The sequence below is a fragment of the Brooklawnia propionicigenes genome (genome assembly GCF_030297015.1).
Taxonomy (GTDB): Bacteria; Actinomycetota; Actinomycetes; order Propionibacteriales; family Propionibacteriaceae; genus Brooklawnia; species Brooklawnia propionicigenes.
In genome coordinates this window covers 1,899,245-1,956,915 of the sequence record NZ_AP028056.1, presented here as the reverse complement: position 1 = coordinate 1,956,915, position 57,671 = coordinate 1,899,245, and the positions used below count along the sequence as shown (strand labels likewise).

Here is a 57,671-nt window from a genome sequence, read left to right as displayed (position 1 = left end):
CGCAGGCTCCGACCTCTCGCGCGGATCGCTGGTGCTCCGCCGCGTTCCCGCAGACGATATGTACGTCGTCCAGACCGTGGAAACCGGCAAAGACATCCGTCTTCCAGCCGAAGTTCCGCGCGAGTACGCCGCGCTTCGTTCGGGCGACGCCCAGCATGCAGCTCAGTGGATCAGAGTGGTCTCTAACGACGCCCATCTTCACCATCTCTTCTTGTCCAGACGCCCCGATATCTCTATCGGGTTCAAGGACTTTCGGAAGTTGGTGCCAGGCGTCTCCGACCCCGGCAACAACCTTGGCGTGGTTGTCACTCACGACCCCGACCTTCCACCAGAGCTGGTGGAGGCCGGGGCTCCGGAGTTTGCGGGATGGGCTGTCCGACGCGACGGTGTGGAACCGCTCCCTATCGAGATCGAGCCACACGTTGTTGGCCTGGCGCAGTTGACCGGCAAGTGGCCGATCGAGCAGCTCGCCGCCAATAGCGTCATGGTTGTGGGCTGCGGCAGCATCGGGAGCGCAGCAGCAGAGGCGCTCGCAGGATACGGAGTCGGACGTGTGGAGCTTGTCGACCCGGACCGATTCCTCTGGCACAACATGCTCCGCCACGCTCTCGGACCCGAAAGCGTCGGGCGATTCAAGGTAGCGGCTATGAAGGACCACCTCGCCCAGCACTGGCCGCAGCAGACAGTGGTGGCTCACAGGCGTGACGTGGTTACCGAGGCGCATTACATCCGGCCCATCGTCGACCGCGTCGATCTGGTGCTCTGTGCCGCAGACGGTATTGCTCCCAGACGCGTCGTCAGCCACCTCTCCAGGCGCGCGCGAAAGGCGGCGATCTTGGCGTGTGTGCTCGACAATGGCTCGATTGGAGAGGTCATCCGGCTGCGTCCCACTCCCCGGTTCGGATGTCTCCTCTGTCTACGGCAGCAGCTTGCAGACCAGGGTGCGATGGACGCCGAGGCGGATCAGGAGTTGGATTACGGCACCGGGCGCGTCCATCAGCCAATGACAGCTGTGCCGCCTGATCTCCGATACGTCGGCACGTTCGCTGCGAAAGTAGCCATCGCGACGTTGCTGGAATCGCTTCACGGTGACCACACCCAGCAGGTTCCCGGCGAACACGCCATCATCGGTCTCCGACCAGCAGGTGACCTCGCAGCCCCGTTCGACCTCAGCCAAGCCGGCGACGTTCGGTGGTCGTCCATCCCCAGACCCCGCACGTCGTGCCCGACCTGCTCGCCAGGATGACCGGTCGAAGAGATGTACCTCCGGTGACGATCACTGACGTCGCGCTCAGCTCAATCGCGCGCGAAGCTTCGCGATCCATCGATGGGTTCGAGACTGGCGGCATCCTGCTCGGATACGACGCGACTGATGGGATCGGCATCCGACACGCCGGCGGACCCGGACCCAACGCCACCCGCGGCGAACGCACCTTTATGCGAGACCTCGACCACGCCCGGCATCTCGCGGACTCAGCCTGGTTGGAGGACCGTAGCCAGTGGATAGGCGAATGGCATACCCACCCGACCGGAACACTCTCCCCGAGCGAGGTCGATCTCCAGTCCTACATGCGCCATCTGCGCGACCCCGACCTGGGGTTTGATCGGTTCGTCGCCATCATCGCTGGGTTCGATTCATCGGCACGAGTGCTCGCTGCAACCTGGCTCATCCAACGGGACCGAATCTGGGCGGTGGTACCCGAGAGGCTGCCTCCTGCGCCTGCTAGAGACAGCCCCTATGCCAGTGACGCGGCGAAGCGCGCCGCCTCCATACCCGACGAACACAAGGAGACGCCATGACATCCGATTCCGCCACTCCTGATCCCGCAGACCCTATCTTCATCTCCTACCGCCAGAACGATGGCACGGATGTTGCTGCGGAACTCGCCTGGCTCTTCCGCGCCGCCGGCATCCCTGTCTGGCGGGACCGAGACGATCTGCCACCAGGCGATACCGAGGCGCGACTCAAGCAAGCGATAGCGGCCGGCATCTCCGGCGGCGTTCTCGTGACAACACCAGACGTGGTGAACAGCAGAGTTGTGAAGACGCTGGAAGCCCCCCAACTCCTCGACCTACACGCCGACCACGAAGTGTTCGCACTCGGCATCACCAACTCGGTGAAGACGGCAGGCGGCGGAACAGACTACAACGCTCCCGACCGTCTTCTAGAGCTTCGTCCCGGCACCTTGAGCGGCGTCGATCAGCAACCCGCTGAACGCAACGGTCTGCTTGCATTGCTCCGTGGCTTCGTCTGGCACCGAATCGCGTCTCTTCGCGAGCGAATCGAAGTAACTGACAAGACGTTCCACCTGAGCCTCCAGACTCGAAACACGCCTCAGGTGTATGACCGGACCGGCGACGAACTGGATATCCGGCTCAGACCCTCCGATCATGAGCGGCTTCCGAGCGTCGGCGGGCTCCAAGACCTCAAGGACACCATCGGTCTCCTCCCCGATGCCGTGACTCGTTCCGGGGCACATCGCCTACGCGTCGCTGGAGGGGCTCATCTCTCCGTGGCGTTCACAATCGGGGCAGCCTTGCCGTCGTCTCGTATCGGATACATGGACGTGATTGACCAACAGGGTGCCACCTGGGCGAGCGATGGTGAAGCGCGGTTCATCGCCCAACCACAAGTACAGATCGCAGCAGAGGGACGAAGTCGTTCTGCGATCACAACCGGCCGGCCCTCCGTAGCCGTATATGTCGATCTCCTGCCGCAACGCAGCGACACCGCCTTCGTTCGGTACATCGAGGCCCACGAACCGTTCCTCGCGGGTTGGCTTCATCTCACAAGCGCGAGCGGCACGCTACTCGACCCCACTTATGCAGGCCTGATCGCCGCCGACGTTGCCGCGCACATTCGTGCCCTGTCGAACGGCAACTCCAACGCCGAGGTGCACCTCCTGTTGCGGTGCCCGTTCCCACTTGCGCTGCTCATCGGGAGGCTTACTAACACCCTGCGCGTGGTCGTCCACGAGTGGGATGACTCCGATCCCGTCACCGGTGAAGATCACCGCGCACGATACGTGCCTACCCTTCGTGTACGTGCGTCCGCAAGCGCAGGCGTGATCGAAGAAGTACTTCTCCCGGATGCATGTTGACTACGGCAGCTGGAGCAAGGCGCTTCACAGTGAGCGCTCGACGCCATAGTGTCCTTGTGAATGCTGCGGTGCTTCGCTCATCTCGGCGATGAAGCCACGAACTCGATCGAGAGCAGTTCGTGCTCGTGCCGCGTCGATCTTCTGGGCGGCCGACTCGGGTGGGGCTCCGAGGGGCGTGTCGTCGGTGATGCGGTAGCGGTCGCGGTAGGCGGCGACCACGCGGGCGGCCTTGCGCCAGGTCGCGGCTCGTCGTCGGTCGGCGGGCGGCGTTCCGATTGCCTTCGTCCACGGCGCGCTCTCGGTCAGCGCGCCGTCGAGTACGGCGTCGGCGCGTGCCGCGATGAGCTCCTCTCGCTCGTCGAGAGCCGCTCGCATCTCAACATCGATGACGCCGTGCGCCTGTGGGATGAGGCCGGCGATAAGTCGCGTTGGCTTGCGGGTCCGGCCCGAGCCTGCGGGGCGGCCGGTGGCCCGCTCGACCCGGTAGTGCAGGACGGCGGCGATGTCGTCGGCGTCATCGAATCCGCGCGCTGCGACGAGGCGCGGCAGGAGGGCATCGACGTTGTGATGGTTGGCTTCAGCACGGCGGAGTTCAGCCGTGAGCGGGCCGAACGCATCAGAGTCAATGGCGCTCTCGGCCTGTTCGTCGGTGAGCCCAGATTCGCGGATGAGGGTGGACCAGCGGTCGTGTTGGGCTGCGGCGGCGATGGTCTCGTACTCGGCGGCGAGCTGGGCGATCGAGCCCCACTGTTCCTGTTCGGCGACGATGGTCTCGTGCGCCGAGAGTTCGGCCCCGCTGTGCTGAAGAACGCCGTAGAGCACGCTTCGCGCGGTGGCATGCGGGTCGTCGCCGGGGTGCGGCTGCGCATGGTCGTCGGCGCGGTCGAGAGTCACGTAGGCGTGGTTCGAGTACCGGCCTCGGGTCATCGCGACATAGAAGGTCTCCCGCGTCGATGTCGGTTCGACCAGTACGTGCGCAGTGTCGGTCGTGATGCCCTGGGCGCGGTAGGCGGTGACCGCGTAGCCGAGATCGACCTGCTCGGCCACGTACGCCGCTGGGAGGAGGATGCTGCCGCCGAACCTGCGTCCACGCCTCCGAGCTCTGATGGTTCCGTCGTCGCGGACGGTGGTGCCGGTCCCGTAGTCGCGTGCGATGGTGATGGTCCCGTCGTCGCCGACGGCGGTGACGGTCCAGATGTCGCCGTTGCGCACCCAGTCCCGCCCGGCCAGGGTGCGGAGGTCGCGGTTGTTGAGTCGCGTGATGATGGTGTCGCCGACGCCTGCGGCGGTGCCGTCGCGCAGTTCGACTTCACGGTCGGGGTTCAGCGTCTCGTTGAGGATCAGATCGGCGCGGGCGCGACCGTTCAGCGCGGTCACATCTTCATGGGTCTCGGCAATCAGCACAGACACGAGTCCCACGTCGCGGTCAGCGCGCCATGCGTTGTAGGCCGCATCGGTCATGGCCTCGGCGTCACCGTCGGTGATGCGCTGGTGAGCAAGGTAGGTGTCGATGGCTTGGGTGCGTCCGTGACGCAGTTCGAGTGAGGCAGTCTTCTCCCAGGTATGGGTGAAGCGGTGAACGTCGACCAGTTCAGGCGCGTCGGCTCTGTCTCCGGCGATCATTGCGAACGCACCCCCGGCGTCCACGGATTGCAGTTGGGCGTAGTCGCCGACCAGCAGCACCTTCGCACCCGCGACTTGGGCGAGGTGGGTGAGGCGGTCCAGCGACAGGGCGCCGGCCAGGGAGGCTTCGTCGATGATGACGAGCTGTCCCGCCTCGAACGTAGTGCCGTGGATCAGGTGGTTCTGCCACCACTTCGCTGTGTTCTCCGTCGTGATCCCGAGGTCGTCGGCGAGGATCTGGGCGGCGACCGCTGATGGTGCGAGGCCGACGACGGAACCAGGTCCGTGTTCGGCTTCCCATGCGCGGCGGAGTGCGTTCATGGCGGTGGTCTTGCCCGCCCCGGCGGGGCCGACGAGAACATCGAGGAGGCGTCCTGACACCGCGATGCGGGTCAGGGCGTCGGCTTGGTCGTCGCCGAGCATCCGGCCATCCGCGTCGGGGTTGCGCGTGATCTTCTCGACCGTCGTGAGCGGCACAGTCGGCGCGCTGAGGTTGGCGGCGCGTTCGAGGAGTCTGTCCTCGGCCGCGAGCTGCGACTCGGAGGTGAACACGGTCGAGCTCTTCGGCCGGAACACTGAGGTGCCATCGGGCCGACGGAACACGACCGGCGAGGTGGCGAGCTCAGGTGGCGTCAGACGGAGCGAGACGAGCTCGGCGGCGTCGGCGACCATCGCGACGATGGCTTCCCGGTCCTGCATTGTGGCGAACCGCCAGCCCATCGTCTGCCGGGATGCCTCGGCCATGAGATTCCATCGTCGCCAGGTCGAGCGCTTCTCACCGACCACCTCGACGACCGAGCGTCCCAACTCACCGATCACGTCGAGCGGTACGTCGTCGGCCCGCAGGAGCAGCGGCTTGTTGTTGTCGGTGACTTCGCGTGCCCACGCCGTCGCGTCCCGTCCCAAGGTCTTCGTCGCGCGGGTCCGCCACTCCGAGGTGAGATCAGCAAGGGATCGGACCTGCTTCTCGGGGCGGGTCGCGAGTGTGGCTTGGGCTCGCAGTTTGAGGATCGTCGTGTTCGATGGCTGGCGTCCGTGCTGGGCAACGTACTCGGCGATGAGCCGGTTCTTCTCGGCGTCGATGTGGCGGGCGCGGGTAGAGAACTCCGAGACCAGCTCTTCCGGAACTCCCGTGATCGCCCATGCTGGGTTCCGGTCCCGACCCATCTCGCGCGCCTCCCAGGAGACCCCGAAGGTGCGCGTCATGTGGTCGGCGAACACGGCTTCGTGAAGTTCCGAGAGCGCCACTACGGCAGCGTGCATCGGTCTGCCGTCGAGCGAGCGCCACTTCCTATCGAGGACGGTCTTGGCCTTGTTGCTGATGACGACGTGCGTGTGGAGGTGGGGGTCGCCGGCGCGGGAGTCGAAGTGATCGAACGCGGTCGCGATCAGCCCGGTGACATCGACCTGTGCAACCGCGCCGTCCCCGGCGGTTGCGCCCGTGCGGGTGGCTGCAACCTCGCGCTCCATGAACGCAACCACCTCCGCAACCGCTCGATGATGCGCCTCGGCAATCAGCGATTGGACCCCGGCATCGGCGACCGCCCACAGCACCGACGCGGGCTTCGGGATCGAGAAGGTGAAGTCGAAGCCGGCCACCGCACGGCGTGTGCTCCGGACCGTCTCCTCGGCAACGATCTGCGCGACGGCCTCGCCCTTGGCGCCAGGCGTCATCGTCGGCTCGAGGTCTGCGATCCGCGCTTCGATCCGCGCTTCCTGGCTCTTGTAGGTCGGGAAGGCACGACCGAGTGGTTGGTCGGTGATCGGATCATGGCCAGTCCCCATCAGTAGCTGGAGCTGGTGTGCCGATACTCGGTCACCCACCTGAATCTCGCCCTTGCCGAGGGCCGCTACGCCTGCGCCGAGCCAGCGACCGGGCGGGGTTCCTTCCTCCATGTAGTAGCGAGTGAGCGGCGTCGAGAGCGGCCTGTCGCCGTCGGCTGCCGCAACCGTCTTGAGCAGGTACTTGTAGCCATCACCCGCCGACATCACACGCATCGAAACCGTCATGCTCACCTCCGCTCCTGCCGGGCAGGTGAGCACCCGCACCCGGTGACTTCTGCCGCGGCAACGCCCGCACAACCTCGATCTGCAAGACGCGTGTGGCCTCAGGAAGAGGTCGGAGCAAACGCCTGAGGACGAGGCGTCGGTGACGGTGCCAGCGGGTTCTGGGCGGGGTGGCTCCGGTCGGCGTGGACGGTCATCGGATGCGTGTCGGAGTCGTGCACCTGACAGGTGACCAGCTCGGCATCGGTTCACGACGAGGCACCGGATGTCGGGGACGACTGTCAGCCGGAGCGCTCTTCATGCACGAACTCAACGCAAACAGCGATCTCAACTCAGGATCGGGTCGCTGTTCAGCGGCTACGGCGGCCTCGACCTCGCCGTCGAGCACGTCTTCAACGCCAGAACGGTGTGGTTCTCTGAACTCAACGAGCCCGTCGCCCGCGTCTTCGCCAGGCACTGGCCCGACGCCCCGAACCTGGGCGACATCACGACCATCGACTGGAGCCTGGTCGAGCCCGTGGACATTCTCATCGGTGGGTTTCCATGCCAGGACGTGTCCACGGTCGGCAAGCGCGCCGGCCTCGCGCCAGGGACGCGCTCGGGACTGTGGGCACACATGGCCGAAGCGATCGACGCGCTTCAACCTGAATGGGTCGTCATCGAGAACGTCCGCGGGCTGCTGTCCTCACCCGCCACGCGGCACGCCACAAAAGGAGACGACCATGAACAACGCAACCCCGGCGATGCAACCCCAGACGACGCAACCCTTCACGGCGTGGAATCCGACCCGTGGCATCTGGGAGACAACGCAGCTCGACCTTCTACGGGCTCTCGGCGCCGTTCTCGGCGATCTGGCCGACCTGCGGCTGGATGCACGGTGGATCGGCCTACCGGCTTCCCTTGTCGGCGCTCCTCACCAACGCTTCCGCATCTTCGCCGTCGCCCGGCGCACTGTTCCGCACCCCACTGGCGACCGACTCCTCACGCGGCGGGGAAACCCTCGACCAGGTTCGAGCCCGGCGAGGGACGATCGCACTGTCCCACCAGTGTCGACGACGCTTGAAAATGAGGCCATAGTGACGGTCGAAAACGAGGCCACCCAGACAGATTGGATGGGTGATCTCTATGGAGGATTGGGCTTTGATCCGGCGGCTGGTCGCGGACGGTGTTCCGCAGCGGCAGGTGGCGCGGGACCTGGGCATTGGGCGGTCGACGGTGGCGCGGGCGGTGGCCTCGGACGGTCCGCCGAAGTACGAGCGGCCGGCGGTGTCGACATCGTTCACGCCGTTCGAGCCGGCGGTGCGGCAGTTGCTGGTCACGACGCCGGACATGCCGGCGACGGTGATCGCCGAGCGGGTCGGCTGGACCGGATCGATCAGCTGGTTCCGCGACAACGTCCGACGGCTGCGGCCTGATCACCGGCCGGTCGACCCATCGGACCGGTTGATCTGGCTGCCTGGTGATGCGGCGCAGTGCGACCTGTGGTTCCCGCCGAAGAAGATCCCGCTCGAGGACGGCACCAGGACGCTGCTGCCGGTTCTGGTGATCACCGCTGCGCACTCCAGGTTCATGGTTGGGCGGATGATCCCGACCCGGACCACGGCCGATCTGCTGCTGGGGATGTGGATGCTGCTGCAGCTGCTCGGACGGGTTCCACGGCGGCTGATCTGGGACAACGAGTCAGGCATCGGCCGCGGGAAGTGGCATGCCGAAGGCGTGGGTGCGTTCACCGGGACGCTGGCCACGACGTTGCAGCGACTCAAGCCGAACGACCCTGAATCGAAGGGTGTGGTGGAACGCAGGAACGGCTACTTCGAGACGTCCTTCATGCCGGGCCGCGAGTTCGAGTCCCCGGCTGACTTCGACGCCCAGTTCGGCGAGTGGCTCACCATCGCTAACGCCCGGATCGTGCGCACGATCAAGGCACGGCCGATCGAGCTGCTCGACGCCGATCGGGCGGCGATGCTGCCGATGCCGCCGGTGCCACCGGCGGTGGGCTGGGTCAACCGGGTCCGGCTCGGACGCGACTACTACGTCCGCATCGACAGCAACGACTACTCCGTCGACCCCGGCGTGATCGGCCGGTTCGTCGATGTCACCGCCGACCTGACCCGCGTCGAGGTCCGCCACGAGGGACGCCTGGTCGCTGCCCATGACCGGGTCTGGGCCCGCGGCATGACGATCACCGACCCCGCCCACGTTGCGGCCGCGAAGGTCCTGCGCGAGCAGTTCCAGCGACCCCGGCCGGCACCAGATCCGCACACGGAGCTGGTGCGGGACCTGGCCGACTACGACCGCGCCTTCGGCCTCGTCGACGGCACTGTCGACGGCGAGGAAGTGGCCTGATGGCGGGCAAGACGAAGACCGATGCGACCGAGGCGCTCAAGCAGGTCACCTACCTGGCATCAGCGTTGAAGGCCCCCCGGATCACCGAAGCCGCCGCGAGATTGGCCGACCACGCCAGGGATGCCGGCTGGACACACGAGGAGTACCTCGCCGCGATCCTCGACCGCGAGGTCGCCGCCCGCAACGCATCCGGCGCCCAACTGCGGATCCGCGCCGCCGGGTTCGCCGCACGCAAGACAATCGAGGAGTTCGACTGGGACGCCCAGCCTGCCGTCCGCCAGCAGGTCGCCGCGCTGGCATCCGGCGGGTTCCTCACCGAAGCCCGCAACGTCGTGTTGCTCGGCCCGCCGGGCACCGGGAAGACCCACCTGGCCACCGGCCTTGGCATCGCGGCCGCGAATCACGGCCACCGGGTGCTGTTCGCGACCGTGACCGAGTGGGTCACCCGACTCACCGACGCCCACCGCGCCGGACGACTACCCCAGGAACTCACCCGGCTGCGGCGCTGCGGGCTGATCATCGTCGACGAGGTCGGCTACCTGCCCTTCGAGCAAGACGCCGCGAACCTGTTCTTCCAGCTCGTGCCCAGCCGCTACGAACACGCCTCACTCATCCTCACGTCCAACTTGCCCTTCAGCGGCTGGGGCGGCGTATTCGGCGACCAGGCCGTCGCCGCCGCGATGATCGACAGGGTCGTCCACCACGCCGACGTCCTCACCCTGAAGGGCGCCAGCTACCGGCTACGCAACCGCGGGATCGACACCCTGCCCAGCATCAGAACCCAAGACGCGGCAGACTAGGACTCGACAAACCGGTGGCCTCGTTTTCGAGCGTCGGATCGGCCTCATATTCGAGCGTTGTCGACACACCAGATCATCGACTTCGCACTTCACGGACCGGCTGGCTCGCCGAGCAGGCGAGCCGAATCGGAGACGCTGTGGTCGCTGATCGACGGACTGTTCGACGCTGGGGACGCTACGCTGACGCCATCGCCCGTTGGGAACACATCACCGGACGACCCGCGCCAGCACCAACCCTCCTGAACGATGCCAACGGCCCACGTCCAGCACCCGCATTCGTGGAGTGGCTGATGGGCTTACCGGCGGGCTGGGCCACTGGCACCGACGACCTCACCCCGAACCAGCAGATCACCGCGCTTGGGAACGGAGTCCTGCCACTACAGGCTGCGCAGGCACTCGATCTTCTGGGCGCCCGCTCAGGTTCCGTCCGAAGCCTTCATGGTCGGTGAGCGGCCAAGTAGCGCTTGGTACTTCTCGGCAGTATCGACCGCTCCGACTATCCGGTCGACGAGTTTCGGCCGGTATACGAACTGCTTGAACGCGGGTGAGTAGACGCAGTAGCCGTCTGACTTCGGCAACTGTTCCTTGTCACCGCTCTTGGCCGGGCCGATCTGCCATGCCTTCCGGATGGCGGTGAAGTCGTTGACCCCGAACTTGAACGGAATGCGCTTCTCCACCGCAGCCGCAGCCGCCTTGGGCAGCATCTCATCGCCGTGCACTGCTTCGCGGTACTTCTCGGCAACGATCACACTGCCTTCTTGTCCGAGGAGCGCCTGAAGTTCCTCCTCGCTGAGGTCTTCTTGTCGCACGAAGTTGAGCGCGAGGTCCGCCTCCGTCTTCGGTCCCTTCATCGGAAGCAGCAGGAGGCGGTAGGCGAATCGCTCGTCACTGCGCACCTCGTCAGGTAGGCCGACTTGGAACTCAGTGATGAAGCTTGAGACGGCCGCCGGCAGTCCGCGCCGGAGATTGCGTTGCTCCTCGTACCTCGAAGGGCTGAGCGACTGCACGAAGACTGGGAACTTCAGCTCTGAACCCAGCGTCTCGCGGGAGCCGAACCGGCGCACAAGTTCTGCCTCGAAGTTGATGATGCAAGCGTGCGCTTCGGCTGCGGTCGCCACCAGTACAGAATCCTGGAAGCGGTGTTCGACGTGGTTTCGCAGTCCGACAAAGAACTCGACGTTTGCTCTGATCGGGTCGTTGTCCTTGAACTCGTGCTTCAGGCACTGGCTCAGGTCCCAGGTCTTCTTGGAGCCATCCGGGTTTCGCTTGAAGATGCGTCGACCGCCCGATTCGCGGTAGAAAATCTCGGCCTTGCGGCGCATGCGGTCAGCGTGAAGTAGGTTCTGCCACGCGAGGTGGATGTGGACGATGAAGTCACTGAAGCTGCGTCGATCACCGGGACGGTTGTAGAAGTCGATCGCGACAAGCGCCTGTCGCCGGGCCTCGTCAAGCGTGTGCCTCCATGCAGGTGGGCGTGCCATCTCGATCAGACCTCCTCGGCTGTGGGCGAGGCCGGCGTAAGGAAGTCGCGAAGCAGTCTCAGTCGCTCAAGAATCTCGTCGTAGGTCACGATCGTCACGCTGCGGGAGTTCGCGCGATACAACTCGAACGACTTCTGTCTTGCAGGATCGCTGGCCGATGGTGTCCGTCCGGCAACCACGAAGCAGGAGACCGCGTAGGACTCCAAGTCCCATTGACGCGAGCTTTCCTTCAGGCCGGTGAGGTTCTTCGTCAGGTTGTACGCCTGATCGAGTACCTGGGAGACTGCGCCGTTGAGCTCCTTCGATGGACCGAATACACCCTGCCGGTACTCACGCGCTTCCAGCAGCTGCGTGGCCGGCTTCTTGATCTCCACCAGAGCAACGTTGTTCGTGAGCGAGTTCTTGAACAGGTAGTCAGCGATCTTGTCGCCGCTTCCAGAGAGTCCCCGACCGCCTACGTTCGCTCCAGAACGCACACTTACCATTGGGGCCCCGAAGACCTGTTGCAGCGCAAAGGCGTTGTCATCGAAGAAGGCTTGCCAGTACGGTTCGGCCTTGCCCTGTTCCAAGGCCTCTGCGTACGCCTCGATGAGGCGGTCAAGGCTGACGAGCTCGATGTCTCGCTTGAGCTGCTGAAACTTCTGGGGTGATCCAGCTGCTATCGCTGCCGACTCGGACGCAACCGCTTCGACCAAAGCATCACGTTCAACGCTACTGAGTTCTTCGATCCCGTCGGCGGCCTTCGCGATCACGCGCGAGTCCGGGTGTCGCCCAAGCGAGAAGTCCGCGCTGGCGAGACCAAGCGTCGCGGCGAGGTTGTTGTGTACGAATACGTCCTTCACTCGACCCGCCGCACGATTTCCCCGGTCATTGATCCGACCGATCTCGGCCCAGATCGCAGCGAACCGCGATAGGCCGAGGTGGAACCCTGTCCCGTTGATTGCGGCGCTGTTGCCGTCAGTGAAGATGATCTCTGTGCAGGGAGTGTTGGTCTCGATCAACCGAATCAGCCGGTTGCAGTCCTTGAGCAGCCCGAGGCCGTAGGCGAAGTCCTTGACGAATCCGGGCGGTAGCGTCTCAAAGATTGACTCCAAGTCGGAGCCCTCGAAATACTCATCCAGCAACGACGTTTCCAGGGAAAGCGTCTGCACCTGCTCGTACTTCGGGCCAAGGTACTCGCTGTGGTTTGAGAGTGTGTTGATGGGGTGAATCTTCAGGATGCCCGTTGCAGCGTCGAGCTCCACGAGCTTCACACCTTCAGCCAAGCGCCGGTGTGCCGACGACTCTTCATGTGGTAGCTCGGTCGGAACGAAGAAGGCCTCAACTCGACCACCTTCGTCCACCGTGCGGACATCGAGGCGACCGATGTTCGTCTGATCGTTTCCGAATCGAGCCACCGCTACCCTCAGCTCTTCTCGAAGCCGGAGCTGGGGTCGAACTTGAGGACGCGGGCGTTCTCGCCGATCGTGCGGACCTCGGACTCATCGAAGCCCCCGGGCTTGGTTGCCTGAATGTCGATGGTGATGTCGAGTCGCGCGCCTGCACCGGCGAGTCGGTCGATCACCTCGCGGGTCACGTTGCCGATGTCGCGGGCGTAACGGTCGGAGTCGATCTTCACCGATCCGAAGAACCGGGCAAGGACTGCCTCCAGTGCAGACTCGGCCTCGGACGGCTCATCGCCCTCGGCAGACGAACTACCCGTCCACACGAAGTCAACCGGCCCGACGGGAGCGGAGTCGCCGTCGGTTGTGGAGGCGTTCATCGCAGCCTCACGTATAGCTGCGATCCGGTCGGCATCGGCCTGCTTCTGGGCGCGCTCGGTCTCGATGAGCAGTGTGCTGTCGGTGACCTGAATCCTGGTGTTGGGGTTCGGCGCCACGAGCAGGCTACGGTAGCGGCCAGCATCTTTCCCCGAAGCGATGGCAAAGCGCTCGTTGTCGACGAGCACTGCCGAGAGCGACTGTTCGATGGCACTGTCGAGCACCTCGCGTCGGACGAGACGGGGCAGATACGTGTAGCGGGTGAAGTAACCCCACAACTCACCGACGGTGATCTCACCGGAGTCGCGCCACAGAGCACCGAGCTCGTTGTGCAGCGTTGAGCCGAGAATCGGCGCACCGAAGTCGGTGACGAGCTGATCCTCCCGACCAAGCTTGGCGCTGACACGCTCAGCCAGCGAGCGCCCGCCGGAGTCGGGCACTCTGTCGGCGACGAGCTCGAACGGCTTGGTCGGGTCGAACTGCTCAGGGTAGACCGCCCACACGAAAGTGTCGCGGATGCGGTCGGAGACGGTCTGATCGAGCCGAGAGACCCAGTCGTCAGTCTGCTTGCGCTGCTGTGCCGACAGGTTGAGGCTGTCGCTGGTGGCCTGAACGCGCTTCCAGCCGAGGTAGCTGCGGGTCGCGGCTTCGAGGCTCTCCAGCTCGCTCTTGTCGGCCATCAGGAAGATCAGCGTGTTGCGGTGGATGCGCTGGCTCGCGCCCTTGCTCTCGATAGCGTCACGGACCCAGGCGTGCGCAGCCGAGTCGGCTCCGTCCTGCTTGCGTCGGGCGTGACGCGGGTGTCCGATGACCAGGCGCGTGTTTTCAAGGTCCGGGATGTCGGCCGAGGACGACGGCGCGATGTGCACCCGATCGAATACGCCGCGGACCCGTTCTTCTCCTTGAAGGCGGCGGGTGATCTCGTTCCACACCGTCTCGACATCCTCGCGGAGACGTTCGGCGTAGTCGTTCGCGGTCTTGGTGACCGAGGGTTGGGTGTCGAACCAGTAGTGGCCCTGCTCCTCGTAGAAGTAGGTCGAGCGCTGCGCGAGAAGCTCGACGGAGCTGCCGAAGTTCCCGAGCGTGTCACCAGGGACTGCAGTGCCGAGCCAGAGGTACTGCTTGTCGAGTCCCTTCCGGCTGCTCTTGATCCTGGGGGCCGCGCCCATGAAGATCGTGCGTGCGATGCGCTGGGTGACGAACCGCTGGCCGAGGTTCGGTCGGTCGAGGTCGATCTGCTGCGCGGTCGATCCGGGGCCGTCGATGTCAGAGTCGATGATCGGCTTCCACTGGTCTTCGAGGTACTGCGTCAGGTCCGTGTTCACCGTCGTCGCATCCAGCGGCACATTGCCGGGCAGGATCAATGGCGACGTGTCGTTGGATGCCCACAGCTCGTGCACGATCGACGAGACGAGCTTCAGCACGCCGCGGGTGCGCTGGAACCGCTCCAGCGTCGACCAGTCCTCATACAGGCGATCGAGCAACTCGGGGTGCAGCGGGTAGGAGGCGCGGATGCGCTTCTCGTACTCGTCGTTCGGCGACGCTGCATCGCGAGGGAACAGCGCGGTGTTGTTCCGGTAGAGATTCGTGAAGCTGCGCGCCACTGCCGAGATGGTCGTGAGTCCTTCGGCGTTCGGCGCCTGGAACAGCCGGCGGCGCACGATCTCGAACGACTCGTCCTTGCTGGATGGCCGCCACTGGTCCGCGACGCGGCGGATCACGTTCTGGAGGCGTTCGAGCGCGAGCTGGCCGTTCGCGCCACCGATCTCGATGTCGCTGCCACGTCCTTCGGTGCCCGTGTCGGATGCCGGGATCGACACGACGAGCATCACGCCCGGAACGGAACGCACGATCTCTGTCAGGGACTGGGCGAAGGTGAACTGCGTCTCGAACGAACCGGACGGGAGTTCCTTGTCCGTGACGAGCTGGCGCGCGTAGGCGACCCATTCGTCGATCAGGATCAGCGAGGGCGAGTAGCGCACGATCAGGGTGCGCAGTGCCTCACCGGGGTTGGTGCCGGCACGGTCGTCCTCGGCGATCAGGTCGTAGGCTTCACGCCCGCCGAGCTGCCAGGCCAGTTCACCCCAAAGCGTGCGAACCTCGGTGCCGTCATCCTTGATGATCGGCGAGCCGGCCTTCAGGTAGGTGCCGACGAGGGCGACCCGTCGGACATCGAGCGCGCCGAGGTCGGGGTTGCCGTTCGCGGCGATGAGTTCCTGGAGTTCCTGAGGGAAGTCCTTGACCGGAGTGCCGCTGAACAGGTGGTACAGCGCCAGCATCGAGTGGGTCTTGCCGCCGCCGAAGTTGGTCTGAAGGTTCACCACTGGGCTGGCGCCTGCCTCGCCGTTCAGGCGGCGAAGTGCGCGCGACAGCAGGTCACGCAAGCCCTCGGTGAGATAGGTGCGAGTGAAGAACTCGACCGGATCCCCGTACTCGGGGCTCGTCGCCTGCCCGGTGTGCACCAGGTGCAGGTCGGCCGCGAACTCCGACGCGGTGAACGCACCGCGCGCCACGTCATCGTGCGGCCGGATCACCTCGCGCCACGGACGCAGCCCGGAGCCAGGTTCGAGCGACACCTTCGTGCGCTTGACCTGCTTCCGGGTCTGGTCTTCAAACACTGTGCGCTGCAGATCGACGCGCAGTTTCCGCACGTCCTCGGCGGAATCGACCGCGCCGACCGCGTGCAGCAGACGCTCAATCGTGTCCAGCGCCCGCGACGCATCGTCAGAGCTGAAGGGCTCGTTGTGTGCCCAGAGGTTCCGGGTCTCTCGAAGCTCGGACGCGAAGCCCTGCTGCGCACGGGAGAGCACGTCCTTGAAGTGATAGCCCTGCTCGGTGATGGCGCGAAGCTGTACCTGCACGTCATGCTTCGTATATGTGCGCGGAGGACCGCCCTGACGCTGGGCGTCGTCCTTCGCCCACGCGGCCGGCCAGTCCGGAGTCTTATAGGCCCGCGTCATCACCTCATCGACCTCATCCAGGAGCCCCTCGGAGAGCAGGTCGAACGCCTTGCCCACTCGATCTCGGTTGTTCATCGCCATCGTTGTCTCCTAGAACCCACTACTTGCTGCCGACGAGGCCCTGTTCAGAGCCTGCCAATCCCTACTCATCAATGTCTTCTTCCGCCGCTGCGGTCAGCTGCCTGCGGGCGATCCGCTCCTGCGCCTCCCGGTAGACCGCTTGGATACGGGCCTGGAGCTCCGCCTTCGGAGGCAGGGTCGTCCAGTATTCGGCGACCACGATCCCGTCCTTGTGCAGTTCGAGCAGCTCGATCTGGTCGCGGCTCGCCTCGGTACACAGGATGAGGCCGATGGGCGGATTCTCGTCTGCCTGGCGTTCGTGCCGATCCAGCCACTTCAGGTAGAAATTCATCTGCCCCTGGTAGCTCGGCTTGAACTTGCCGACCTTCAACTCCACCGCGATCAGCCGACGCAGTGGACGGGAGTAGAACAGCAAGTCGAGGTAGTAGTCGTCTCCATCGAAGGTCATGCGCTTCTGGCGTTCGACGAACGCCCACCCGCGACCGACCTCCAACAGGAACGACTCCATGTCGTGGCGCAGAGCCGCTTCGAGGTCGCGCTCCAAGAAGGTGTCGGCCAGCCCGAGCATGTCCAGCAGCATCGGGTCGCGGAAGGCATCCAACGGGACTGCCGAGCCCTCGGGAATCTGCGAGTCCGCGATCTCACGGCGCTCGAACGCCTTGCGGGAGATGGCGTGGCGCAGGTCACGGACGCTGAGGTGGCGGTCGATGATCTCCTTCACGTAGAAGGCTCGTGCGTCGTCGGTTGCGAGCGGAAGCAGCTCGCGGAAGTGGGTCCAACTGACTTGTTGCGCCAGTGACGCAACAAGTTCGGGCTCGGTGAACTGCTGGGAGAATCGCACCATCCGATACAGGTTCGTTCGGTCGTAGCCTCGCCCGTACCGTGAGGTCAGTTGTTGCGCCAGCGACGCAACAAGTTCCTGGTCGTGCCCGGCGCGTCCTTCGCGCAGCACGGCCACATCGATCAAGCGACCGATGTACCAGTTCCGCAGCGTCAAGGTCGCGTTCACCTGCGCGGCCGCGAACGCCTGCGCCTGGTCGATCAGAGCCGACACCTGCTCTACGAGTTCGCCGCCCTCGGCGCTGACCGACTCCGCGATGGCCCGGAACGGAGTCAGGTCCGCGCCAGAGCGACGCGCCGCTGCGCCACCGCTCCGGGCTTGATCTCGACTGCCAGGCACGACCTAATCCTCGTCCTCGTCGAAGTCGAACGCCTGCTGTGACGAGCGTGGCGTCGAGGCGTACTTGCGCGCCTGCTCGTTCACGTCACCCCAGGCGCTCACCAAGCCGTTGAAGAGGATGGCGTCCTTCGTGTCCTTCTTCTTCTCGGCCTCGTGGAACAGCAGGAAGCCCAGTTCCTTCACTGCGTCAAGGTTCACGCGTGTGTGCACCGACGGCAACAACTCAGCCACCTTGTCGGCCCCGTCCTTGGCCATCACGGCGGCCAAGCGGACGGTCGCCTCCCAGACGCTGACTCGTTCATCGACTGTTGCATCCCACTGACCCGCCAACTGAGACGGCGAGAGGAGGTGAGCCTTGCCCCCCTTGGCTTCGAAGATGCCACCGCGCTCCAAGGCGCCCACTGAAGTATCCGATGAGCGTGCCAACTGATCAGCGATGCCCGAGTTCTCCTGGCCCCACCCGTACTGCCGATACCACTTCACGGCGAAGCGAGTGTCTGGATCGAAGTCTGACTCCTGCTCGCCCAACACCTCGTCCAGAGTTGCGTTGATTAGGAGGAGTGCGTCTCGCACGCTCATGTCGGAGCCGTCAGCTTCGCGCACGCGCGAATACCGAGAGAAGACCCCGATGCCTGGTCCGATGGCCGCCTGAGCTAGGTCGACCGGAGCGACCGCACCCTGCATGAGCCGCCGAAGTGCCTCCGGCAGCTCTGCCTTCAAAGCAGCAACCAATGCGCGACGTGTCGTTGCAGGGGCGTCTTCAGGGCGCGGTCGGCAGGCCAAGACAATCGATGAGGCGAGGGCGTTCTTTTCCTGAGACAGCGGACGGTTGGACATCTCACTGCGCATTGGCCATGTTGCGGTGACTTCCCAACCCGTACTGATCAGTCCGCTGAGCAAGGTGTACCAGCCCGTTGAAACCTGCCCGTCGATCCCCGCATCTTGCTGCTTGTACGCGTAGTACACAGTCAGTGGGATGTCCGAGGCGGCTGTATGCCGCATCTTCCGGAAGACATCGTTGAATCCGTCGATGAAGAACTGCTCTGCGCCATCCTTGCCATTGTGGCGATGAGGATTCGCGACCAGCTCGTCAGCCTTCGGCGTCAGCAACGTCCTGACGGCTTCCGGTCGCACATCTCGGAGGGATCGCCGAAGCCAGACGTAGAAGAAGTCTGATAGGTCAGAGTATCCGATGTAGTCGTAGTACGGCGGATCAGTTGAAACTGCGACTCCCCGGTAGTCCACCGAACCTGCGTCCCGTTGCTCAGCAACCCCGGGACCGGAGCCGGTGGGCAGGCTTTCGAGTACCTTCGCGACCCACTCGACCTGACCCAGGAAGTTGCCTGTCGAGTCAGAGAAGGGGTTGACCTCGGCGAAGTCCCAGATCATCGGGATGGCCTGACGTGCGAAGACGTTACGTGCGCTGTCCCGACTGGAGTCCCAACTGCAAAGATTCGAGTATCTATCCGTCATGCGGCTGAGCGAGAGCGCCAGATAGGTGGCTATTGCATCAGCATAGGCTTCTGCTCCGGAGCCACCGTCGTCGAGCGATCTCCCACTGTCCATTCCTGCACTGACTGCATCTGACAGCACCCGTTGGCGGACTTCAGAAATGAGATCACTGAACGTGGTGAGGGTCAGGAGTTGTCGGTTGGTGAAGAGGTCTGCCCACCGAGTCATTCCGTACGTCTGAGTCTTGATGTCACGTGGGTAGTGGCCGATCTCACCCTCCGGGACATCATCGGGACGTTCCACTGTGGCGGCGGCGATGTGCGCCGTTGAGGGCGAAAGGTACAACCGCCCACGAGGTCCCTCTGCGACAATCGCGATCATGTGCTGCCCGATGCGCCCGGAGCGTCCCTCTTCACGAACGTAGTTCAGGCTGAAAGGCGTGTCGTCGCCGACAACGGCACCACCTTTCCGGCCGACGGTGCCATCAGACGGTGGCCCGCTTGGATCGTGGACGACCGTGTACGTAATCGAACCGTTTTCGATGGATGGTGAAACAAAGGCTTCACGCCCTTTTCGCTTACTCAACCACCAGGAGTTCACGAGCGGAGTCTCAATCGGGTTCGCAGGGTTAGGGCTCCTGACTGTGCGAGCCCACTTCCACGCGATCACGGTATGTTCGGTGCCGCCAGGAGCTACAGCCCGAGGGAAATGGTGGCCGATACGACGAAACGCCTCGTCACTGACCCACTTCCCGTAGTCTCGAACATCAGCAGCAAGACCGTCGGTGCCCGACCAAGGTGTTGTCTGACCTTCAACAGTCGGCGACACTGGGGGTGTTGCGGCAAAGCGCGACGGGACATCGATCATCGCGTTGCAGAGGAGCACTGCGACAGGGTTCAGATCACTCGCGTAGGCCTCAAGCCCCAACCGGTGCGCTTCCAAAGGGATGGATCCACCCCCCGCGAAAGGGTCAGCAAGTCGCGGCATCTGACCACCGTTGCTCTTCTTGATCTCGGCTCGTGCACGAGCCAATAGGTCAGGGTCGTTCGAGTTCTCCCAGACGATGAGCTCCGCGATCAACTCGTGTAGCCGACGTCGTTCAGCGTCCTGCAGCTCAACCGTCGGGAACTCGTGAGCGCGCGATGAGGGGTCGTCCACCAACTGAGCCAGGAGGACGGCTCGCGCCGTTGCCAAGGGCTTCCTCGACCACCAAAGGTGCAGTGTTGACGGGTGGCCGTGGCGGATCGACTTCTCCCGAGAAGACTCGCGATTGATCGCTTCGAGCGGCAGCCCTACTTCGATGAGCTTCTTCTTGGGCGCGTTGGTCACTGTGCTTCTCTCGCTGGCGTCGGGCTGGTTGCTGTCAGTGGTGTGGGTCATCGCGGTGGTCCTCCGCGTTCCCAGTAGTCGCGCCAGACCTCGTTGTAGGAGCGGGTGGTCGCGGATGGCTCAAGGTGGGTGAAGGCGTCGCTCACGTAGCGCAACTGGTCGTTGGCGGCACCACTGGTCGAGACCTCGACCAGGGCGAGCCGGTGACGGTCGCATTGGGTCTGGGCGAAGGTAATCTCGTTCGTGGTTATGGTGAACGTGTCGGAGCCTTCGATGCGGCCCTTGACCTCGATGTAGTGGACGAGGCCGCTCTGGTCGGTGGACTGGATGTCGTAGCCGGGGTTGTTGCGCGGCATCTCGACCGGTTCCCGTCCGAGTGCTCGCTCGGCAGCAAGCACAGCTTCGACGGCTCGACGCTCGACTTCCTCGGTCTGACGTGCGAAGGTCTGCGCTTCAGGCTCGGCACCGGTCGCGAGGAGTGCACTGGGGACGACGAGTGCGGCGCCGCGGATGACGGCGGGCACGGCGACAAGGTTGGTGGCCTCGTCGAGTTGTTCGAGCCGGTGGCTCAGGCGTTCATCGAGCTGTCGGGCACGTATGAGTGCGGTCTCGGCGCGGAGCCTGCCGACGGTGCCTCCGCGTTCGAGTGCTTCGAGGCGGTTGTGTTCTCGATCCCAGTGGTTGATCTCGGCGAGCAGGCGATCCTTCACCTGCGCCCGGGTGCGCGCGGTCTCGATGCCGAGTCGGGTCTTGATCTCGTCCATGCGCGGCTGGAGACCCTCGCGGTACGCCCAGGCGCGTACGAGCTTCTCGTGGTTCTGCCGCGCCCAGTCGCTGCCCGCGATCTCAGCCACGGCTTCGGCCTCGGTCGAGTCGGGTCGGTCGAATTCGAGGTACGGCGGTGCGGCGGAGACGGTGACGGTGCCGTCTTGTTCGAGGAGCGGGTAGTCGAAGTGATGAGAGACCGTGTCGGCATCGGCAACCGTATTCTCGATGCGCTGCTCAACGCTGAACATCAGCATCGGCGCATCGGTCTGCTTGGAGCGTCGATCAACCAGCACCGTGCCCTGCTTGAGGGTGGGGCCGAGGTCATCAATGGTTGCCTCGATGACGGCATGCAGCAACGGGTGGCCAGGTGCAATCAGGGAGGCATCGGCGAGACCGTCGGGGTGCATCCGTGAGAGTTCGAAGGTGACGCGCTCGTACTGCTCAGCGACGGGCGCCCACCGGTTGAGGCGACGCGCCGCGTCGATCACGCGGGCCGGGACGCGGGTGATCTCGTAGCGGCCCTTCTCGCGCTTGCGGATGCGCCCGCCGAGCCGTGTGAGCGCGGGGAGGAAGAAGGCGGCGATGTAACCAGGCTGGAGTCGGCGCTCGCGGGCCTTCTCCATCCGTGCCCGCACCTCGTCGAGGTTGAGCGCAGAGAACATCTCGGGGTGGAGCGCGCGCTCGGCGAGCATCTCGTCGAGGCCGTGGGAGACACCGGCGTCGATGATGCGGTCGAGCTTGGCCTTGATCTGGGGCTGGTCGCCGTAGCGGATCGCCTCGATCAGCAGGTCACGCAGCGACCGCTCTTGGAAGGCGTCGGCGTCGCCGAGCACGTTGAACAGGTTGCCGTTGTAGGCGATTGACATCTGGTCGATCTTCGCCAGCAGCCGTGTGAACACGTCGCCTTCGCGGGTGTCTTTGGCGACCATGTTCCACAGGTGGCAGACCTCGCGCTGGCCGATGCGGTGGATGCGGCCGAAGCGCTGCTCGATGCGGTTCGGGTTCCACGGCAGGTCGTAGTTCACCATCAGGTGCGCACGTTGAAGGTTCAGACCTTCCCCGGCGGCGTCCGTGGCCAGCAGGACCACGGTGTCGGGGTTGTGGGTGAAGCGTTCGCGGGCGAGCTTGCGGTCTTCGCGTCGGGTGCCACCGTGGATGGTGATGACCGAATCGGCGCGCCCAAACTGGGCGGTGATCTTGGCTTGCAGGTAGTCAAGGGTGTCGCGGTGCTCGGTGAAGATGATGATCTTGCGCGCATCCCCGGAGCCGTCGTGGGTCAGGAGCTGCTCGTCGAGGATGGTGCGCAGCTGCACCCACTTCTTGTCATCGTCTTGCAGCCGGACGCGCCGGGCTACTTTGATGAGGTCTTCGAGGATCGCGATCTCTGCCCGCAGCTCGGGGATTGTCTGCGCGGCCGTGGCGAGATCGACAACCTGGTCTGCCTGTTCCTCGAACTGGGCGCGTTCCTCGTCGGTCGTTTCCTCGTCGAAGTCGTCGAAGTCGTCGACCGAAAACGCAGGTAGTGCGTCGCTTCCGAAATCGAGCGTGGTCTTGCCCGTGGTCCATTCGTCGATGTGTGAGGCGATAGAGGTGCTGAAGCGTGCGTCGTCGGTGATGCGCTGCATTTCGCGCAGTTTCGTGTCGAGGCGCTGCTGGCGTCGTTCCAGGGATCGCAGGATCGCTTCGGGGCTGGAGGCGAGTCGGCGTTGCAGCACGGTGAGCGCGAACCCGACGTTGTTGCCGCGCTTCTTGTCCCCGGCCTGGGCGATCCGCTCAGCACGCCCCATCTCGGTGCGGACGTAGTCGGTGACTTGCTCATAGAGGTCTCGCTCGGCCGGGCTCAGCTCGTACTCAACGGTGTAGGCCTTGCGTTCGGGGAACAGCGGCTTGCCTTCGAAGGTGAGCAGGTCTTCCTTCACCATGCGGCGCATCAGGCCGTCGGTGTCGGTGCGGTGTACGCCTTGCCGGTACTGGCCCTCGAAGCGGTCGCGATCCAGCAGCGACATGAACAGCTGGAAGTCTTCTTCCTTGCCCGCGTGCGGGGTCGCGGTCATCAGCAGGAAGTTGTGCGCGGTCTCCGACAGCAGCCGTCCGAGTTTGAAGCGCCTGGTCTCGTCGACTTCGCCCGCCCATGAGGAGTAGTGGGCCGACATGCGGTGGGCCTCGTCAACGACGGCGACATCCCAGGTGACCTCGCCGAGTTGCTCGGTCAGGTCTTCGCTGCGGGAGAGCTGGTCCATGCGGGCGATAAGGAACGGGTGCTCAGCGAAGACGTTGCGGCCCTGGGCGTCATCGACCATCTGGCGGCTGAAGATTTCGAAGCGCAGGTCGAACTTCTGACTGAGTTCCTCGCGCCACTGCTCCACGAGCCCGCCGGGAGCGACGATGATCGCTCGTTCGCAGTCCGAGCGCAGGATCAGTTCCTTCAGATACAGGCCGGCCATGATCGTCTTGCCAGCGCCGGGGTCGTCGGCGAGCAGGAACCGTAGCGGGATGCGTGGCAGGAGTTCCTCGTAGACCGCGCGAATCTGGTGCGGCAGCGGGTCCACGTCCGAACTGTTGACCGCAACCATCGGGTCGTACAGCGCCGCGTACTTGATCCGCAGCGCCTCGGCTGCGAGTCGAAACTCATCCGGGTCCGCGTCGTACGCGGGGGCGGAGTCGAAGTCGCCCGCGATCTCGAAGCGCGCCGCGTCAGCATCAGTGATCGCGCGGGCACCGCTGCGACCGGAGTCGTCGCGGTAGAAGACCTCGAACAGCTCAGCGTCGATGGGATCGATGGCGATCAGCGTGACCGTCTGCCCCGGCACCAGGCCACGGAGGCGCTGACCCGCACGCAGCGTCGCGAGCGTCAACGTCGCGTCGGTCGTCGCTTCCGTCACGAGGTGCCTCCTTCCGGTTTTGGGCAGTGGATCAGGATATGGGGTGCCACCGACAAAGTGTCAGCGACGGCTCGGGCGAGCGAAGTGCTCACCCTGGTGGGAGGGGTTCGGAGTCGGCGGCAGCGCCACCTCGTCGCACCCAGTCGTCGATCTCGCTGGCCTGGAACTTCCAGAGGCGTCCGACCTTGTGGGCGGGCATGGCCTTCTCGGCGATCCAGGTGTAGACGGTGTCTTTGGTGACCCCGAGGTGGGCGGCGATGTCGTCTGCGGACAGCCACGGCTCAGCCACGTTGGTCCTCCCTCGCTCAATGGCCCAGGCAGGCCAACACTCACGATGATACCGGCGGACGTACGGCTTGAGTTGGGTTTCTCCGGGCGTGGCCGAACGAGGTGGGTGTCGTGAGTCGAAGCGATCAGGGCGAGAGGTGCGCGCTGAGCCAGGCCGTCACCACAGAGCGCCACCGGCCAGGGCCGGTGTTCCAGGCGAGCGTGTGGTCGGCGTCGAAGGTGTCCAGCTCGACGAGCTCGGGGCGTGCGTCTGGGAGTGCTTGTGAGAGCTGGATCGGCGCGGAGTCGTCCTGCGTGCCGTGGAGGATCAGTGTTGGCGTGGTGAGGTCTGCGGCTCTGGCGGTCCAGTCGAAGGCTCGGAGTGGGATGCGCCCCGGTAGGCCGGCGAGGCGAGCGAGCGGCTCGATGGTGAGCCACGGGACAGCGAGATATCCGGCTGCTGCGGGGAGCCCACTGCGGGTGCAGTTCGTCTTGATGACTTCGGTCCAGTCGAGGACTGGCGAGTCGAGTACGAGCGCAGCGATCAAGCCCTCGTGTCGGGGCCGGTCGGCGAGCTGCAGGGCGATCGCGGCTCCCATTGACCAGCCGAACAGCACGATCTGTTGGGCTCCTCGTCGGACTGCGTATCCGATAGCTTCGTCAACGTCTGCGGTCTCGGTGTGGCCGAGGGTGGATCGGCCGGTGCCGATGCGGGGGCCTACTTCGGTGTTGCGGTAGGTGACGACGAGGGAGGTGTAGCCGGCTTCGGTGGCGGCGAGGACGCCGCGGAGGGTGCCGGCGCGGGTGCTTCCGAGTCCGTGGACGTGGATGGCCCAGGTCGAGGGGTCGCCGTCGATGCGCCAGGCCGGGCATTGTCCTGCGGGGGTCGTGATGGCGATGCTGCGGGCGTCGAGTCCGGCCTCGTGCGGGGTCGCGTAGTAGATGCCGCTCCACGAGGCACGATCACCAGCCTTCGGTGCGAGGCCGGGCGCTACGTCCGTGATCTTTCGCGCGATGCGGGTGGGCCCGCGATCGTGGACTTCTGCGGAGAGCTGTGCCCAGCCGCCGTGCTCGAACCAGAGGTTGTAGATGCCGTCTGCTGTGGTCTGGTCGGTACGGTCGAAGACGATCAGGTCGCTGTCGTCGTCGTGCTCGACATCGTGGACGGTGAGGTCGAACCTTCGTGGGCCGACGGGTGCAGTGAGTCGTCGCGCGATGGTCCAGCCGACACCTGCGGCGGTTGCAGCGACGACGCCGACCCCAAGGGTGAGTCGGCGGATCACAGCGCACCGCCATCGTCGTTCTTGGCGCGCGACGCAACCACGGTTTGGTCGCGTCCGAGGAGGTGGCTTTCGGCGAGTTCCAGCAGAGCGCGCTCGGTGCGGTTGGTGTCGAAGGTGATGCGGGGGTCGATCATGGCGTCGCGGATTTCGACGATCTCTCGGTGCAGGCGTCCTTCTGCATCGTCGGCGCTGGTGGCGAGGGGGTCTGCTTGGCTGAGGCCGGGTCGCAGGCTCGTTGCCCGGGTCCAGAGTGGCTCCAGGTCGGCGGCGAGGGCGGCGGTGCGCTTGTCGCGCAGGTGGTGCCGGGCGCGGCGGACGGCGGGCTCGGCGGCGAAGCCGGCGCAGAGGAACAGGAACGTCAGCAGCGAGAGCGGCCCGTAGGTGGGCTGTACGGCGTGCATGAGGTCGAGTTGGCCGGTGACGTGGGCGATGTCCATGACGATCACCGCAACGCATAGGGCAACGCCGAACGCTGATCCCAGTGTCAGGAGGGCCGCCGGGAGGCGTTGGATGCCGGTGCTGTTGCGGTATTGCCGGGCGGCGAGGGTCAGCATGGTGGCGATGACAATGCCACCGTAGACGAAGTTGATGATCGAGTAGGCCGCAGCGGCGGGTTCGTCTCCGAGGTTGCTCATGAACTGGGTGGTGGTCGTGCCACGGTCGATGAACAGGAACGTGACGGTGATCGCGAGCAACGAGACCGCGAGCATGGGGATGCTGACGACGGCGCGGACGAGGCGGGGCCGGTATTCACCGGTCCTCATGACGCCGCGACCGAGGAAGAACAGCCCGGTCATGAGCAGCGCGTCCGCGATGAGGGTCGCGAGGTTGGTGCCGCCGAGCAGCGGGTCGACGGCGGTGTAGATGGCGTCCACGTTCAGGGTCATCGCGATGGCGATGGCGATCGCTGCGTAGGTGACGCTGCGGTCGGCCCGTTTGCGGCGGAAGATGAGCAGGCTCGCCACGAGCGCCCACATGAGCGTCGCGACGAGCGTCTGGATCATCCGAAGACCTCCGAGTAGCGGGTCTCGGCGAACACCGATCCTCGGATGCCTGCGGCGAGGCGGTCGGCGAGGGACTCGGCGGCGATCTCGGTCTCGCAGTCGATGTCTTGCCGTTTGAGGAGGCGTCCGCGGGTGTAGGGCGGGATGTTTGGCAGGAGCACGTCTTCTGCGGCGCAGTCTTGCCCTTCGCAGTGGCCGAGGATCATGTGGGCGAACTCGTGCAGGACGAACTGCTGGCGGTGCAGCGCGGAGTCGCTACGGGCGTGGAGCACGATATCGGCGGTGTCGGTGACGAGCCAGACCGCGCAGATGCCGTCGCTGGTGTCGAGGCCAGCGAGCTCGACGACGCGGAGCCGGCGGTGCCGCCGTTCCTGAACTGCGGTCAGGAGGGTGTCGAGGGTGAAGGTGTTCCCGAGCTGTAGGCCCGCGACGGCCGCCGATACTGTCTGTTCGATATTCACGGTTCGCCCCTCTCTGTGGGGAGCAGGGACCGGTATCGGCACCGTGTCGCGCGACACCTGTCAGTGCTCGGGCATGTGGCTCATTTCCTCGTCCAGGAACTTGGTGATGGCGTGGAGTGCTTTCGGCGAGATGTCGCCGAGGGTGCGGGCGGCGTAGGACTTCACCTTCGCTGCCCGCATGGACCGAACGAGGTCGAGCTGCGCGGCGACCTTCTCGGGGGTGGCGGCACCGTCCTGACCCATCAGGAAGGCGGCATCGACATCGAAGAACGCTGCAAGTCCCTCGAAAACGGCGGGGTCTTGGACATAGCGGTGACCGTTGACCATGTACGTCCAGCGCGACCGGGACAGGTTGGTGCCTCGTTCTTTGAGGTAATCCGCGATCTGCGAGTAGGTCGGTTCGGAGCCGGACTCGGCGACGGCGACATCCATCAGGAGCCGCAGACGCTTGGCGAGGTCTTCAGCCGCAGCCTGGCTCCCGTCTTCGGTCATGATGGCTGACCCCCTTCCCTTCGCGACGGGCAAGGCATCGATGTAGTCCACCCTCACGGGTGGTTGTGCATGCTCAACGCTACTCGTTGAGCATGCACAAATCAAGGCTTCGACGAGACTCACACATAGTCCCCGCGAACGTAGGGGCCGTGCCTCACACACTTTCCCCCGCGTACGTGATGCCGGCGAGGATGGGGTGTGGAGGTTGAGGAGAAGCTGTCGATGGCAGCCCGGTTCGAGATCACAAAGAAGTACGCCCTGGCTTATGCCGCGGCGCCGAGGAAGGGCAAGAGCGTGATCCTGGATCACGTGGTCGAGGTCACCGGCTGGAACCGTGACCACGCCCGCCAGCAGCTGGTCGCCCGAGCGAAGCAAGCACCCGGTCGGGCGGTGGCCACGGTCGCGGTGATCGACCGGCGCAAGACCAAACCGCGGAAGTACTCCTACGACGCGGTCAAAGTCCTCCAACAGGTGTGGGCCACTTCCGGGGGCAGCTGCGGCAAGTATCTGGCCGCCGGTATGGGGGACTGGCTCGACGCGATGGAAGCCGAAGGTGTCCTGATCCGGGGCGAGGAACGCTACAGCCTGGAGGTCCGCGGCGAGCTGGAGTCGATGTCGGCGGCCACGATCGACCGCTACCTGACCCCTGCCCGGGCCACTGACCCTCTCCGAGGGAAGACGGCAACCAAACCGGGCACCATGCTGCGCAACTCGATCCAGATCCGTAAAGCCGGCGACGAAGTCGAAGCCGAACCCGGGTTCTTCGAGGTCGACACGGTGGCCCACTGCGGCCCGACGCTACGGGGCGAGTTCGTTCGCAGTGTCAACTTCACCGACATGCACACCGGCTGGGTCTTCACCCACGCGATCCGCAACAACGCCCACGTCCATATCCGAGCCGCGTTCGACCTGTTCGTCGCCACCGTGCCGTTCGCGGTGACAGGGATCGACTGCGACAACGGATCGGAATTCATCAACCACGACCTGGTCGCCTGGGCCGGGCAACGCGAAGTGTTCTTCACCCGCGCCAGGCCCTACAAGAAGAACGACCAAGCCACCATCGAATCGAAGAACAACCACCTCGTGCGCCGCTACGGCTTCTACCACCGCTACGACACCGCCACCGAACTGGCCCTACTCAACGAACTATGGTCGCTGGTCAACGACCGGCTCAACTTTCTCACCCCGACCAAGAAACCCGTCGGCTGGACCACCGACACCGTCGGCCGCCGCAAACGGGTCTACGACACACCCCGCTCCCCCTACCAGCGGCTGCTGACCGCCCAGGTGCTCAGCCCCGCACAGCAAACCGAACTCGCCGCACGGAAAGCAGCGCTCAAACCCGTCGCGCTACAACGCCGGATCACCGTGTCCCGCGTCAAGTAGTTGGCAGGACTTCTTCTTGTTCAAAGGTGGGGACGGTCGTGCTGGCTCGCCCGAGGTGGACCTCGAGGGGCCGGTTCCAGGCGATCGCCTCGTGAGGGCGCTGGGTGTTGTACTCGATGCGGTAGTCTTCGGCTCGTTCGACCAAGGTCAACGCGTCGGGGATCTCGTCGAGGAACAAGCGTTCGTACTTCAACGTGCCGAACCCGCGTTCGCGTGAGCCGTTCTGCCCTGGGCTCTTGACCCTGGTCCGGACGTGTTGGAGTTCGGGGTGCGAGGTGATGAACAACTCGAAGTCGATCGAGCGGAACGGGCCACCGTTGTCGGTCACGATCGTGACCACGGGCAGCACCTCACCAGTGATCTCATTGATCGGGCAGGCATCGGCCAACGGGTGACCGAACAGGGCCTCGTAGTCAGCCAAGGCGAGCTCGACCGCGGCGATCGCGTCGTGCTTGTTCCCGGTGGGTGAGACATGCCAGGGATGCTCATACTTGTCAGTACCAGTCCCGGCATCCTGCGATCCGCCACGTGCCGCCCGTGGTGGTCTCGAACTCGGAGAAGTCCAGTTGCCACACCTGGTTCGGGCCATCAGGCATCTTCGCGAACGCGGCTCTACGGTCGGCGGCGAGTTCACGGCGCTGCTTCTGGACTGCGACGCCAGCAGCAGGCCCTCGTCACGCAGTAGCCGCAGCACGGTCGCCTGGGACACCTTGTGCCCGTCATGGCGGGTCAGTGCCCAGATCTTGCGATGCCCCCACACCGGCTTGGCCAGCGCATGACCGACCACCAGGTCCCGCGCAGCGCTACGGGCAGGCTGGGGCCACGGCCCCTTCGGGCCCTGACCCTGACGGGCCTTGGCCTGCCACCGACGCCACGTGCGCTCGGGCATGTCGATCAGCTTCACGAACCTCGAAGTCGACATGCCCGCCTCCAAACGGATCACCTCGAGGTCCTCGAAGGGCCCAACCTGCCCTCCGCCGACTTCTTCCACACCCGAATCTCAACCGCGGCCTCACCCAACGCCTGAGTCAACTCCGTGACCTCAGCCTCCAACTGCTGCTCACGAGTTGAGGGCCCGGACTTGCCTGCCGCGAGCCCAGCCTTGCCTGCTTCGAGGAAGTCTGCTTTCCACCGACCGATCGACTGCTCGCTGACCTTCTCCCGCCGAGCAGCCTCAGCGATCGTCATCTCTCCAGCCAGGATGCTCAACACAATCCTGGTCTTCTTCTCCACCGGGATCACTGGTGGTCTTCCCATGTCGGACTCTCCTTCAGGACCTACATAACGGCCCTGCCACTAAGCCCGGATCCACCGTTGATCTTGGCGTTGGGGTGGGGCGTTGGTGGTCGGTAGGTGCTCTGCTGCCGAGGTGGGTTACGGGCAGGTCTGAGTCGCCGGTCTGCCGGCTTCTCCGAGGTCCTGGTCGTCGGGGCGGTGGGTGGTGATCAGCAGCGCATCGGGATTGCGGCGATGCGGGTCAGGGCTTGTTGGACGGGGTCGGCCCAGGGCCAGGAGGCGGGTAGTCGCAGGTGTCGTCTTCGGCCGCTGTGGACGAGTCGGCCCGGCATGGTGAAGATCTTGCGGCGCAGGCTTGCTGCCGTTGCCGTGTCCAGTTCGGGTCCGGCGAGGTGCCCGACGGCTCGGCCGAGGTTGTGGGCCATGACTGCCAGGGCCAGCCAGGCGGCGTTGGCGGTGAACTTGCCCGAGGGCAGGTGCGCCAGGCCGGCGCTCTTGAGCTCGGCGATGGTCTGCTCGACGACGGCGTGGCGGCGGTGGTCGGCCTCGACCTGGTCCAGGGGCAGGTCCCGGTCGGTGATGAAGGCGTGGTAGTCCCAGGTGGTGAACAGCGCGAGCTGGGATCCCGGGGTGGGGGCGACTCGGCGCACGACCAGGCGGACCTGGCGGGCGTGTCGCTTGTCGCCGGCGAAGACGGTGAAGGTGGTCTCGGCGATGTCGGCGCCGGAGACCTCAGGGGTGCTCAGCCAGTACGGGATCGGCGCCCAGGCGGCCTCGTCGATCGCGGCGATCGCGGCGCGGACACGCTTGTCCTGGCGGGCGGTGATCGAGAAGCGGACGTCGAGCTTGGCGGCGGTGGCGATGACGGTCCTGGAGTAGAAGGCGCTGTCGGCTCGCACGGTGAGCTGACCGGTCCCGCCCGCGCCGCGGACCCGGCTGATTGTCTCGGTCAGGAAGGACGCCGCCCCGCGGGCCGCGGCGGCGCTGCCGCCGCGCAGCCGGCTCATCAGCACCTGTCCGGTCTGGGCGCAGGTGGCCAGCTGGGGGTGGTAGCCGCGGACCTTGGTGTAGCCGAACGCGGCGCCCTGCTTCTTGGGGCCGTGGACCTGCACGATGGTGGAGTCGATGTCGATCGTCAGCGGCCCGCTCAAGTCCTGCGGCCCGGCGCCAACCGTCCACAGTCGAGCCAGCAGCTCGCGGCTGATCGCGTCGAGCTGGCGGACGTTGGACCACTTGTGCGCCCGCAGCCACGACCCGACCGTCGACGGTGCCCTGGTCGCGTCGAACAGCGACGCCGCTGCCCCGGTGCGCAGGACCGCGACGTCGTCGATGCTGTCCCCGCCAGCCAGCATCGACCCGATCACCGACAGCGCCTTGGCCCCGCCGTTCGCGCCGTGCTTGGCCAGATGCAGCCGCCGGTCGATCAGCCCGGCCAGGTCGATCCGCTGGGCGAGTACCGCCGCGGGAAGCAGCCCGGCGTTCGGCACGATGTTGTGCTCATCGAAGCTCGTGGAGACCCGGCTGAGGTCGTGAGATGCTCGCACCCGTCAGATGCCCTCTCGGTCTGGTCGATCGTGTCCGTCGCAAGACACATCCTCCCAGGTCAGCAACGCGGCGCCGTCTTCGAGGCGCACCGTGGTGCGCGAAGATTCGGTGCCGTTCGAGCGTTGCGGTGCCGGTGTGGTTGGGTTCAGACTTGCTGTGTTCGTCGTGGTCGACCCCGATGTCCCCTGTGGTGCTCGTGAGCCTGTAGGTCAGCATGGTGGTGGAGGGCTCCACGGGAACCGTGGATTGGTGCCTTGAGCCCGAGCGTCAGACTTTCGATCTTCCTGCCCTCCCCGCGACGGACGGCTGGTTCGAGGGATGGGAGGTTGACGATGGAAGTCGTTCACGCCCGCTGTGCCGGGCTGGATGTGTCGAAGAAGGACGCCAAGGTGTGCGTCCGGGTCGCGGGGGCAGGGCGACGCAAGACGGTAGAGACCGTCACGACCTGGTCCTCGATGACCAGTGGGGTACTCGCGTTGCGGGACCACCTTGCCGCCGAGCGGGTGACGTGTGTGGTGATGGAAGCGACCGGGGACTACTGGAAGCCGTTCTACTACCTGCTAGAGGACCTGCCCGGGGTCGAGGTCATGCTCGTCAACGCCCGGCACGTGAAGAACCTGCCCGGCCGCAAGACCGACGTGAATGACGCGACCTGGTTGGCCCAACTCGGTGCTCATGGTCTGGTGCGGGGGTCTTTCGTGCCACCCGAGCCGATCCGACAGTTGCGGGACCTGACCCGGGCGCGGACCGCGATCACCCGGGAGCGGGGCCGGGAGGTCCAACGGTTGGAGAAACTGCTGGAGGACGCCGGGATCAAGCTGTCCGCGGTCGCCAGCGACATCGTCGGTGTCTCGGGACGCGCGATGCTCGAAGCGTTGATCGCGGGGGACCGTGACCCGGCCGCGTTGGCGGACTTGGCCAAGCGGCGGATGCGGGTCAAGATCCCCGAGCTTACCGAGGCCCTGCAGGGTCGTTTCGGTGCGCATCACGCGTTCCTCGCCCGGGTCCACTTGGATCTGATCGACCAGCACACGCAGGCGATCGATCAACTCACCGCCCGGATCGAGGAAGCCATCGAACCCTTTCGTGCCTTCCGGGAACTGATCTCCACGATCCCCGGCATCAGCACCCTGACCGCGGACGTGATCGTCGCCGAGACCGGCGCGGACATGAGCCGATTCCCCACCGCCAAGCACCTCGCCTCCTGGGCCGGGACCACCCCGGGAAACAACGAGTCCGCCGGCAAGGTGAAGTCGAGCACCACCCGCCCGGGCAATCCTTACCTGCAAGGCGCGCTCGGGGCGGCGGCGATGTCCTGCGCCCAGAACCCCCACACCTACCTGGGCGCGAGATACCGGCGGATCGCTGCCCGCCGCGGACCCATGAAGGCCAACGTCGCGATCCAGCACTCCATGCTCATCGCGATCTGGCACATGGGCACCACTGGCGCGCTCTACGACGACCCCGGCGCTGACTACTTCAACCAGCTCCACCCCGACCGAACCAAGCAACGCGCCATCGCCCAACTCCAAGCCCTCGGCTACACCGTCACCCTCGACCGCGCCTCCTGACAAGAGGTGAATCTTCGCGTCAGAGGGCATCTGATCTTCCACACGCGCCGCCAGACCACCTATCGCAGCGGTGGATCCGGGCCGATAGACTCGTGGCATGGAGTTCCCGGCCCTGCTCCTCGCCCTCTGCGTCATCGCCGTCGCCGGGGGCGCCGCCGCGCTCCTCACCGCCCACCAGGCCCGGCACCGGCTCGGAGGCCTCACGGTCATGGCTGCCGGACCTGTGGTCGGGCTCGTCGCCCTCGGGCCCCACCGGACGGGGGCCGTCGTCGCCGCGGCGCTCAGCGCCCTGACGATCGCCGGCCTCCTGCTGGTCGCCCGGTACCTGGAGGGCGCCGGTCGGCGCCCCGAGCTCGGGCACGCCGACCTCCCGCTGGACGAGGACCCCTCGCGGTGGCCCTGATCCTCGCGCTGGTCGCCGTGCCCGCCCTCGGCGCCGGCGCCTGCGCCCTCCTCCCTGCCCGCCACCGGCCGGTCGCCGCCGTCGGCACCGCGGCGACGACCCTGGTGCTCGCCGTCCTGCTCGCCCGGTCGGTCCTGCTCACGGGTGTCCTGACCGTCCCGCTCGGTCCCCCGCAGGCCACCGTCGTGCTGGTGGCGGACGGACTGGCCGCGGGTCTCGTCCTCGTGTCGGCCACCGTGGCCCTCCTGACGACGCTGTTCGCGGTCACCCAGGGGCCGGGGACCGGGGCGGTCGGCCCCGCCTACTGGCCGCTCGGCCTGGCCCTGCTCACCGGCCTGCACGGCGTGATGCTCGCGGGCGACCTGATCACGGCGTACCTGATGCTGGAGCTGGTCGCGGTGACCGGTGCCGCCCTGGTGGTCCTCGGCGGCGGCCGCCGGCGCCTGGCCGCCGGCGCGCGCTACTTCTACGCCGAGATGGCCGCCGCCCTCGCCTTCCTCTCCGGCGCGGCCCTCGTGTGGCTCGCCACCGGGACCGTGGTGCTCCACGAGATCCCCGGCACCCTCACGGACACGGCCGAGGGCCGGCTCGGTCTCGCCCTCCTCACCGCCGGCCTGCTCCTCAAGGTCCCGGTGTTCCCCCTGCACTTCTGGCTCCCTGCCGCTCACGCGACGGCGGCGAGCGCCGTCAGCCCCTGGCTCTCGGCCCTGGTCGTCAAGAGCGCCTTCGTCGTGCTCGCCCGGGTCTGGCTCACCGGGCCGGTGGAGGTCCCTCCGGCCGCTGCCGCCCAGCTGCTCGGAGCGCTGGGCGCCGCTGCCGTCCTCTGGGGCGGTGTCGCAGCGCTGCGGGCGACCGAGGTCAAGCGGCTCGTCGCGTACTCCACGGTGGCCCAGCTGGGCCTGCTCCTGCTGATCGTGCCGCTGGCGGGCGCCGGCTCCGACCACGCCTGGGTGGGCGGCGTGGTCCACGCGATCGCCCACGCGCTGCCGAAGGCTGCCCTGCTCATGGCCGTCTCCCTGCTCGCGGTGACGATGGGGAGCACCACGGTCGCCGGGCTGGCGGGTGCCGCCGCCCGGCGACCGGTCGCCGTCCTGACCATCGGGATCAGCGCCGTGAGCCTCGTCGGCCTGCCGCCCACCGCCGGCTTCGTCGGCAAGTGGTACCTCCTCCTGGCGAGCATGGAGACCGGGCAGTGGTGGTGGGCGGTGACGGTCGTGGGGGGCGGCCTCCTCACGGCCGCCTACCTCACCCGCCTGCTGCAGCCGTGCCTCCAGGCCTCGTCGGCCCCGGGCGCGCGGGTCGTCCGGCACCCGGCCGACGCCGTCGCCCTGGCCCTGGCCCTGCTCGCCCTGGTCCTCGGGCTGTTCCCCGAGACCCTCGTCCTGCTCGTCCAGGTGGGAGCAGGAGGTGGTGGCGGTGCCTGAGCTCGCGCCCCTCCTCCCGCTGGCACTCGTGCTGACAGCACTCGTCCCGGCGGTGGTGATCTTCCTGCTCCCGGAGCGGAGCGAGGGTCCGCGCCGCGTGGTCAACATGGCCGGCGCGGTCGTCAAGCTCGGCCTCGTGCTCGCGCTGCTCGTAGGGGTGGCATCCGGGCAGGAGTACGAGTGGCGCCGGGCCCTGCTGCCCGGGATCGACCTGGTGCTGCGGGTCGACCGCATCCCCCTGCTCTTCGTGACGCTGTCCTCGCTGCTGTGGCTGACCACGACCGTCTACGCGATCGGGTTCCTCGAGGCCGGGCAGCGCCGGTCCCGGTTCTTCGGCTTCTTCAGCCTGTGCGTGACCGCGACGATCGGCATCGCGCTGGCCGGCAACCTCGTCACCTTCCTGCTGTTCTACGAGCTCCTGACCATCGCGACCTACCCGCTCGTGGCCCACCAGGGCACGCGCAAGGCGCTGCTCGGCGCCCGCGCCTACCTCGTCTACAGCGTGGCGGGCGGCGCCGTGCTGCTCGTCGGGATCGCCCTGCTGCACGTCCTGGCCGGGCCGGTGGAGTTCCTCGACTACGCGCCGCTGACCGGGCTCGCGGCCACGCACCCCGGACTGCTGACGCTCCTCTTCGTGCTGCTGGTGGGCGGGCTCGCCGTCAAGGCGGCCATCGTCCCGCTCCACGGCTGGCTGCCCAAGGCCATGGTCGCGCCGGCGCCCGTGAGTGCCCTCCTGCACGCCGTCGCCGTCGTCAAGGCCGGCGCGTACGGGATCGTGCGGGTGGTGCACGACCTGTACGGGGTCCACCTGGTCCAGCAGCTCGGCCTGCTGACCCCGCTCGCCGTACTGGCCGCCGTGACGATCGTGTACGGGTCCGCCCGGGCCCTCGCCCAGGACGACCTCAAGCGACGCCTGGCGTACTCCACCGTGAGCCAGCTGTCCTACGTGGTCCTCGGCATCACGATCCTCAGCGTCGCCGGGCTGGCCGGGGGCCTGGTCCACCTCGTCCACCAGGGGATCCAGAAGGTCACCCTGTTCTACTGCGCCGGGATCCTCGCCAAGCGGGCGGGCGTCACGAAGATCAGCGAGATGCGCGGCATCGGCCGGCGCATGCCTCTGACGATGACGGCGTTCACCATCGCGGCGCTGGGCATGATCGGCATCCCGCCGACGGCGGGCTTCATCAGCAAGTGGTACCTGGGCACCGGCGCTCTGGACGCCGGGCAGGGCTGGATCGTCCCCGTGCTCCTGCTCAGCAGCGCGCTGAACGCGGCGTACTTCCTGCCGGTGCTCGCCCGCGCGTGGTTCTACGCGCCGGACACGCCCGCACCCGCGCCCGCCGGTCGGTCCGCGCCCGCCGGTCGGTCCGCGCCCGCGCCCGCCGGTCCCCGGTCGGCCGAGCGTGACCCCTGGCTGCTGCTCCCGACCCTCGTCACCGGCGTCAGCGTGCTCCTCGTCGGGGTCCTGGCGGCGTCGCCGCTGAGCCCCCTGACCTGGGCGCTGTCCATCAGCGAGGCGGTGATGGGCCCGTGAGCGTCCTCCTCTGGCTCGGCCCGGTCCTCCTCCCCGTCCTCGCCGCGGTGCTCCTGGCCGCGCGGCCAGGTCCGCGCACGTCCTGGTTGCTCGTCGCCGCCCCGGCGCCGGCCGCCGTCCTCGCCCTGCTCGGGGAGGCCCTCCCGGCGCTCCGCCTGGACTGGTTGCTGCTGGGCGTCCAGCCCGGCGTCGACGACGTCGGGCGGCTCCTGCTGCTGCTGACGGCACTCGTGTGGGCGGCAGCCGGGGCCTACAGCCGCGCGGAGGTCGAGCAGCACCGGGGGTACGCCGTCCTCTGGATGCTCGCCCTCACCGGCAACGTGGGGCTGATCGTCGCGACGGACGTCGTGACCTTCTACTCCGCGTTCGTGGTGATGACGTTCGCCGCCTACGGCCTCGTCGTCCACACCCGGACCGATGCGGCGCGCCGGGCGGGCCGGGTCTACGTCGTGCTCGCCGTGATCGGCGAGACGCTGCTGCTCGGGGCGCTGCTCCTCGCCGTGTCCGAGGCGCCCGGCCTGTGCCTGGACGACGTCGCCGCGACCGTCGCGACGTCGGACCACCGGGATCTCCTGATCGGTCTCCTGCTCGCGGGGTTCGGCATCAAGGCGGGCGTCATCGGCCTGCACGTGTGGCTGCCCCTCGCGCACCCGGCCGCGCCGTTCCCCGCCAGCGCCGCGCTGAGCGGCGCGATGATCAAGGCGGGCCTGGTCGGTTGGGTGCGGCTGCTGCCGGCGGGTGAGGCGGCGCTGGTCTCGTGGTCCGACGTGGTGATCGTCGCCGGTGTGCTCACCGCCTTCGCCGGCGTGGCGCTGGGCCTCACCCAGCGCGACCCCAAGGTGGTGCTGGCGTACTCGAGCGTCAGCCAGATGGGGTTCCTCACCGTCCTGGTGGGCGTGGCGCTCCGGGTGCCGGAGGCGGCGCCCGTCGCACTCGCGGGCGCTGCCGTGTACGCGCTGCACCACGGCCTGGCGAAGGCCGCCCTCTTCCTCGGGGTCGGTCTCGTCCGGCGCACGGCCTCGAGGCGGACGCACCGGGTGCTGCTCGTCGGCATGGTGCTCGCGGCGGCCTCGCTCGCCGGGCTGCCCGCGACCAGCGGGGCCGTGGCGAAGGGGTGGGTCAAGCACGGCCTGGAGCTCGCCGCCGTCGGCGACGCCGTGGGCCTGGCCCTGTCCCTCGCCGCCGCCGGGACGACCGTGCTCATGGTGCGCCTGCTCCTCCTCGTGCCCGGGTGGTCCGCGCACGGGACCGCGGCGCGGCCGGGGCCCGGCACGTCCGGGGTCACGCCGTCCGGCACGGCGACCGGCACTGCGTCCGGCACGGCGACCGGCACGGCGACCGGCACGGTGACCGGCACGGCAGGGACGTCCCTCGTGCCGTGGCTGCTCCTGCTCGCCGCGGTGGTCGCGGCCACCGCGGTGCTGCCGGTCCGTGTCCTCGCGGCGGTGGACGCGCCGACCGGTGTCGTCGTGTGGGACGCGACCTGGCCCGTGCTCCTCGGCCTTGCGCTCGCCGCGCTCGCCCGCGCCGTCGCACGACGCCGGACGCTGCCCGTCCTGCCCGTCCCGGCCGGTGACCTGGTGGTCACCTGTGAGCGCGGGGCCGCCCTGCTGAGACAGGGCGTCGTCAGTGGTGGTACGATCGGAGCGCGTGCCGTCCGGTCGGTCGCCGTCACGACGGCGGGACCCGCCCGGTGGGCGAGGGACCGGCAGGTTCTCCTCGACCGCATGGAGGCGTGGACCACGCGCCGCTCGACCGGAGCGGCCATGGCCGCGCTCGTGACCCTCGCCCTCCTGCTCAGCCTGACCCTTCCCGGGCAGTGACCCCCAGAAAGGACCGACGATGACGCACACCATCTCCGAGCCGCCCCAGCCCGACCGGGCCGTGGACGACGACGCTCGGGCTGCGGTGGGCACCGCCCACGCGCGCCCGGTCGACGCCGTGCTCGCTGAGCTGGGCGTGACGGATGCCGGCCTCTCCGGGCCCGAGGCCGCCGAGCGGCTCGACCGGTACGGGCCGAACCGGCTGCCCGAGGCCGAGCCGGACCCGGCCTGGCTGAGGCTCGCACGGCACTTCAACGACGTCCTCATCTACGTGCTACTCGCCGCCGCCGTGCTCAAGGCCGTGCTGGGCGAGTGGGTCGACATGGCGGTCATCCTCGCGGTGGCGGTCATCAACGCCGTCATCGGCTTCGTCCAGGAGGGGCGGGCGCAGCGCGCCCTCGAGGGCCTGCGGACCATGCTGTCGCTCACGGCGCACGTCCGGCGGGACGGCCGGTGGTCGGAGGTCGAGGCGGACACGCTCGTGCCCGGCGACGTGGTGCGACTCAAGTCGGGGGACCGCGTTCCGGCGGACCTCCGGGTCGTCGCGGCCACCGAGCTGCGCACCGAGGAGTCCGGCCTGACGGGCGAGTCCGAGCCGGTGAACAAGCAGACGGAGCCCGTCGACGAGGACGCCGGCATCGGCGACCGCTTCTGCGTCGCGTACTCCGGCAGCCTCGTGGTCAGCGGGCGCGGGACCGGCGTCGTCGTCGCCACCGGGCCGCAGACGGAGATCGGCCGCATCAGCTCGATGATCGACTCCGTCGAGCAGCTGCAGACGCCGCTGGAGAGGAAGATCCACCGGTTCAGCGTGCTGCTGTCCAAGATCATCCTGGGCGTGGCCGTGCTCATGATGGTCTTCGGCGGGACCGTCCACGACTACCCGATCGCCCTGCTGCTGACGGCAGCGGTCGCGTTCGCCGTCGGGGCGATCCCCGAGGGCCTGCCCGCCGTCGTGACCATCACCCTCGCGCGGGGCGTCCAGCACATGGCCGGGCGCAACGCCATCACCCGGCGCCTGACGTCCGTGGAGACCCTCGGCTCGGTGACCGTGATCTGCTCGGACAAGACCGGCACCCTCACCAAGAACGAGATGACGGTGCAGGACGTCGTCACGCCCGCGCGGGCCTACGAGGTGGAGGGCCTCGGCTACGAGCCGTCCGGCCGGGTGACCGCCGAGGGGCGGGACGCGACGCTGGACGCCGACGCCGACCTGCGCGCGCTCGTCACCGCGATGGCCGTCGCCAACGACTCGACGCTGGCGGAGCAGGAGGGCCGGTGGAGCGTCGTCGGCGAGCCCACCGAGGGCGCCCTGCTCGCCCTGGCCGCGAAGGTCGGGTTCGACGCGGACGGCCACGAGCGGCTGGCCGCCGTGCCCTTCGAGTCGGAGCACAAGCTCATGGCGACGCTCGACCGGACCCCTGAGGGGCACGTCGTCGTCCACGTAAAGGGCGCGCCCGACCGCGTCATGGACCGCTGCGCCACCGAGCTCGGCCCCGACGGGCAGCCCCACGCCCTCGACCGCGCCGCGTGGGACGCCCGCGTCGAGGAGCTCGGCGCCCGCGGGCTGCGGGTCCTCGCCGCCGCCCGCCGGACGGCCGAGCAGGGTGCGAACGAGAGCGGGGACCAGACCCTCACCCTCGGCGACCTGGACGGCGACCTGGTGCTGCTCGGGGTCGTCGGCATCCTGGACCCGCCCCGTCCCGAGGCGATCGACGCGGTCGCCGAGGCCAAGGAGGCCGGCATCCGCGTAAAGATGATCACCGGCGACCACACCGGGACGGCAACCGCCATCGGTCGCCAGATGGGCATCATCGACACCTCGACGGACACCGCCGACGAGGCGATCACCGGCCGGGAGCTCGACGCCGCGAGCGACGAGGACCTCCGCGGGATCGTCCGCCGGTACGACACGTTCGCCCGGGTCAGCCCCGAGCACAAGCTCCGTCTCGTCCAGGCCCTGCAGGCGAACGGCGAGGTCGTCGCCATGACCGGGGACGGCGTCAACGACGCCCCGGCGCTGCGCCGGGCCGACGTCGGCGTCGCCATGGGGATCAAGGGCACGGAGGCCACCAAGGAGGCGGCCGAGATCGTCCTGGCCGACGACAACTTCGCCACCATCGAGAAGGCTGTGGAGGAGGGACGCCGGACGTTCGACAACATCCAGAAGTCGATCGTCTTCCTGCTGCCGACGAACGGGGCGCAGTCGCTGGTGCTGCTCACCGCCGTCATGCTCGGCCTGGCCCTCCCCCTCGCGCCGGTGCAGATCCTCTGGGTGAACCTCATCGCCGGGGTGACGCTGTCGCTCGCACTCGCCTTCGAGCCGGCCGAGCCGGACGTCATGCGCCGGCCCCCGCGGATCCCCGGCGGGGCGATCGTCGACAAGGCCGCGCTGGCCCAGATCGCCCTCACGTCCCTCCTGATCGGTGGCGCGACCTGGGCGATGTACTACCTGGCCCGTGGGCAGGGCATCGCCGACGCCCAGGCGCAGACGCTCGCGGTGACGACGCTGGCCATGGGCCAGGTGGGGTACCTGTTCAACTGCCGCAACCTGCGCGGGTCGAGCCTGCGGCTGGGGCAGTGGTTCTCGAACAAGGTGGTGTGGCTCTCGGTGGCGGCGCTCCTCGCCCTCCAGGCGCTGTTCGTCTACGCGCCCGTCATGAACACGCTGTTCGGCTCCGCGCCGCTGCCCGCGTCCTACTGGGGGCTGACCCTCGGTATCGCGGTGGGGGTCTTCCTGGTGGTCGAGGTGGCGAAGGCGGCCCTGCGGCGGGTCTTCCCGCCCACCCTGACGGCGTCCTGAGCAAGGCGGGGCCCGCGCGCACGAGGGGCCCCCGGCCACGCCGGGAGCCCTCGTGCTGGATCGGATCAGCGACGCACGGTGATCTGCGTCGCCCGGTCCACCCCGTCACCGAGGTCGAGCCGCAGGACGTAGACGCCCTCGCCCCAGCCCTTCGTGCTCAGGTTGTAGACGTACTGGCCCGAGGACACCCGGAACTGGTTGCCCGAGTCCGCCGCCGAGGTGGAGAGCACCGTGAGGCTCTCCTCCCCGCCTGCCGCGCCGACCTTCGCCACGGACAGGGTCGCCGGCGCTCCGGTGGCCCCGGCGCTCGCGCCCGTGAGCGAGAACTTCACCGGGATGGTGGACCCGGACTTGAAGGCCGCCCTGCCGTCGACGGAGATCGGCGCCGCCAGGCCCGACCACGCCACCTGGACGGTGACGGTGAACGACCTCTGCGCGGTGCTGCCCGACGCGTCGGTGGCGGTGCACGTCACGGTCGTGGTGCCGAGCGGGACGACCGCACCCGAGGCGACGCTGCACGCGACCAGGGGGTCCGGGTCGGCCAGGTCCGTCGCGGAGACCGCGTAGTACACGGCCGCGCCGGCCGCGGACGTCGCGGTCACCGTCAGGCTGCCCGGCACGGACAACGTGGGCGCCGTGGTGTCGACCACCGTGATGCCCCCGTGGCGGGTGACCGCCCAGTTGCCGGCGGCGTCCACGGCCTCGCACTCGACCTCGGAGGCCCCCAGGGGGAACACGCTCCCCGGGGCCGGCGTGCAGGTCACGGGGACCGTCCCGTCGACGAGGTCGACGGCCGTGGCGGTGTACGCAACCGCGGCACCGTCCGGCGAGGTGGCCTCGACCGTCACCGGTGTGACGGTGACGACCGGGGCGGTCGTGTCCACGACCGTCACCTCGAACGAGCGGGACACGCGGTTGCCCCGCGAGTCCTCGGCGCTGCAGCTCACCTCCGTGGCACCGAGGGGGAACATCGAGCCCGAGGCCGGTGCGCACACGACCGGCACGTCCTCGTCGACCAGGTCGAACCCGGTCGCCTCGAACGCGACCACGGCCCCCGCGGCTCCGGTCGCCTCCTGGGGAGCGACGACCGGGAGGGTGAGGTCGGGCGCCGTCGTGTCGGTCACGACGACCAGCAGCTCGCCGGACCCGGTGTTCCCGGCCGCGTCGGTCGCGGTGCAGGCCACGGTGGTGGTCCCCACCGGGAACGTCGCTCCCGAGGCGTAGTCGCAGGCGACCGTGACGTCGCCGTCGACCCGGTCCTCCGCCGTGGCCGTGAACGTCGCGGTCGCACCGTTCGGCCCGGTGGCCTCGACCGTGGCACCCGTCAGCGTGAGCCGGGGCGCGGTGGTGTCACGAACGAGCACCTCGAGGGTGTCCTCGGCGGTGTTGCCCCGGGTGTCGGACGCCGAGCACCCGACGGTCGTCGCGCCGATCGCGAAGAGGCTGCCCGACGGCGGGTCGCACGTCACATCCACGTCCCCGTCGACCACGTCGACGGCCGTGGCCACGTAGGTGACCTCCGCCCCCAGCGGACCGGTCGCCTCGGCGACGACGTCGACGAGCGTGAGCGCCGGAGCGGTGGTGTCACCCACGGTGACGGTCACCTCGGTGACCCCGCGGTTGTCCCGGCTGTCGAACGACTCGCAGGTCACCGTCGTCTCACCCAGGGGGAACGTGCTCCCCGACGCCGGGACGCAGATCACCGGGCGGTCACCGTCGACGGCGTCGCGAGCGGTGGCCTCGAGGTCGACCACCGCGCCGTCCGGCCCCGTCGCCTCGACGGTCCGGGAGGCCACGGAGACGACCGGGCCGGTGGTGTCCTGCACGAGGACCTCGAACGAGCCCTCGGTGGTATTGCCCTGCGCGTCCCGGGACGAGCAGGTCACGGTCGTCGAGCCGAGTGCGAACCGGCTGTCGGACGCCGGCCGGCAGTCGACCTCGGTCTCACCGTCGACCAGGTCGACGGCCGAGGCCCGGAAGGTGACGTCGGCGCCGTCCAGCCCGGTGGCCTCGGCGACGACCGTGCCGGGGAGGGTGAGCTCGGGGCCCACCGTGTCCTCGACGGTGACGGTGAGGAACGCCGTCGTGCGGTTGTCGAGGCTGTCCGCGACGGAGCACTCGACCGTCGTCGTACCGATCGGGAAGACCGACCCGGGGGCGGGGGTGCAGGAGGCGGTGATCGGGCCCTCCACGAGGTCGTGGGCCGTGGTACCCCACGTCGCCACGGCCCCGTCGGCTCCCGTCGCCTCGACGACGACGTCGGCCGGGGCGTAGGCGGGTGCGGTGGTGTCCTCGACGGTCACGACGAACGCGGCGACGCCGGTGTTGCCCGCGGCGTCGGTCGCCGAGCAGCTGACGGGGGTGCTACCCAGGCCGAAGGTGCTCCCGGAGGCCGGTGCGCAGCCGGCCACCAGGTCGGGGCTCACGGCGTCCGTGACCACCGGGGCGAAGGTGACGACCGCGCCGTCGGGCCCGGTGGCCTCCTGGACGAGGTCCTGGACCTGGAGGACGGGCGGGGTGGTGTCGACCACCCGGATCGTCCACGTACCGGAGGCGGGGTTGCCCGCCCTGTCCTCGACCGAGCACGCGACCTCGGTCACCCCGAGCGGGAAGAGCGTGTCCGGCGCGATCCCGCAGTCGACCGGCAGGACACCGTCGACCAGGTCCGTGGCGCTCGGCGCGATCGGGGTCGCCACGACACCGTCCGGTCCGGTGGCCTCGAGGACCAGATCGGTGAGGTCCAGCACGGGGGGCGTCGTGTCGACGACGGTCACCGTCAGCTCGCCCGAGGCGGTCTGCCCCGCCGCATCGGTGGACGAGCACGCGACCGTGGTCGTCCCGAGCGCGAACAGCGAGCCCGCGGTCGGGCTGCAGCTCACCTCGAGCTCGCCGTCGACGTCGTCGTGGGCGGAGGTCGCGAAGGCCGCGACGGCTCCGCTCGGCCCGGTGGCCTCGACCGTCACGCTCTGGAGCGTGAGGGTGGGCGCGGTCGTGTCGGCGACGGTCACCTGGAAGGAGGCGTAGCCCGTGTTCCCGGCGGCGTCCGTGGCCTCGCAGTGAACGGTCGTGGTGCCGAGCGGGAACACGGCACCGGAGGCGGTGCCGCACACCACGGGCACCGGACCGCTGACGGCGTCGGCCGCCGTCGCGACGTACTCGACCACCGCCCCGGCGGCCGAGGTGGCCTCGACGGTGAGGTCCTGCACGGAGATCGACGGGGGGATGGTGTCGGCGACGGTGACGGTCGCCGTCGTGGTCGACCCGTTCCCGCGGCTATCGGAGGCCGAGCACCCGACCTCGGTCGTCCCGAGGGGGTAGAGGTCACCGGCCGGGGTCTGGCACAGGACGCCGACCGGGCCGTCCACGAGGTCGTGCGCGGTGACGGCGAGCGTCACGACGGCACCGCCGCCTGACGTCGCCTCGGCGGTCACGGTCTGCGGCGACATGACCGGTCCGGTCGTGTCGACCACCGTGACCCCGAAGGTGCCGGTCGCCGTGTTCCCGCGCGAGTCGACGGACGTGCACGTCACCGTGGTGGTCCCGAGGCCAACGGTGCTGCCCGAGGCGGGCGTACAGGTCACCGGGGTCGAGGCGGCATCGCCCTCGTCGTACGCGGACGCGGTCCAGGCGGCGGGCGCGCCGGAGGGGCCGGTCGCCTCGACGGTCAGCGGGCCGGGCAGGGCGAGCACGGGCGCGGTCGTGTCGGCCGGGGCCGCCACCGTCAGCGTGAAGGTCGCGCTGGTGAAGCTGCCGCCCCGCACGTCGTCCATCGACGCGGTCACGACGTACTCGCCGGGTGTCGCACCGGAGAACGTGACCGGGACCCCCGCGGCCTGGCCGCAGTCGCGGATCACCAGGGTGGGGGCCGTGACGGTGACGGCAGGGGCGACGGCGAGACGCAGCGTGCCGGGGTTGACGTTGCAATTGGGGCGACCGTCGTCGCTGGTCTGGACGAGCCAGAAGTCGACGACGGTCGAGGAGCCTGCGACGACCGTGGTGCGGCCGTCCATGCCGAGGCTCGAGCTGATCGTGTCGGCACTGGCCGGTGCGATCCACCCGGTCAGCACCAGGGCGAGGACGGCCAGGACGGTGGCGACGGGGCGGGACCGGCGGACCGGTCGGGGTGCACTGCGCGCCCGGTGGCGGGGAGCGACGGACATGGACGGCCTCCGAGGGGGACACCGACGCCGGGTTCGCCACTGCTCGCTGCCGGCTCAGCCCTGATCCACCGAGGTTGATTCGGTGGTGGCCGTCGGTGGTGGGGTTCGGCTGGGGCAGCGTGGTGGGTGTGCTTGGCCTGCCGGTCTGTCCGGCTCTTCCACTGTCGGGGTCCTTGGTCGTGCCTGTGGGGGCGGGTTGGTCAGGTTGTGAGCGGCCGGGGTGGGCCGGTCGCAGCGGCGTGCAGGGTCTGCCAGTGCTGGGCCCAGGGCCAGTGGACGGGCAGGTGCAGGATGAGGCGGCGGCCGGACGCGGCGATTCGCGCGGGGACGTTGATGATCTTCTTGCGCAGGCTCGCCCACCGGGCCTTGGCCAGGTCCGCCGCAGCAGCGGTGGCGCGGGCGGTGTTGAACGCGATGACTGCGCAGGCGACCCAGGCCGCGTTGGCCGCGTAGTGGCCTGAGGGCAGGTGTGCCAGGGGCCCGTCCTTGAGCTCGGCGATGACCTGCTCGACGATCGCGTGGTCGCGGTGGCGGGCGTCGGCGGCGACGGTGTCCAAGGTGGAGTTGGTGATGAACGCGTGGTGACGGTAGCTCGCGAACAGCTCACCCTGGTCGTTGCCGTGCCCGGACGGGCCAAGACGCCGGACCCGGCGCACGACCAGCCGGCAGGGCACGTGCTCGGCCTTGCGACGCCCGGTGAACGCGACGAAGTCGATCTCGGCGACCTCGGCGTCGCTGATCCAGCGCTGCTCCTGGTGGTCGAAGACCGCGTGGGTGTACTGGATCGGGTGCCACGCGTCCTCGGCGATACTCGCGATCGCGGCGGTGACTTTGGGGTCCATCCGCGCGGTCACGCTGAACCAGGCGTCGTGACGCAGGGCGGTGCCCACCAGCGCCCACCCGTAGTAGGCTGAGTCCGCCCGGCACAGCACCTGGCTCCGGACACCGGCGGCCCGGGCGGTCACGATCGCCTGGGCGAGCATCCGCCCGGCCCCGGCCGCCGAAGCGGTGTTCCCCCGTCGTAGCCGCGCGCGAGCGATCACCGGCGCTGCCAACGGTGTGGACACGGTCGCGAGCTGGACGTTCAGACCCCGCTGACGGGTGTAGCCGTAGGCGGCGGCCTGCTTGGCGTAGCCGTGGACCTCACGGATGGTGTCGTCCAGGTCGATGAACGCCATCCCCGCCGCACACCCGCCCCCAGGGAGCAGACCAGGCACCTGGGTGCTCAGACCGGCCAGGAGCCGGCCGTTCACCGCGTCGAGCTGCTGCACGTGCCCGTGGGTGAACGAGCGCAGGAACGTGCCCAACGTCGACGGGGCTCGGACCCCCTCGAACAACCGGGCCATCCCGCCGTGGCGCAGCAGGTCCAGGTCCTCGATGCTGTCCGCGCCCGCCAGCATCCCAGCGACCACGCATGTCGCCTTCGTCGTCGCGTTCGGCGACCCGACGCTCAACCGCTGCTCGAGGAGGTCCTCAAGCCCGGCCGCCCCGGCCAGCCGCAGCGCGGGAACCAGACCAGCAGCCGACACCAGGTTCGGGTCATCGAACACGGCCCGTACAGCGTGAGAAGGTTTCACCTACGAGGTGCCCCTCTTGAGTGGGTGGAAGTTGACGTCGCAATCAACATCCTCCCTGCTCAGAGGGGCACTCTCGCGCTACGCCACGCTCAACCCCCCGACTCACCTCGGTGGATTCTCAATGACTTTGTCAAGCCGTTCGAGCCATCGGTTCTCGAGTAGGTGGAGCGATTTCGAAGAGCCGGTTGTCGCGAAGCAGAGCCCAGAGGACGTCGACGCGTCGGCGGGATAGCGCGATGAGCGCTTGGACGTGTCCGTGGCCCTGTCCGCGCTTCTTGAGGTAGTAGTCGCGGTTGGGTCCCTCGCGCATCATGGCGGCTGAGGCGGAGAGGTAGAACACCCTGCGCAGCTTGCGTGAGTAGCGCTGCGGGCGGTGCAGGTTCCCGGTGCGCCGTCCGGAGTCTCGCGGGACCGGCACCAGCCCGGCGGCTGAGGCGAGCCGGCCGGCGTTCGCGTAGCCGTTGAGGTCGCCTGCTGCGGCGATGAGCTCGGCGCCCAGGATCGGGCCCATGCCTGGCAGGGACTCGATGATCTCGGCTTGGGGGTGCGCCCCGGAAGGTGCTGGTGATCCGGGCGTCCAGCTCGGAGATCCGCGAACCGATCGCCAGGAGCTGGGTGGCGAGGTCGGCCACGATGCTGGCCGCGACGTCCTGCCCGGGCACGACGGTCTGCTGGGCCTTGGCCGCGACCAGTGCGGCTGCTGCGATCTGGTCGGCGCTGCGGACCTTCCGCTTGACCAGCCATGCCCGCAGCCGCGACGCACCGGTCCGGCGGATCGCCTGCGGCGTCTGGTAGCCGGTCAGCAGGGTCAGCGCGCCGCGGCTGTGGGCGTAGTCGAACGACCGCTCCAGTGCAGGGAAGTAGCCGCTGAGCACGTCACGGAGCCGGTTGACCATCCGGACCCGGTCACCGACCAGGTCGGTGCGATGAGTCACCAGCAGCCGCAGTTCGGTCACCAACGAGGTGGAGACCTCCACCTCCTGAAGATCGCCGCGGTGCCGCAGCGTTTCGGCTATGACGTAGGCGTCGCGGGCGTCGGTCTTGGCTTCACCGCGGTATGCGACCGACATCTGGTTCACCGTCCGGCCGGGCACGTACCTCACTCGCTGACCGTGCGCCGCCAACAACGCGAGCAGCAGCCCGGACATGGTCCCGGTGACGTCGACTCCCCAGACGACCTCGTCGGCGCGGGCGAGCACGCTGCTGACCGCGTCGAGGATCGCTGCCTCGTCGTTCACCGCCTTCGCCGACCAGACCGTGGTGCCGGTCTCGTCGATGAGGCAGATCCAGTGATGACCTTTGCCGACATCGATGCCCGCCCAGCCGAGCGGGATCTGTTCCTTCATCAAGTTCCTCCTTCGAGCATGCGAGCAATGTCGTGGCCCGAAGGAACACCCCGCCGACAGATCCGTAAACAGCGACCAGGACGCGCATCTCAATCAGCAGTCAAGGCGTCCCAGGAGGAGCCGGGCGGCCAATCCATCGGAGCCATCAGGGGCGATCAAGGCTCAGCCACACCCAGCCCTCCCGGGCCACCCAAGAACTTACGGATCAGGGCTAAGTCTGACGCGCGACAACCGAGATCCAGCAAGAACTCACCAGGCTCGCAGCCCGCAAGACACGACGCCTCCACGACCACATCAGCTGGAAAGCCCCCGACCCCACAGGCCTCAAAACCCGAGCCAGCTAACCCCCCGCCTCGCGGGGAAAAGTATGTGAGGCACGGCCCCCCACCATCCGGGGACTTGACAGTGAGGCACCACGGGCTTGCGCATGCTCAATGGTCGATGTTAGAACAGGACTCCAGGATATTTTGAGCATGCTCAACGCTTGGGTGTGGTCTTCGCCTGGTCTGCCTCAAGGAGGTGAGCGATGTCTGATTCACGGCATGGCGGCGGGTGTTCTCGCCCACCTGGAAGGTGTACCGCCGCGCGCACTCTCGTCGCGGCTCACCGAAGAGGAGGCCGGGTCATGGCATCGAACGAGGACGCCCGGGCGGCGCGGGAGGCGAAGCTCGACGAGCTGCACGAGAAGCTGACCGGCGCGGTGGAAGCACTGGTCTCGGGCGATGACTGGCGGCAGGCGCTGGCGTTCGCAGCCCGGTTCCGCAGCCGCTCGTTCAACAACACGATGCTGATCTGGGTGCAGCACGAGGCCGCGTTCGAGGCGGGCCGGGTGCCGGAGCCGTTCCCGACGCTGGTCGCCGGGTACCGGCAGTGGCAGGGCCTGGGTCGTCAGGTGATGAAGGGCCAGCCGGGGTACATGATCTTCGCGCCCGTAACGGGCCGGTTCGCTACCGCGACCCCTGCCGATGCGGGATCGTGGCGACGGCTCGGACCGAGGGAGAAGCCGAAGGCCGGCGAGGTGGTGCGCTCGCGGATGGTCGGGGCCAGGCCGGCCTACGTGTGGGATGCCTCCCAGACCGACGGCGAGCCGCTGCCGGTGCCGCCCGCTCCGACGCTGCTGGAAGGCGAAGCACCGACGGGGCTGTGGGAGGGGCTGGCCGGGCAGATTCGCGGCGCGGGGTTCGAGGTGCTGCGGGTGCCGTACGAGGGGATGATCTCCGGCGCGAACGGCATGACCGACTTCGAGGCGCGCACGGTTGCCGTGAGGGAGAACATGGACCCTGCCGCGAAGGTCAAGACCCTCGCGCACGAGCTGGCGCACGTGCTGATGCACGATCCCGACGACGAAGAGGCGCGGCAGCATCGCGGCATCCGCGAGGTCGAAGCCGAGTCCGTCGCGCTGATGATTGGCGCCGCGCACGGCATGGACACCGCCGGGTACACGATCCCGTACGTCTCGACCTGGGCCACCCGCGTGGACGGTCAAGAGCCCGCCCAGGTGGTGCAGGGCACCGGCGAGCGGGTGCGGAAGACCGCGCTGGCGATCCTCGACCAGCTCGACACGCTCCAGGGCGGCGACGGCACCCCGCCCGGCCTCGAACGCGACACCCCCAGTCCGCGAACTTCCCGTGCGGCTGCGCATGGGGTGGAGGCGGATCATCCGCGTGTTGCGCCGGTGCCAGCGCTGGCAGGGCGAGGGCTGTGATGCCTGAAGCATTCGATGTCCTGGCGGCGCTCATCCGTGTGGATCGCGCGCCAAGCCTGGCGTTCGCGGCGGGCGCCCTCGCGGCGGCCCGCGTGCCCGTGTTCCCGTGTCTGGTCGAGGGGAAGCGTCCGCTCACCCGTCGTGGGTTCCTCGATGCGAGCAGCGACCCGGAACAGGTCGCGGCGTGGTGGTCGCGCACACCGGACGCGAACATCGGCATCCCGACGGGCGCTGCATCGGGCGTTGTCGTCGCCGATGTCGATGTCCATGGCCCCCACGATGGCCGCGCGGCATTCGAGCGCGCCTCCGAGGCGGGGCTCGTCGATGGAGCGGGTCTGCTGGTGCGCACACCCACCGGTGGCGCGCACGTGTACTTCCCGGCGACACAAGGCAGGGAGCAGCGGTCGTGGCAGGCAGCTGACGTGGGCGTCGATTTCCGGGGCGACGGCCGCTACATCATCGCTCCGCCTTCCCAGCGAATCATCGACGGTCATGTGAAGCGCTACGAGGTCGCCGATATCGCCGCGCACTCGGTCGGGACGGTGGACGCGGCCCGGCTGCGGGACTTTCTCGACCCGCGCCCCGTCGCCCCGTCGCGCGCCAGCAGCGGCTCGATGGATGTGGATGCTGAGCGGTTGGCGGCTTGGGTCGCGGGGCGGGGTGAGGGTGAGCGGAACCGGGGCCTGTTCTGGGCCGCTTGCCGCCTTGCCGAGAATGGCGTCTCGGCCACGGACGCGCTCGATGCGCTGGGTTCTGCGGCACACTCGGCGGGTCTGGGTGATCGCGAGATCACCACGACCGTGCGCTCCGCCTACCGAGCCACCCAGCCCGCATCGGAGGCCACGTCCGATAGCCGGAGCCAGAGCGCGGGTCGCTGGTTCGGCCGCGCGGCGAGCCCGCCGTCCGCAGCCTTGGGGAGGGCCGGGCTGTGATGCGTGAATCGGAAGGGCGGCGCTGGGCTGCCATGACGGCGGTCGCGGGGACGGTGTTCATCGCCGCCGGGGCGTTCTGGCTGTCGTTCACGTCGCTGGCCGACCTGGCCGCTCGCTCCGGGATCGGGGCGGTGCAGGCGTGGGCGTGGCCACTGATTGTGGACGGCATCATCGTGGTCGCCACGGTCGCCGTCGTCGCCCTCGCCGGGCAACGCTCGGCTTGGTATCCGTGGGCGCTGCTGGTCGGCGGCGCGCTCGTGTCGGTGACGGCGAACGCGATTCACGCCGTCGTCGCCGCAGACGCAGATGTTCCCAGGATGCTCGCGGCCTCGGTCGCAGCCGTGCCGCCCGTGGTGCTGCTCGCCATCACGCACCTGACCGTGATCCTTACCCGCACCACCGGCCCCGACAAAGAACCTGCCGACGCCGTGTCGTTCTCGACGGCGACTGCGGAGTCGATGCCAGCCCTGCCGTCCGCCGACACGGAGGCTGGCCGTCGCGAGGACGGTGTGGCTGATCGGCGGGCTCTGGGGTGGGAGCTGCGGGAGGCGGGCTGGTCGAACAAGCGGATCGCCCGCGAACTCGGGGTGCATCCCTCGACCGTGGGCCGCTGGTTCGCCGTCGCGCACCTCACTGACACCACCGATACCGCCGACGAGCGGGAGGAGACGACCCCATGAACACCACTGAGAACCCGCAGCGCAACGATCCCGCGAGGCCCGATCCGGCACGGCTGGTGCCCGAGGAGACGCGGGAGCGCCCCGAGCCCGTCGAAGCGACGAGTACGCCGGAGGCGGTGCGGGCCGCGCAGGTCGCCCGCGACGACAAGCAGCACGCGCTCGTTCGCGGGCGCGGCGTGGAGTGGGTGCGCCCCACCGACCTGATCGCCCGGCACTCCGCGCACGCCGCCGGTCGTGGCCTCGACTTCCAGGCCGAGCTGGCACGCCGCACCCGCACCCCGCTCGGTGCCGGTGTTCGTCGTCTCGGGGATCGCGCCCGGCGGTTGCCGCCGATCTCGGCGTTCGGGCGCAGCAGCGCGCCTGCCTCGCAGGTGTCCCGCTCTGGGGTCTCGATGAGCTGACGGTGGTGAGAGGTCATGGTGGCGACGGCATCGGCATGCAGGACGCGCTCGTGGGAGCGAGTGCTCACCTGCCTGCCAGGAGGTGCCGACACCATGACCACGCCAACCCGCACCAGCACCGAGCAGACGGCCTTCGGGGCTGAGGACTTCACCACCGGCGAGGGCCTGCGCGCCCTGCTCAATCGTCTCGCCGCGGGCGGCGAGGATGCCTGGGTTCACGACCCGGTGGCTCGCGATCTGATGGAGTTCGCCGCCGACAAGTACCGCGCTCTCGCGAGGAAGCACAAGCTCGACACCTGGGAAGCGGTGACGGCGGCGTTCGACGCGATGCAGTACCGCTCGACCCGCGAGGCCAACGATCCGTGGGCGATCATCACCCACGCCGTGCGGATCACCTGCGTCTACGAGGAACGCGCCCAAGGCCTGCTCTGCTCGGTGCACCAGGCTCGTCGCGCGCACGTTTCGGCGTTCCACGATCCCGAACGGTTCTCCGAACGCGACACCGCGCTGGCCGACTATCATCCCGCGTTCCACACCACCGACCTGCGTCCCAGCGACCTCGAACCTGAGCCGCGCGACAGTCTCGGGTCGGCGCAGGCATGCATGTCCGCCGGATCGGCCGCCGAGGACGCCATCGCGATGCTGTGCCTGCTCGACTGGCCAACCGACACCGCACGGGCCGCCGTCGAGCACGTCTGCGGAGCGTTGATGAAGGCCGGCACCCGCCAGTCCGCCTACGAGACGCTGCGCCGCGATCGGCACGCGCGGGCACTGCTCGACCTGCCGCGCCGCTCCTGGGCCGCGCTGCTGAAGGCGCTGCTCGGGAACCCGCACCCGGCCTACGTGGCCACCAGCAGTGGCCGCGGCGTCCTGCTCCGGCTGCTGTTGGGCGAGACGCTCGACCTGCTGCTCCGCGACGACGATCTGATCCTCGCGCTCGCTCTGGCCGCTCCGAACGGTGGAGGCGGTGAGTCGTCGTGACCGAGCCGCTGATCGGCAGCATCCAGCTCGACCGCACCGTCGATTCGATCCTCGTCGGCGCCCGGCACCGCGCCGACCTCGGCGACATCGACGCCCTCGCGGCATCCATCGACCGCGACGGCCTGCTGCAACCGCTCACGATCACAATCGACGGCGTGCTCGTGTGCGGAGCACGACGCCTTGCCGCGATCAAGAAGCTGGGCTGGCGCACCGTCAACGTGTGGGTTCGCAGTGGCCTGTCCGACCGGCTCGGGCAGCTCCTTGCCGAGCAGGACGACAACATGCTCCACAAGCCCTACACCCAGCTCGAAGCCGCCGGCCTCTACCGAGAACTCAAGCAGGTCATGGCCGAAGACGCCGCCCGCCGCAAGAGCGCGACCCAGTTCAGCAGCGAGAATCAGCCCGGAAGTGACGGTGGTGCAAACTTTGCACCACCGTCGAACGGGCCGCTCGGGAAGGCCCGGGAGCAGGCGGCGGCGATGATTCCCGGCGGCGCGTCGCACACGACACTGGAGAAGATCGGCTACCTCGAAGACGTCGCCAACAACCCCACCCAGCCCGAGACGTTGCGCGCCGAGGCCGCCGCCGGGCTGGAGCGGATCGAGGCCGGGGACTCGGTGCATCCGATCTATCAAGCGATCCGCGACGCCGACACCACCGAGCGGGAGCGGCGCGAGGCAGAGCTGCACGCCCGCGCCGAAGCAGCCGTGGCCCGCGCGAAGTCGATCAAGAAGGGCAGGCGCACCCCACCGCGTCCGTTGCCCCTGGCCACCGAAGACGGGCAACCCGTCCGTTACCCACTGCGCGCGTTCATCCAGACCTGGGGCGAACTGACGAACTGGTGGACCCACTACGACGCCGAGACTCTCGCCGGTGAACTGACCGACGAGCAGTTCGAGAACTTCCTCGCCACCGCCGACGGCACCGTCCGGTTCGCCGACGCACTCCGAGCCGCCCGCGGCGGCGCGGCGGAGCGGCCACGACTCCGCGCACTGTGACAACGGGCAGAGGTGCCGGGTGCGCACCTGCTCGGCATGAGCCCTGCACCTACTGATCCTTGGAACCGCCGCCGACTCGTCGCCCTCATCACCGCCGGCATCGTCCTGCTGCTCCTGGCCGGCGTCGGCGTGTACGGACTCCTCACCGGGCCCCGAAGCAGCACCAGCACCGATCCCGACCCGGAGCCCGGCCCGGCCACGACGGCACCGCCGACCGTGGCACCGAGCACGCCCCAGCCACCACGGGTTCCAGTGGTTCCGCGTTCGGCCAATCCCGAGACCTTCGCTCAGGGCGTCGCGTCCACGCTGTTCGCGTGGGACACGGCCTCGGGGCTGTGGCCGCTGGACTACACCTCAGCGATCCTCGCGGTCGGTGACCCCAGCGGAGACGAGCAAGCCGGGCTCGCCTCCGACGTGGCCGCGTACCTGCCGACCCGCGACGCCTGGATCGAGCTGCGCCAGTACGCCACCCGCCAGCACCTCACCATCGACACCGCCTACATCCCCGCCGCCTGGGCCGACGCCGTCGCGCAGGCCCAGCCAGAGCAGCTCGCGGCCGGAACTACAGCCGTCACGATCGAGGGCACCCGCCACCGTGCCGGGGTCTGGAACGGCCAGCCGGTCACCAGCGAGCATCCGGTCGCGTTCACCGTGTTCGTCGTCTGCGCACCGACCTACCCGACCTGCCACCTGCTGCGGCTGTCCCAGCTCGACAACCCGCTGCGCTGAAGGGGGTGTGGTCGTGTTCCGCAAAGCCGCCATCGCAGCCCTGGCGCTGCTGTTCTTCGCCCCCACCGCAGCACTCCTCGGGATCGGGGTGCTGATGAACCCCGCTGCCGCCTACTGCGCCACCCCTGCCGGGACCGTGAACCTCGGCCCGATCCCGGACTCGCTCACCGTGACCACCGCGAACGGCGAGACCTTCACTCTGAACCGTCAGCAGCTCACGCACGCGGCAACGATCATCGCCGTCGGCAACGGCATCACCGACGTGGGCAAGCCTGGAATCAAGATCGCGCTGATGGCCGCGCTCACCGAGTCCACGCTACGGATGCTCACCAACACGAGCACCTACCCCGAGTCGGCGAACTACCCCAACGACGGCAACGGCGGCGACCACGACTCCCTCGGCCTGTTCCAGATGCGCCCGCAATCGGGCTGGGGTTCGGTCGCCGAACTGATGGACCCGAACTATCAGGCGCGAGCGTTCTTCGGCGGACCGACCGGACCGAACTACCCCTCACCGCGGGGCCTGCTCGACATCCCCGGCTGGCAACAGATGGACCCCGGCGAAGCCGCCCAAGCCGTCGAGGTCTCTGCCTACCCCGACCGATACCGCAACTACGCGCCCGTCGCCGACAGCATCCTCGCCGCCCTCACCAGCGGCGGCAGCACTCCGGTTCGCGGCATGGGTGGGCCGGCGGTCTCGTCATTGCGGGTGGTGTTCCCGCTACCCGAGGGCACCTGGGTGCTGACCTCGCCGTTCGGGATGCGGGTGCACCCGATCACGGGCGAACGGAAGATGCACACCGGCACCGATTTCGCCGCGCCCGACGGCACCCCGATCCTCGCCACCGCGGACGGCACAGTCACCGTCGCGGAGTTTTCAGGCGGGTACGGCGGTCTCATCGTCATCGAGCACACCATCGACGGCAAGACCGTCGCCACGGCATACGCCCATATGTGGCAGAGCGGCATCCACGTCCGTCCCGGCGACCGGGTGAGCGCGGGGCAGCACATCGGCGATGTCGGCTCCTCGGGCATGAGCACCGGTGCGCATCTGCACTTCGAGGTCCGGCCCGGTGGCACGAACGGTGAGGCCATCGACGCCGCCGCCTGGCTCAACGAGCGCGGGGCCGCGAACCTGCCGACAGCGACCAGCGGATCACCCACCGCCTGCAACACCACCACTGCGGGCACGCCGACCGGCGTCGATGGAGACCCCGACCGGCTCGTCGACGATCCCACCAGCTCGGGCAAGATCACCGCCCGCATGCTGCACCTCTACCAGCAGACCCTCGCCGCGTTCCCCGACACCGGCTGGGGCTGCTACTCACCGCGCCCCGGCACCAAGTCCGAGCATCCCCTCGGCAGAGCGTGCGACATCACCTTCGGCAACCGCATCGGCCAGCGCCCCACCCCGGCCCAACTCGACGCCGGCTGGAAGGTCACCAACTGGATGAAGGACAACGCCGACGTGCTCGGCGTCGAGTACCTGATCTGGCAAGGCCAAATCTGGTCCGTCGCACGCGTCGCCGACGGCTGGCGACCCTACAACGGAGGCGGTATGCACGACCCCGCCTCCATCACCGGAGGCCACTACGACCACCTCCACGTCACCGTCAAGGCAGGGTGACCGGCGATGGGTGTCTTCCCCGACTTCGACGGACTCGGCGGCATCGGCGACCTCCGCGCCGTCGTCGGCGCGCTCCTGACGTTCATCCTCATCGTCGCCGTCCTCATGCTGATCGTCTCTGCAGTCGTCTGGGCCATCGCGACCGCCCACGGTAACTACGCCACCGCCAGCAAAGGCCGAATCGGTGTGCTCGTCGCCGTCGGCGCGGCCGTCCTCGCCGGAGGCGGCGTGGCATGGATGAACTGGCTCCTCACAGTCGGTTCAAGTTTGTAGTTGCGGCGTCGCGGTCATCGGTCCGATTCCTCCGTGTCGGCGCTCGCTGTCTCGCACTGGTCGAGCAGGCGCGCGAGGTAGCTGTATGCCGCGAGGCGCTCCATCGCTTCCTGCTCGGACAGTTCGGTGCGTGTGTGGGTCGTCACGTTGCGGACCGTGAGGTTCAGACCAGTGGCCAGGGCGTTGAGGGCCTTAGCGAGCGGTTCAAGACCACCGCGCATGCTCTTCACCGTCTTGTCATCCGACCCCCCCCCGGCCAGGTGAGCTTCGGCTTGCCCGGTTCAGGAGCGCCCGGCGATAACGTCTGCTGCCAGAAGACCGTGTCATCGACATCGTTCCGGCCGAGACGTTCCTTCCAGTGGACCGTGAGGCCTTCGGCCGCTTCACGAACTGCCACTCGGTACTGATGCGTCGTCCAATGGGCGGAAGCACCAGCCCAGACCACGGGGTGAAACTGTGCGGGAGCGAAGGTCGGAAGGTCAGAGTCCGTACGTGACTCGGCGTCGACGATCATCGCGTCGAGCCTGCCCTTGACGTTGGCGGTCGTAGTCCGAATATCCCGAGGCGCGATGGGGGCCTTGGGTGCAGACATGAATGACCAGTTGGAGATCGGGTCGATCGCCCCGAGACCAGCGATCCCAATGTAGGCGCCGGTCACTGACACAGCGCTCGCCGCCAGGCCAGCAGCCTCCGCGACACCGAGTTCGAGCCGTTGAACCTCGCTCTGATCCTGGCCTTCCTTTGTCCACACAGTAGGAAAGAGGCCGCGCGCCGACATGTGATCCGACTCAACCTGAGTGCTCATCCAGGCGTCGAACGCTTCCTCGAACTTCTCAACAGCGGCACGCAATCGCTGGAGGTAATCCACCCCGTACTGACTCATGTTCCTTGCACCTCTCGTCCGGCGGTCCCGTGCGGGCGAGCGACGCACAGATACTCCAAGGCTACGGGCGGCCACCGACGGGGACGGCGACGAGCGCGCACCTGTCGCGTGTACCCCGTCTGCGATTCCGTGGGCGGGCCGCCTGTCGCCAAGGAGACCTACCGTGTTCGATCTGCTCGCCAACGTCATGTCCGCGCCGCTGCTGGTGCCGATGGACATCAACATCGACCCCAACACCAACGGCCTGCCGGGGATCAACCAGCTGCGCATCATCGTCGGCGCGGTGATGACCATCGGCCTGATCCTCAGCGTGCTCGCGCTGATCGCGTCCGCGATCGTGTGGGGCTTCGGCGCGAACTCGTCGAACCCGCACCTCGCCT

General features: G+C 68.0%; 42 protein-coding genes and 1 pseudogene (1 of these 43 cut by a window edge). 23 read left to right on the top strand and 20 right to left on the bottom strand.

Annotation, left to right across the window (positions count from 1 at the left end; all coding sequences use genetic code 11):
* Nucleotides 1–31: 31 nt before the first annotated feature.
* The 3 genes from QUE25_RS08840 to QUE25_RS08830 are packed head-to-tail and all read left to right on the top strand — an operon-like array spanning nucleotide 32 to nucleotide 3,101.
* Nucleotides 32–1,246, top strand: a complete 1,215-nt coding sequence (locus QUE25_RS08840) for a HesA/MoeB/ThiF family protein (RefSeq protein ID WP_286264136.1) — start codon at nucleotides 32–34, stop codon at nucleotides 1,244–1,246.
* A gap of 23 nt (nucleotides 1,247–1,269) precedes the next feature.
* Nucleotides 1,270–1,800, top strand: coding sequence for a Mov34/MPN/PAD-1 family protein (locus QUE25_RS08835; RefSeq protein WP_286264135.1), 531 nt, complete (start codon nucleotides 1,270–1,272; stop codon nucleotides 1,798–1,800).
* Nucleotides 1,797–3,101, top strand: a complete 1,305-nt coding sequence (locus tag QUE25_RS08830) for an SAVED domain-containing protein (protein WP_286264134.1) — start codon at nucleotides 1,797–1,799, stop codon at nucleotides 3,099–3,101. Before QUE25_RS08835 ends, QUE25_RS08830 begins: the two co-directional genes overlap by 4 nt.
* A gap of 24 nt (nucleotides 3,102–3,125) precedes the next feature.
* On the opposite strand, the gene mobF is transcribed toward QUE25_RS08830, so the two are convergent.
* A complete protein-coding gene (gene mobF, locus QUE25_RS08825) occupies nucleotides 3,126–6,734 on the bottom strand; it encodes a MobF family relaxase (RefSeq protein ID WP_286268531.1) in 3,609 nt (1,202 codons plus the stop codon).
* A gap of 262 nt (nucleotides 6,735–6,996) precedes the next feature.
* Between mobF and QUE25_RS14850 the strand changes: the two genes are divergently transcribed.
* Genes QUE25_RS14850 through istB form a run of 3 tightly spaced genes read left to right on the top strand, consistent with a single transcriptional unit; the run spans nucleotide 6,997 to nucleotide 9,877 of the window.
* Nucleotides 6,997–7,794, top strand: coding sequence for a DNA cytosine methyltransferase (locus QUE25_RS14850; protein ID WP_425332700.1), 798 nt, complete (start codon nucleotides 6,997–6,999; stop codon nucleotides 7,792–7,794).
* Nucleotides 7,795–7,847: 53 nt separating this feature from the next.
* Nucleotides 7,848–9,077, top strand: coding sequence for an IS21 family transposase (istA, locus tag QUE25_RS08820; RefSeq protein WP_286264132.1), 1,230 nt, complete (start codon nucleotides 7,848–7,850; stop codon nucleotides 9,075–9,077).
* Complete coding sequence (istB, locus tag QUE25_RS08815) at nucleotides 9,077–9,877, top strand: IS21-like element helper ATPase IstB (protein WP_286264130.1); 801 nt, start codon at nucleotides 9,077–9,079, stop codon at nucleotides 9,875–9,877. Before istA ends, istB begins: the two co-directional genes overlap by 1 nt.
* Before the next feature lie 416 nt (nucleotides 9,878–10,293).
* On the opposite strand, the gene QUE25_RS08810 is transcribed toward istB, so the two are convergent.
* The 11 genes from QUE25_RS08810 to QUE25_RS08760 form a co-directional block, all read right to left on the bottom strand.
* The gene (locus tag QUE25_RS08810) at nucleotides 10,294–11,358 is read right to left on the bottom strand and encodes a DUF3644 domain-containing protein (protein ID WP_207473690.1); all 1,065 of its coding nucleotides are present in this window, start codon (nucleotides 11,356–11,358) and stop codon (nucleotides 10,294–10,296) included.
* A 5-nt stretch (nucleotides 11,359–11,363) separates the two neighbouring features.
* A complete protein-coding gene (locus tag QUE25_RS08805; RefSeq protein ID WP_286264126.1) occupies nucleotides 11,364–12,602 on the bottom strand; it encodes a Shedu immune nuclease family protein in 1,239 nt (412 codons plus the stop codon).
* Nucleotides 12,603–12,763: 161 nt separating this feature from the next.
* A complete protein-coding gene (locus QUE25_RS08800) occupies nucleotides 12,764–16,159 on the bottom strand; it encodes a DUF499 domain-containing protein (RefSeq protein ID WP_286264124.1) in 3,396 nt (1,131 codons plus the stop codon).
* A gap of 61 nt (nucleotides 16,160–16,220) precedes the next feature.
* Nucleotides 16,221–17,339, bottom strand: a complete 1,119-nt coding sequence (locus QUE25_RS08795; protein ID WP_286264122.1) for a PDDEXK nuclease domain-containing protein — start codon at nucleotides 17,337–17,339, stop codon at nucleotides 16,221–16,223.
* 3 nt (nucleotides 17,340–17,342) lie between these two features.
* Complete coding sequence (locus QUE25_RS08790) at nucleotides 17,343–20,171, bottom strand: DUF1156 domain-containing protein (protein ID WP_207473687.1); 2,829 nt, start codon at nucleotides 20,169–20,171, stop codon at nucleotides 17,343–17,345.
* Nucleotides 20,168–23,770 carry a helicase-related protein gene (locus tag QUE25_RS08785; protein ID WP_286264116.1) on the bottom strand — a complete coding sequence of 1,201 codons (3,603 nt, stop codon included), beginning with the start codon at nucleotides 23,768–23,770 and terminating at the stop codon, nucleotides 20,168–20,170. Before QUE25_RS08785 ends, QUE25_RS08790 begins: the two co-directional genes overlap by 4 nt.
* A gap of 88 nt (nucleotides 23,771–23,858) precedes the next feature.
* Nucleotides 23,859–24,059 (bottom strand): helix-turn-helix domain-containing protein, encoded by a 201-nt coding sequence (locus tag QUE25_RS08780; protein ID WP_207473685.1) that lies wholly within the window; start codon nucleotides 24,057–24,059, stop codon nucleotides 23,859–23,861.
* Between the two features lie 124 nt (nucleotides 24,060–24,183).
* The gene (locus QUE25_RS08775) at nucleotides 24,184–25,320 is read right to left on the bottom strand and encodes an alpha/beta hydrolase family protein (RefSeq protein ID WP_286264110.1); all 1,137 of its coding nucleotides are present in this window, start codon (nucleotides 25,318–25,320) and stop codon (nucleotides 24,184–24,186) included.
* Nucleotides 25,317–26,324 carry an MAB_1171c family putative transporter gene (locus QUE25_RS08770; protein ID WP_286264108.1) on the bottom strand — a complete coding sequence of 336 codons (1,008 nt, stop codon included), beginning with the start codon at nucleotides 26,322–26,324 and terminating at the stop codon, nucleotides 25,317–25,319. Before QUE25_RS08770 ends, QUE25_RS08775 begins: the two co-directional genes overlap by 4 nt.
* Entirely contained in the window at nucleotides 26,321–26,785 is a 465-nt protein-coding gene (locus QUE25_RS08765; RefSeq protein WP_286264106.1) for a hypothetical protein, read from the bottom strand. Before QUE25_RS08765 ends, QUE25_RS08770 begins: the two co-directional genes overlap by 4 nt.
* 60 nt (nucleotides 26,786–26,845) lie before the next feature.
* Nucleotides 26,846–27,277: a hypothetical protein gene (locus QUE25_RS08760; protein WP_286264104.1), complete on the bottom strand. Its 432-nt coding sequence runs from the start codon at nucleotides 27,275–27,277 to the stop codon at nucleotides 26,846–26,848.
* Nucleotides 27,278–27,475: 198 nt separating this feature from the next.
* Between QUE25_RS08760 and QUE25_RS08755 the strand changes: the two genes are divergently transcribed.
* Nucleotides 27,476–28,663, top strand: coding sequence for a transposase family protein (locus QUE25_RS08755; protein WP_286264103.1), 1,188 nt, complete (start codon nucleotides 27,476–27,478; stop codon nucleotides 28,661–28,663).
* Here QUE25_RS08755 and QUE25_RS08750 read toward each other — a convergent pair.
* The 3 genes from QUE25_RS08750 to QUE25_RS08740 form a co-directional block, all read right to left on the bottom strand.
* Entirely contained in the window at nucleotides 28,656–29,585 is a 930-nt protein-coding gene (locus tag QUE25_RS08750; RefSeq protein ID WP_286264102.1) for an integrase core domain-containing protein, read from the bottom strand. The genes QUE25_RS08755 and QUE25_RS08750 overlap by 8 nt on opposite strands.
* Nucleotides 29,586–29,602: 17 nt before the next feature.
* A complete protein-coding gene (locus tag QUE25_RS08745; protein ID WP_286264100.1) occupies nucleotides 29,603–29,920 on the bottom strand; it encodes a helix-turn-helix domain-containing protein in 318 nt (105 codons plus the stop codon).
* Nucleotides 29,921–30,108: 188 nt separating this feature from the next.
* Nucleotides 30,109–31,443: an IS1380 family transposase gene (locus QUE25_RS08740; RefSeq protein WP_286264099.1), complete on the bottom strand. Its 1,335-nt coding sequence runs from the start codon at nucleotides 31,441–31,443 to the stop codon at nucleotides 30,109–30,111.
* Nucleotides 31,444–31,776: 333 nt separating this feature from the next.
* Here QUE25_RS08740 and QUE25_RS08735 point away from each other — a divergent pair, with 333 nt between their 5' ends.
* The 6 genes from QUE25_RS08735 to QUE25_RS08710 all read left to right on the top strand — a co-directional run bounded on the left by QUE25_RS08735 (nucleotide 31,777) and on the right by QUE25_RS08710 (nucleotide 40,999).
* Nucleotides 31,777–33,015 carry an IS110 family RNA-guided transposase gene (locus QUE25_RS08735; protein ID WP_286264096.1) on the top strand — a complete coding sequence of 413 codons (1,239 nt, stop codon included), beginning with the start codon at nucleotides 31,777–31,779 and terminating at the stop codon, nucleotides 33,013–33,015.
* Nucleotides 33,016–33,112: 97 nt separating this feature from the next.
* Nucleotides 33,113–33,418, top strand: a complete 306-nt coding sequence (locus tag QUE25_RS08730; RefSeq protein ID WP_286264094.1) for a hypothetical protein — start codon at nucleotides 33,113–33,115, stop codon at nucleotides 33,416–33,418.
* Nucleotides 33,409–34,842: a complex I subunit 5 family protein gene (locus QUE25_RS08725; protein ID WP_286264092.1), complete on the top strand. Its 1,434-nt coding sequence runs from the start codon at nucleotides 33,409–33,411 to the stop codon at nucleotides 34,840–34,842. Before QUE25_RS08730 ends, QUE25_RS08725 begins: the two co-directional genes overlap by 10 nt.
* Nucleotides 34,835–36,376: a complex I subunit 5 family protein gene (locus tag QUE25_RS08720; protein WP_286264090.1), complete on the top strand. Its 1,542-nt coding sequence runs from the start codon at nucleotides 34,835–34,837 to the stop codon at nucleotides 36,374–36,376. The genes QUE25_RS08725 and QUE25_RS08720 overlap by 8 nt, the downstream gene beginning before the upstream one ends.
* A complete protein-coding gene (locus QUE25_RS08715) occupies nucleotides 36,373–38,199 on the top strand; it encodes a complex I subunit 5 family protein (protein WP_286264087.1) in 1,827 nt (608 codons plus the stop codon). Before QUE25_RS08720 ends, QUE25_RS08715 begins: the two co-directional genes overlap by 4 nt.
* 19 nt (nucleotides 38,200–38,218) lie before the next feature.
* On the top strand, nucleotides 38,219–40,999 hold the full coding sequence (locus tag QUE25_RS08710) for a cation-translocating P-type ATPase (RefSeq protein WP_286264085.1): 2,781 nt from the start codon (nucleotides 38,219–38,221) through the stop codon (nucleotides 40,997–40,999).
* 65 nt (nucleotides 41,000–41,064) lie between these two features.
* Here the strand turns inward: QUE25_RS08710 and QUE25_RS08705 are convergent, their stop codons facing one another.
* The 3 genes and pseudogenes from QUE25_RS08705 to QUE25_RS08695 all read right to left on the bottom strand — a co-directional run bounded on the left by QUE25_RS08705 (nucleotide 41,065) and on the right by QUE25_RS08695 (nucleotide 48,082).
* Nucleotides 41,065–45,159 (bottom strand): HYR domain-containing protein, encoded by a 4,095-nt coding sequence (locus QUE25_RS08705; protein WP_286264082.1) that lies wholly within the window; start codon nucleotides 45,157–45,159, stop codon nucleotides 41,065–41,067.
* Between the two features lie 200 nt (nucleotides 45,160–45,359).
* Nucleotides 45,360–46,736 carry an IS1380 family transposase gene (locus tag QUE25_RS08700; protein WP_286264080.1) on the bottom strand — a complete coding sequence of 459 codons (1,377 nt, stop codon included), beginning with the start codon at nucleotides 46,734–46,736 and terminating at the stop codon, nucleotides 45,360–45,362.
* Between the two features lie 130 nt (nucleotides 46,737–46,866).
* Nucleotides 46,867–48,082: pseudogene (locus tag QUE25_RS08695) on the bottom strand (IS110 family RNA-guided transposase).
* A gap of 625 nt (nucleotides 48,083–48,707) precedes the next feature.
* Between QUE25_RS08695 and QUE25_RS08690 the strand changes: the two are divergent.
* The 9 genes from QUE25_RS08690 to QUE25_RS08650 all read left to right on the top strand — a co-directional run bounded on the left by QUE25_RS08690 (nucleotide 48,708) and on the right by QUE25_RS08650 (nucleotide 56,408).
* On the top strand, nucleotides 48,708–49,787 hold the full coding sequence (locus QUE25_RS08690) for an ArdC-like ssDNA-binding domain-containing protein (protein WP_286264078.1): 1,080 nt from the start codon (nucleotides 48,708–48,710) through the stop codon (nucleotides 49,785–49,787).
* On the top strand, nucleotides 49,787–50,719 hold the full coding sequence (locus QUE25_RS08685) for a bifunctional DNA primase/polymerase (RefSeq protein WP_286264076.1): 933 nt from the start codon (nucleotides 49,787–49,789) through the stop codon (nucleotides 50,717–50,719). The genes QUE25_RS08690 and QUE25_RS08685 overlap by 1 nt, the downstream gene beginning before the upstream one ends.
* On the top strand, nucleotides 50,719–51,399 hold the full coding sequence (locus tag QUE25_RS08680; RefSeq protein ID WP_286264074.1) for a DUF2637 domain-containing protein: 681 nt from the start codon (nucleotides 50,719–50,721) through the stop codon (nucleotides 51,397–51,399). Before QUE25_RS08685 ends, QUE25_RS08680 begins: the two co-directional genes overlap by 1 nt.
* Nucleotides 51,396–51,800, top strand: coding sequence for a hypothetical protein (locus QUE25_RS08675; protein ID WP_286264072.1), 405 nt, complete (start codon nucleotides 51,396–51,398; stop codon nucleotides 51,798–51,800). Before QUE25_RS08680 ends, QUE25_RS08675 begins: the two co-directional genes overlap by 4 nt.
* 93 nt (nucleotides 51,801–51,893) lie before the next feature.
* Complete coding sequence (locus tag QUE25_RS08670) at nucleotides 51,894–52,781, top strand: hypothetical protein (RefSeq protein WP_034717445.1); 888 nt, start codon at nucleotides 51,894–51,896, stop codon at nucleotides 52,779–52,781.
* A complete protein-coding gene (locus tag QUE25_RS08665) occupies nucleotides 52,778–53,779 on the top strand; it encodes a ParB N-terminal domain-containing protein (protein WP_286264064.1) in 1,002 nt (333 codons plus the stop codon). Before QUE25_RS08670 ends, QUE25_RS08665 begins: the two co-directional genes overlap by 4 nt.
* 36 nt (nucleotides 53,780–53,815) lie before the next feature.
* Entirely contained in the window at nucleotides 53,816–54,508 is a 693-nt protein-coding gene (locus QUE25_RS08660) for a hypothetical protein (protein WP_286264061.1), read from the top strand.
* A gap of 13 nt (nucleotides 54,509–54,521) precedes the next feature.
* Nucleotides 54,522–56,135 carry a M23 family metallopeptidase gene (locus QUE25_RS08655; protein WP_286264060.1) on the top strand — a complete coding sequence of 538 codons (1,614 nt, stop codon included), beginning with the start codon at nucleotides 54,522–54,524 and terminating at the stop codon, nucleotides 56,133–56,135.
* 6 nt (nucleotides 56,136–56,141) lie between these two features.
* Complete coding sequence (locus QUE25_RS08650; protein WP_286264059.1) at nucleotides 56,142–56,408, top strand: DUF6112 family protein; 267 nt, start codon at nucleotides 56,142–56,144, stop codon at nucleotides 56,406–56,408.
* Nucleotides 56,409–56,422: 14 nt separating this feature from the next.
* Here QUE25_RS08650 and QUE25_RS08645 read toward each other — a convergent pair whose 3' ends face one another.
* Together QUE25_RS08645 and QUE25_RS08640 are read right to left on the bottom strand one after the other, a co-directional pair.
* Nucleotides 56,423–56,629, bottom strand: coding sequence for a TIGR02391 family protein (locus QUE25_RS08645; protein WP_286268530.1), 207 nt, complete (start codon nucleotides 56,627–56,629; stop codon nucleotides 56,423–56,425).
* 5 nt (nucleotides 56,630–56,634) lie between these two features.
* Nucleotides 56,635–57,291, bottom strand: a complete 657-nt coding sequence (locus tag QUE25_RS08640) for a TIGR02391 family protein (RefSeq protein ID WP_286264057.1) — start codon at nucleotides 57,289–57,291, stop codon at nucleotides 56,635–56,637.
* 163 nt (nucleotides 57,292–57,454) lie between these two features.
* Here QUE25_RS08640 and QUE25_RS08635 point away from each other — a divergent pair, with 163 nt between their 5' ends.
* Nucleotides 57,455–57,671: the 5' portion of a DUF6112 family protein gene (locus QUE25_RS08635; RefSeq protein ID WP_340312686.1), read on the top strand. Its footprint extends 104 nt past the window's final position; the window shows 217 of its 321 coding nt (coding positions 1–217); its start codon is at nucleotides 57,455–57,457; the stop codon falls past the right edge of the window.

Coding starts and splice junctions, on each gene's coding strand:
- QUE25_RS08830 (WP_286264134.1), top strand. CDS start 1,797: ATGACATCCGATTCCGCCACTCCTGATCCCGCAGACCCTATCTTCATC.
- mobF (WP_286268531.1), bottom strand. CDS start 6,734: ATGACGGTTTCGATGCGTGTGATGTCGGCGGGTGATGGCTACAAGTAC.
- QUE25_RS14850 (WP_425332700.1), top strand. CDS start 6,997: ATGTCGGGGACGACTGTCAGCCGGAGCGCTCTTCATGCACGAACTCAA.
- istB (WP_286264130.1), top strand. CDS start 9,077: ATGGCGGGCAAGACGAAGACCGATGCGACCGAGGCGCTCAAGCAGGTC.
- QUE25_RS08810 (WP_207473690.1), bottom strand. CDS start 11,358: ATGGCACGCCCACCTGCATGGAGGCACACGCTTGACGAGGCCCGGCGA.
- QUE25_RS08800 (WP_286264124.1), bottom strand. CDS start 16,159: ATGGCGATGAACAACCGAGATCGAGTGGGCAAGGCGTTCGACCTGCTC.
- QUE25_RS08790 (WP_207473687.1), bottom strand. CDS start 20,171: ATGACCCACACCACTGACAGCAACCAGCCCGACGCCAGCGAGAGAAGC.
- QUE25_RS08770 (WP_286264108.1), bottom strand. CDS start 26,324: ATGATCCAGACGCTCGTCGCGACGCTCATGTGGGCGCTCGTGGCGAGC.
- QUE25_RS08760 (WP_286264104.1), bottom strand. CDS start 27,277: ATGACCGAAGACGGGAGCCAGGCTGCGGCTGAAGACCTCGCCAAGCGT.
- QUE25_RS08750 (WP_286264102.1), bottom strand. CDS start 29,585: ATGTCGACTTCGAGGTTCGTGAAGCTGATCGACATGCCCGAGCGCACG.
- QUE25_RS08745 (WP_286264100.1), bottom strand. CDS start 29,920: ATGGGAAGACCACCAGTGATCCCGGTGGAGAAGAAGACCAGGATTGTG.
- QUE25_RS08735 (WP_286264096.1), top strand. CDS start 31,777: ATGGAAGTCGTTCACGCCCGCTGTGCCGGGCTGGATGTGTCGAAGAAG.
- QUE25_RS08730 (WP_286264094.1), top strand. CDS start 33,113: ATGGAGTTCCCGGCCCTGCTCCTCGCCCTCTGCGTCATCGCCGTCGCC.
- QUE25_RS08710 (WP_286264085.1), top strand. CDS start 38,219: ATGACGCACACCATCTCCGAGCCGCCCCAGCCCGACCGGGCCGTGGAC.
- QUE25_RS08705 (WP_286264082.1), bottom strand. CDS start 45,159: ATGTCCGTCGCTCCCCGCCACCGGGCGCGCAGTGCACCCCGACCGGTC.
- QUE25_RS08690 (WP_286264078.1), top strand. CDS start 48,708: ATGGCATCGAACGAGGACGCCCGGGCGGCGCGGGAGGCGAAGCTCGAC.
- QUE25_RS08685 (WP_286264076.1), top strand. CDS start 49,787: ATGCCTGAAGCATTCGATGTCCTGGCGGCGCTCATCCGTGTGGATCGC.
- QUE25_RS08680 (WP_286264074.1), top strand. CDS start 50,719: ATGCGTGAATCGGAAGGGCGGCGCTGGGCTGCCATGACGGCGGTCGCG.
- QUE25_RS08675 (WP_286264072.1), top strand. CDS start 51,396: ATGAACACCACTGAGAACCCGCAGCGCAACGATCCCGCGAGGCCCGAT.
- QUE25_RS08670 (WP_034717445.1), top strand. CDS start 51,894: ATGACCACGCCAACCCGCACCAGCACCGAGCAGACGGCCTTCGGGGCT.
- QUE25_RS08660 (WP_286264061.1), top strand. CDS start 53,816: ATGAGCCCTGCACCTACTGATCCTTGGAACCGCCGCCGACTCGTCGCC.
- QUE25_RS08650 (WP_286264059.1), top strand. CDS start 56,142: ATGGGTGTCTTCCCCGACTTCGACGGACTCGGCGGCATCGGCGACCTC.
- QUE25_RS08645 (WP_286268530.1), bottom strand. CDS start 56,629: ATGCGCGGTGGTCTTGAACCGCTCGCTAAGGCCCTCAACGCCCTGGCC.
- QUE25_RS08640 (WP_286264057.1), bottom strand. CDS start 57,291: ATGAGTCAGTACGGGGTGGATTACCTCCAGCGATTGCGTGCCGCTGTT.